The 48,882-nt window shown below is 70.8% G+C and carries 37 protein-coding genes and 2 pseudogenes; 26 read left to right on the top strand and 13 right to left on the bottom strand.

What is annotated here, in order from left to right:
- Window positions 1-132 precede the first annotated feature (132 nt).
- From ACIOKD_RS38540 to ACIOKD_RS38530, 3 genes and pseudogenes are all read left to right on the top strand, one after another.
- A complete protein-coding gene (locus tag ACIOKD_RS38540; RefSeq protein ID WP_402092900.1) occupies window positions 133-2,193 on the top strand; it encodes a beta-galactosidase in 2,061 nt (686 codons plus the stop codon).
- Window positions 2,194-2,277: 84 nt separating this feature from the next.
- Window positions 2,278-4,332 (top strand): RICIN domain-containing protein, encoded by a 2,055-nt coding sequence (locus tag ACIOKD_RS38535; RefSeq protein ID WP_402092899.1) that lies wholly within the window; start codon window positions 2,278-2,280, stop codon window positions 4,330-4,332.
- 98 nt (window positions 4,333-4,430) lie between these two features.
- Window positions 4,431-6,097 (top strand): annotated as a pseudogene (locus ACIOKD_RS38530) (dolichyl-phosphate-mannose--protein mannosyltransferase).
- Between the two features lie 99 nt (window positions 6,098-6,196).
- On the opposite strand, the gene ACIOKD_RS38525 reads toward ACIOKD_RS38530, so the two are convergent.
- Entirely contained in the window at window positions 6,197-6,373 is a 177-nt protein-coding gene (locus tag ACIOKD_RS38525; RefSeq protein WP_189767463.1) for a hypothetical protein, read from the bottom strand.
- Between the two features lie 287 nt (window positions 6,374-6,660).
- Between ACIOKD_RS38525 and ACIOKD_RS38520 the strand changes: the two genes are divergently transcribed.
- On the top strand, window positions 6,661-7,095 hold the full coding sequence (locus tag ACIOKD_RS38520) for an ATP-binding protein (RefSeq protein ID WP_402092897.1): 435 nt from the start codon (window positions 6,661-6,663) through the stop codon (window positions 7,093-7,095).
- Between the two features lie 83 nt (window positions 7,096-7,178).
- Here ACIOKD_RS38520 and ACIOKD_RS38515 read toward each other — a convergent pair whose 3' ends face one another.
- Together ACIOKD_RS38515 and ACIOKD_RS38510 are read right to left on the bottom strand one after the other, a co-directional pair.
- Window positions 7,179-7,619: an ATP-binding protein gene (locus tag ACIOKD_RS38515; protein ID WP_402092896.1), complete on the bottom strand. Its 441-nt coding sequence runs from the start codon at window positions 7,617-7,619 to the stop codon at window positions 7,179-7,181.
- A gap of 233 nt (window positions 7,620-7,852) precedes the next feature.
- On the bottom strand, window positions 7,853-8,224 hold the full coding sequence (locus ACIOKD_RS38510) for a PRC-barrel domain containing protein (protein ID WP_402092895.1): 372 nt from the start codon (window positions 8,222-8,224) through the stop codon (window positions 7,853-7,855).
- A gap of 274 nt (window positions 8,225-8,498) precedes the next feature.
- Here ACIOKD_RS38510 and ACIOKD_RS38505 point away from each other — a divergent pair, with 274 nt between their 5' ends.
- Both ACIOKD_RS38505 and ACIOKD_RS38500 read left to right on the top strand, forming a co-directional pair.
- The gene (locus ACIOKD_RS38505; RefSeq protein ID WP_107017343.1) at window positions 8,499-8,669 is read left to right on the top strand and encodes a hydrophobic protein; all 171 of its coding nucleotides are present in this window, start codon (window positions 8,499-8,501) and stop codon (window positions 8,667-8,669) included.
- Between the two features lie 75 nt (window positions 8,670-8,744).
- Window positions 8,745-9,317 carry a Dps family protein gene (locus ACIOKD_RS38500; protein ID WP_402092893.1) on the top strand — a complete coding sequence of 191 codons (573 nt, stop codon included), beginning with the start codon at window positions 8,745-8,747 and terminating at the stop codon, window positions 9,315-9,317.
- Window positions 9,318-9,395: 78 nt separating this feature from the next.
- Here ACIOKD_RS38500 and ACIOKD_RS38495 read toward each other — a convergent pair whose 3' ends face one another.
- The 3 genes from ACIOKD_RS38495 to ACIOKD_RS38485 all read right to left on the bottom strand — a co-directional run bounded on the left by ACIOKD_RS38495 (window position 9,396) and on the right by ACIOKD_RS38485 (window position 11,842).
- Window positions 9,396-10,340 carry an anti-sigma factor RsbA family regulatory protein gene (locus tag ACIOKD_RS38495; protein ID WP_402092892.1) on the bottom strand — a complete coding sequence of 315 codons (945 nt, stop codon included), beginning with the start codon at window positions 10,338-10,340 and terminating at the stop codon, window positions 9,396-9,398.
- Between the two features lie 292 nt (window positions 10,341-10,632).
- Window positions 10,633-10,911 carry a DUF5133 domain-containing protein gene (locus ACIOKD_RS38490; RefSeq protein ID WP_402092891.1) on the bottom strand — a complete coding sequence of 93 codons (279 nt, stop codon included), beginning with the start codon at window positions 10,909-10,911 and terminating at the stop codon, window positions 10,633-10,635.
- Between the two features lie 67 nt (window positions 10,912-10,978).
- A complete protein-coding gene (locus ACIOKD_RS38485) occupies window positions 10,979-11,842 on the bottom strand; it encodes a SigB/SigF/SigG family RNA polymerase sigma factor (protein WP_402092960.1) in 864 nt (287 codons plus the stop codon).
- Window positions 11,843-12,331: 489 nt separating this feature from the next.
- Between ACIOKD_RS38485 and ACIOKD_RS38480 the strand changes: the two genes are divergently transcribed.
- The 5 genes from ACIOKD_RS38480 to ACIOKD_RS38460 all read left to right on the top strand — a co-directional run bounded on the left by ACIOKD_RS38480 (window position 12,332) and on the right by ACIOKD_RS38460 (window position 23,072).
- The gene (locus tag ACIOKD_RS38480; RefSeq protein ID WP_402092889.1) at window positions 12,332-13,210 is read left to right on the top strand and encodes an RNA polymerase sigma factor SigF; all 879 of its coding nucleotides are present in this window, start codon (window positions 12,332-12,334) and stop codon (window positions 13,208-13,210) included.
- A gap of 450 nt (window positions 13,211-13,660) precedes the next feature.
- Window positions 13,661-17,938, top strand: coding sequence for a HAMP domain-containing protein (locus tag ACIOKD_RS38475; protein ID WP_402092886.1), 4,278 nt, complete (start codon window positions 13,661-13,663; stop codon window positions 17,936-17,938).
- Between the two features lie 145 nt (window positions 17,939-18,083).
- Window positions 18,084-20,471 (top strand): SpoIIE family protein phosphatase, encoded by a 2,388-nt coding sequence (locus ACIOKD_RS38470; protein WP_402092958.1) that lies wholly within the window; start codon window positions 18,084-18,086, stop codon window positions 20,469-20,471.
- A 268-nt stretch (window positions 20,472-20,739) separates the two neighbouring features.
- Window positions 20,740-21,123: an STAS domain-containing protein gene (locus ACIOKD_RS38465; protein WP_402092885.1), complete on the top strand. Its 384-nt coding sequence runs from the start codon at window positions 20,740-20,742 to the stop codon at window positions 21,121-21,123.
- 191 nt (window positions 21,124-21,314) lie between these two features.
- Window positions 21,315-23,072, top strand: a complete 1,758-nt coding sequence (locus ACIOKD_RS38460) for a PP2C family protein-serine/threonine phosphatase (RefSeq protein ID WP_402092883.1) — start codon at window positions 21,315-21,317, stop codon at window positions 23,070-23,072.
- Between the two features lie 25 nt (window positions 23,073-23,097).
- Here ACIOKD_RS38460 and ACIOKD_RS38455 read toward each other — a convergent pair whose 3' ends face one another.
- Window positions 23,098-23,589, bottom strand: coding sequence for a MarR family winged helix-turn-helix transcriptional regulator (locus tag ACIOKD_RS38455; protein WP_402092882.1), 492 nt, complete (start codon window positions 23,587-23,589; stop codon window positions 23,098-23,100).
- A 213-nt stretch (window positions 23,590-23,802) separates the two neighbouring features.
- On the bottom strand, window positions 23,803-24,771 hold the full coding sequence (locus tag ACIOKD_RS38450; protein WP_402092880.1) for an alpha/beta hydrolase: 969 nt from the start codon (window positions 24,769-24,771) through the stop codon (window positions 23,803-23,805).
- A 246-nt stretch (window positions 24,772-25,017) separates the two neighbouring features.
- On the opposite strand from ACIOKD_RS38450, the gene ACIOKD_RS38445 reads away from it, so the two are divergent.
- From ACIOKD_RS38445 to ACIOKD_RS38415, 7 genes are all read left to right on the top strand, one after another.
- On the top strand, window positions 25,018-25,458 hold the full coding sequence (locus ACIOKD_RS38445; protein WP_402092879.1) for a MarR family winged helix-turn-helix transcriptional regulator: 441 nt from the start codon (window positions 25,018-25,020) through the stop codon (window positions 25,456-25,458).
- A 151-nt stretch (window positions 25,459-25,609) separates the two neighbouring features.
- Window positions 25,610-28,414, top strand: coding sequence for a beta-L-arabinofuranosidase domain-containing protein (locus ACIOKD_RS38440; protein ID WP_402092878.1), 2,805 nt, complete (start codon window positions 25,610-25,612; stop codon window positions 28,412-28,414).
- A gap of 34 nt (window positions 28,415-28,448) precedes the next feature.
- Window positions 28,449-29,045 (top strand): class I SAM-dependent methyltransferase, encoded by a 597-nt coding sequence (locus ACIOKD_RS38435; RefSeq protein WP_402092877.1) that lies wholly within the window; start codon window positions 28,449-28,451, stop codon window positions 29,043-29,045.
- Window positions 29,046-29,086: 41 nt separating this feature from the next.
- Window positions 29,087-29,638 (top strand): GNAT family N-acetyltransferase, encoded by a 552-nt coding sequence (locus tag ACIOKD_RS38430; protein WP_402092876.1) that lies wholly within the window; start codon window positions 29,087-29,089, stop codon window positions 29,636-29,638.
- Window positions 29,639-29,684: 46 nt separating this feature from the next.
- Window positions 29,685-29,927, top strand: a complete 243-nt coding sequence (locus ACIOKD_RS38425) for a hypothetical protein (protein WP_402092875.1) — start codon at window positions 29,685-29,687, stop codon at window positions 29,925-29,927.
- Between the two features lie 136 nt (window positions 29,928-30,063).
- Window positions 30,064-31,014 carry a TauD/TfdA dioxygenase family protein gene (locus tag ACIOKD_RS38420; RefSeq protein WP_402092874.1) on the top strand — a complete coding sequence of 317 codons (951 nt, stop codon included), beginning with the start codon at window positions 30,064-30,066 and terminating at the stop codon, window positions 31,012-31,014.
- A gap of 82 nt (window positions 31,015-31,096) precedes the next feature.
- Complete coding sequence (locus tag ACIOKD_RS38415) at window positions 31,097-31,315, top strand: hypothetical protein (RefSeq protein WP_402092873.1); 219 nt, start codon at window positions 31,097-31,099, stop codon at window positions 31,313-31,315.
- Window positions 31,316-31,694: 379 nt separating this feature from the next.
- On the opposite strand, the gene ACIOKD_RS38410 is transcribed toward ACIOKD_RS38415, so the two are convergent.
- Window positions 31,695-32,339 (bottom strand): DUF6629 family protein, encoded by a 645-nt coding sequence (locus ACIOKD_RS38410; RefSeq protein WP_402092872.1) that lies wholly within the window; start codon window positions 32,337-32,339, stop codon window positions 31,695-31,697.
- Between the two features lie 176 nt (window positions 32,340-32,515).
- Here ACIOKD_RS38410 and ACIOKD_RS38405 point away from each other — a divergent pair, with 176 nt between their 5' ends.
- Window positions 32,516-34,264, top strand: a complete 1,749-nt coding sequence (locus ACIOKD_RS38405; RefSeq protein ID WP_402092870.1) for a DapH/DapD/GlmU-related protein — start codon at window positions 32,516-32,518, stop codon at window positions 34,262-34,264.
- Here the strand turns inward: ACIOKD_RS38405 and ACIOKD_RS38400 are convergent.
- The gene (locus ACIOKD_RS38400) at window positions 34,234-35,148 is read right to left on the bottom strand and encodes an endonuclease/exonuclease/phosphatase family protein (protein ID WP_402092869.1); all 915 of its coding nucleotides are present in this window, start codon (window positions 35,146-35,148) and stop codon (window positions 34,234-34,236) included. The genes ACIOKD_RS38405 and ACIOKD_RS38400 overlap by 31 nt on opposite strands.
- A 125-nt stretch (window positions 35,149-35,273) precedes the next feature.
- Window positions 35,274-37,064, bottom strand: a complete 1,791-nt coding sequence (locus tag ACIOKD_RS38395) for a glycosyltransferase family 39 protein (RefSeq protein WP_402092868.1) — start codon at window positions 37,062-37,064, stop codon at window positions 35,274-35,276.
- 172 nt (window positions 37,065-37,236) lie between these two features.
- Between ACIOKD_RS38395 and ACIOKD_RS38390 the strand changes: the two genes are divergently transcribed.
- Window positions 37,237-38,046 (top strand): NPP1 family protein, encoded by an 810-nt coding sequence (locus tag ACIOKD_RS38390; protein WP_402092867.1) that lies wholly within the window; start codon window positions 37,237-37,239, stop codon window positions 38,044-38,046.
- Between the two features lie 18 nt (window positions 38,047-38,064).
- Here the strand turns inward: ACIOKD_RS38390 and ACIOKD_RS38385 are convergent, their stop codons facing one another.
- A complete protein-coding gene (locus ACIOKD_RS38385) occupies window positions 38,065-38,907 on the bottom strand; it encodes an alpha/beta fold hydrolase (RefSeq protein ID WP_402092866.1) in 843 nt (280 codons plus the stop codon).
- Window positions 38,908-39,138: 231 nt separating this feature from the next.
- On the opposite strand from ACIOKD_RS38385, the pseudogene ACIOKD_RS38380 reads away from it, so the two are divergent.
- From ACIOKD_RS38380 to ACIOKD_RS38365, 4 genes and pseudogenes are all read left to right on the top strand, one after another.
- Window positions 39,139-39,569, top strand: a pseudogene (locus ACIOKD_RS38380) (ThuA domain-containing protein); the annotation flags it as partial.
- 129 nt (window positions 39,570-39,698) lie between these two features.
- Window positions 39,699-41,612 carry an AMP-dependent synthetase/ligase gene (locus ACIOKD_RS38375; RefSeq protein ID WP_402092864.1) on the top strand — a complete coding sequence of 638 codons (1,914 nt, stop codon included), beginning with the start codon at window positions 39,699-39,701 and terminating at the stop codon, window positions 41,610-41,612.
- Between the two features lie 129 nt (window positions 41,613-41,741).
- Window positions 41,742-42,335 carry a hypothetical protein gene (locus ACIOKD_RS38370; RefSeq protein WP_402092862.1) on the top strand — a complete coding sequence of 198 codons (594 nt, stop codon included), beginning with the start codon at window positions 41,742-41,744 and terminating at the stop codon, window positions 42,333-42,335.
- A gap of 338 nt (window positions 42,336-42,673) precedes the next feature.
- Window positions 42,674-45,685 carry a glycosyl hydrolase gene (locus ACIOKD_RS38365; RefSeq protein ID WP_402092861.1) on the top strand — a complete coding sequence of 1,004 codons (3,012 nt, stop codon included), beginning with the start codon at window positions 42,674-42,676 and terminating at the stop codon, window positions 45,683-45,685.
- 115 nt (window positions 45,686-45,800) lie between these two features.
- Here ACIOKD_RS38365 and ACIOKD_RS38360 read toward each other — a convergent pair whose 3' ends face one another.
- Window positions 45,801-46,313, bottom strand: coding sequence for a pep a2 (locus ACIOKD_RS38360; protein ID WP_402092859.1), 513 nt, complete (start codon window positions 46,311-46,313; stop codon window positions 45,801-45,803).
- A gap of 309 nt (window positions 46,314-46,622) precedes the next feature.
- Here ACIOKD_RS38360 and ACIOKD_RS38355 point away from each other — a divergent pair, with 309 nt between their 5' ends.
- A complete protein-coding gene (locus ACIOKD_RS38355; protein WP_402092956.1) occupies window positions 46,623-46,913 on the top strand; it encodes a DUF5133 domain-containing protein in 291 nt (96 codons plus the stop codon).
- Between the two features lie 67 nt (window positions 46,914-46,980).
- Window positions 46,981-48,882: alpha-1,4-glucan--maltose-1-phosphate maltosyltransferase (locus ACIOKD_RS38350; RefSeq protein ID WP_402092857.1), on the top strand; the 1,902-nt coding region annotated here is incomplete at its 3' end.

Raw genomic sequence — 48,882 nt, 5'->3', positions numbered from 1 at the left:
CGCCCGCCCCCCCCCACACCCCCGCCACACCCCCCGCCCAAACCCCCCCCCCCCCCCCCCCGCCCCGCCACACCCACCCCCCCCCCCCCAACACGCCACGGCAGGACCCCGTGAAACCCCGGAAGGACCACGATGATCTCCACCCTCCTGTCCCAGCTGGACGGGCCGGACGGTGACCGCACCCCGCGTCTCGCGTACGGCGCCGACTACAACCCCGAGCAGTGGCCTCGCGAGGTGTGGGAGGAGGACGTCCGGCTGATGCGTGAGGCCGGCGTCAACCTGGTCTCCGTGGGGATCTTCTCCTGGGCCCGTATCCAGCCGGACCTGGACCAGTGGGACTTCGCCTGGCTCGACGAGGTCATGGACCTGCTGCACGCGAACGGCATCGGCGTCGACCTGGCCACCGCCACCGCGTCCCCGCCGCCCTGGCTCACCACGGCACACCCGGAGATCCTGCCGGTGACCGCCTCCGGTGAGACGGTGTGGCCGGGGGCGCGCCAGCACTGGCGGCCCACCTCGCCCGTCTTCCGCGACCACGCGCTGCGCCTGGTACGCAGGATGGCCGAGCGGTACGCGAACCACCCGGCGCTGGTGGCCTGGCATGTCTCGAACGAGCTGGGCTGCCACAACGTCTACGACTACTCGGACGACGCGGCCCACGCCTTCCGTAGCTGGCTGCGCGCCCGCTACACCACCCTCGACGCCCTCAACCACGCCTGGGGAACGGCCTTCTGGTCGCAGCGCTACAGCGACTGGGGCCAGATCCTGCCGCCCCGGCTGGCCGGGTCCCACCCCAATCCCACCCAGCAGCTCGACTTCAAGCGCTTCTCCTCCGACGCGCTGAAGGAGTACCTGGTCGCGGAGCGGGACGTGCTGCGGGAGATCACGCCGGGTGTGCCGGTCACCACCAACTTCATGGTGATGGGCAACACCAAGGGCATGAACTACCCCGACTGGGCGGGCGAGATCGACTTCGTCTCCAACGACCACTACGTCCACCCGGGCCCGCAGGACCGCGACGAGCTGTCCTTCTCCGCCAACCTCACCAGCGGGATAGCGGGCGGGCAGCCCTGGTTCCTGATGGAGCACTCCACCAGCGCGGTCAACTGGCAGCCCGTCAACGTGGCCAAGCGGCCGGGTGACCTCGCCCGCGACTCGCTGCTGCATGTCGCGCACGGCGCCGACGCCGTGTGCTTCTTCCAGTGGCGCCAGTCGGCCGCCGGCGCCGAGAAGTACCACTCCGCGATGGTGCCGCACGCCGGTGCCGACAGCGAGGTCTTCCGCGCGGTCGTCGAACTGGGACAGACACTCAAGGCGCTGGCACCGGTGGCGGGCTCCGAGCGCGAGCCCGCCCGCGTCGGCATCGTCTACGACTGGGAGTCCTGGTGGGCGAGCGAGCAGGACTCGCACCCCTCCGCCCTCCTCGACTACCGCCAGGAGGCCCTGGACTGGTACGCGGCGCTGCACAGGCTCGGCATCCGCGCCGACGTCGTGACCACCACGACCGACCTCGACCGGTACGACGTCCTGATCACCCCGGTGCTGCACGTGGTCCCGGCGCCGCTCGCCAAGGAGCTCACGCGGTACGCGGAGGCCGGCGGCCACCTCGTCACCACGTACTTCTCGGGCGTCGTCGACGAGAACGACCACATCTGGCTCGGCGGTCATCCGGGCGCCCTGCGTGAACTGCTCGGTATCCGCGTCGAGGAGTTCGGGCCGCTGCTCGACGGTGACTCCGTCGAGCTGGACGGCGGCGCCACGGGCACCCTGTGGACCGACCGGATCGACGTCACCGACCCCGCGGTGGACGTGCTGGCCCACTACCACAGCGGCGCGTACGCCGGGCGGCCCGCCGTCACCCGCCGTGCCGTGGGCCAGGGCTCGGCCGCGTACGTCTCCACCCGGCTCGGCGCCGAAGGGCTCGCCGGGCTGCTGCCCGCGCTGCTCGGCCCGGCGGGCGTCGAGAGCGAACTGCCCGCCGACGCACGGGGATCGGTCGAGCAGACCGTGCGCCGCGGACCCGACGGCCGCTTCCTGTTCCTCGTCAACCGGACCGACGAGGAAGTGACCCTGACCGGTCTCGCCGGAGAGGTCCTCGTCGGCGGCACAGAAGCCGGCACCGGCACCGACTCCGAGGGCGGTCTCGTCCTCGGTCCCCGGGGCGTCGCCGTACTGCACCAGCGCACCGCCTGACCGCACACGCTCCGCCCTCCCCGCACCTCCCCCGCACCTTCGAGATCCACCGCGCAGCGACCACACCTCAGTTGGGAGCACACGATGGCACGCCGTACCCGCAGCAGACGTCTCCTCGGAGCCGCCGGACTCACCGCACTGGCCACCGGGGCCGCCCTGACCATGGCGCCCCCGTCCACCGCGCAGGCCCCGGCGGCGGACACCCCGTCGGTCACCGTCCGGCCCGACCCCTCGTACGAACAGCAGAAGTTCGAGGGCTGGGGCACCAGCCTGGTCTGGTTCGCCAACGTGACCGGCGGCTATCCGAAGGAGATACGCGAGAAGCTCGCGAAGCTCCTCTTCGGGGACGACGGGCTCGCGCTGAACATCGCCCGGTACAACATCGGCGGTGGCAACGCCCCGGACGTCAAGGACTATCTGCGGGCCGGTGGTGCGGTGGAGGGCTGGTGGAAGGCGCCGGCCGGTACCACCCGCGAGGACACCGACTGGTGGAGCGCCGACGACCCGGCCGACTGGAACGAGGACGCCGACGCCACCCAGCGCTGGTGGGTCGACCGGATCAAGGACGACATCGACCACTGGGAGACCTTCAGCAACTCCCCGCCGTGGTTCATGACGAAGAGCGGCTACGTGTCGGGCGGGTTCAACGCCACCGAGGACCAGCTCAAAACCGAGTCCGTGGACGACTTCGCCGCCTATCTGGCGGGCGCGACCAAGCGCCTTGAGGAGGCCGAGGGCATCGAGGTCGACACCGTCGACCCGTTCAACGAGCCCAACACCAACTACTGGAGCACCCGCCTGGGCGCCGACGGCGAGCCCGTCGGCGGCCGTCAGGAAGGGGCGCACATCGGCCCCGAGCTCCAGCAGAAGGTGATCGCCGCCCTGGCCCCGGCGCTGAAGAAGGCGAAGGCCGAGGCGGAGATCTCGGCGATGGACGAGACCAACCCGTCCATCTTCGCGCAGAACTGGAACACCTACCCGCAGGAAGTGCGGGACCTGGTCGGCCGGCTGAACGTCCACACCTACGGCACCGGCCAGCGCACCACCGTACGGGATCTGGCCAAGGCGGCCGACAAGCCGCTGTGGCAGAGCGAGGTCGAGGGCGACTGGGGCGACGGGCAGAGCTTCACGGACATGCGGCCGGGACTCGGCCTCGCCCAGCGCATCGTCGACGACCTGCGTGAACTGGAGCCCAAGGCCTGGGTGTTCTGGCAGCCCGTCGAGGACTACGACAACATGAAGCCGGGCGGCGAGTCCGCCAAGGGCGGCAACTGGGGCAGCATCCAGCTCTCGTTCAGCTGCACCTCGAAGGACACCCTCACGTCGTGCCCGATCCACACGAACACGAAGTTCGACACGGCCCGCAACTTCACGCACTACATCAAGCCCGGTGACCGGCTGATAAAGACGGACGACACGTCCAGCGCCGCCGCCGTCTCCAAGAAGGGCGACCGGGCGACGGTCGTCCACGTCAACAGCACCACCGAGGCCCGTACGGTCACGGTCGACCTGTCCAAGTTCGGCAAGGTCGGCCGCAATGCCACCGTCACCCCCGTCGTGACCAGCGCCGACGGCAAGCTGGAACGCCGCGACGCCGTCAAGGTCGACGACCGAGGGGCCACCTTCACCGTGCCCGCCCAGTCCGTGACCTCCTTCCTCGTCAAGGGCGTCTCGGGCGTCGCGAAGGACGCCGCCGAACTGCGCAAGGGCCACTCCTACGAGCTGACGGGTGTCCAGAGCGGCAAGGCCCTCACTGTCGCCGACAACGGCACGGGCCTCGTCATCAGGAGCGCGACGGCCGACGCCGCGGGACAGCAGTGGAAGCTGCGCCAGATCTCCGGCGACACCGGCAACCGGCAGCGGTACGTGTTCAGCAACCCCGTGGAGGGCAAGCGGCTGGCCGTCCGGGACGGCGCCCCGGTCCTTGAGGCCGACACCGGCCCGCGCGACAGGGCCACCCAGTGGATCATGTCGTCGACCGGTGACGGCACCTGGACCCTCGTCAACGCGGCGACCGGACGGCTCCTCGAAGTCGGCGGCCAGGCCACGAACGAGGGCGCGCCCGTGACGCTGTGGACCCCCAACTCCGGTGCCAACCAGCGCTGGAAGGTCACGGAGGTGGGCAACCCGGCGGCCTAGCGCGTGATCCCGTTCCTTACGATGATCGGGTGACCAGTGACACCGCGTCGGAGCCGGGCGTCGCAGCCGGCTCCGACGCCGACGCGCGGACAGAGACCGTGAAGACGGAGTCCGGTGCCTGGGCGGAGCGGTTGCGCCGCTTCGGGTTCGTGGCGCTCCCGCGCACCGACACCCGGGATCTGCTGGTTCCGCCGTTCCCGGAACCCGCTTCGGGGAAGCGCTCGGTCTCGGCCCGGTGGCGGCACACCGGCTCGCCAGGGCGACGGGCTGGCTCGGCCCGCTCCTGGTGGCCGCCCTGGCGGGGGCGATCCGCTTCTGGCATCTGGGCCGGCCCAGGGGCCTCGTCTTCGACGAGACGTACTACGCCAAGGACGCGTGGTCGCTGCTCCGGCTCGGCCATGAGGGGACCTGGCCGGACCGCAAGGTCGCCGACCCGCAGGTCCTCGCGGACCCGCAGGTGATCCCGCTCTCGGACGCCGGGGCCTTCGTCGCGCATCCGCCGCTGGGCAAGTGGGTGATCGCCGTCGGCGAGTGGATGTTCGGCCTCGACCCGTTCGGCTGGCGGTTCATGGTGGCGTTGCTCGGCACCCTGTCGGTGCTGATGCTGTGCCGCATCGGCCGCAGGCTGTTCCGTTCGACGACGCTGGGCTGCCTGGCCGGACTGCTGATGGCCCTGGACGGCCTGCACTTCGTGATGAGCCGCATGGCGCTGCTCGACCTCGTCGTCATGTTCTTCGTGCTGGCGGCGTTCGGGGCCCTGCTCATCGACCGGGACCGGGCGCGGGCCCGTCTCGCGGCAGGTCTGCCCGTGGACGAGGACGGCTTCGCGGGCCCCGACGCGCACACGGGCGAGCGGGTCGGCATGGGCGTACGGCCGTGGCGTGTCGCGGCCGGTCTCTTCCTCGGCCTGGCGGCCGCCTGCAAGTGGAACGGCCTTTTCTTTCTGGCGTTCTTCATGGTCATGACCCTGCTGTGGGATGTCGGCTCACGACGCGTCGCCGGGGCCCATCGGCCCTACCTCGCCGTTCTGCGCAAGGACGGCGGCTGGTCGGTGCTCTCCGTGGTACCGGTGGCCGTGGCCGGCTATCTCGCCACCTGGACCGGCTGGTTCCTGTCCGACGGAGGCTACGGCCGGCACTGGGCCGAGGACCGCGGGGGCCCGTGGTCGTGGATCCCGGCCGCCCTGCGCGGCCTGTGGCACTACGAGAGCCGGGTCTACGACTTCAACGTGGGTCTGAGCTCCCCGCACCCGTACGAGTCGAATCCCTGGAGCTGGTTGGTACAGGGACGTCCGGTGGTGTACTCCTACGAGACGGACTTCGTCCAGGACGGCTGCCGCACGGCCTCGGGCTGTTCCGAGGCCGTCCTCGCGCTGGGCACACCGCTGCTGTGGTGGTCCGCGTGTCCGGCGCTGCTGTATCTGCTCTTCAGATGGGCCATGCGCCGCGACTGGCGGGCGGGGGCCGTGCTGTGCGCGGTGGCCGCGGGTTATCTGCCGTGGTTCCAGTACCAGGACCGTACGGTCTTCGCCTTCTACGCGGTCGTCTTCGTGCCGTATCTGTGCCTGGCGGTCGCGATGGCGGCGGGCGCGCTGGTGGGGCCACCGGGGGTGGGCGGCAGACGCCGGACGGTGGGGACGGTCGCCGTGGGCGCCGTGGTGCTGCTGATCGTCTGGAACTTCGTCTACTTCTTCCCGATCTACTCGGGCGCGACGATCCCGTACTCCGACTGGCATTCCAGGATGTGGTTCGACACCTGGGTATGACCGTTCAGGCCGGCCACGACGCGCGGACCGCACGGCGACAGGAAGTCACCATGCGGTCCGTTCTCGTGCTGTGTGCGAGCCGTGGCGGTGTCTCGCACCTCACCGCCTGCGGCTCCTGCTTCCCCACCCGGTGCCCACACCGGCGACGTGCAGCGCCAGCACCGTCAGACCGATGAGCATCACGTTCGTCGATGTGAAAGTGTCGTTGGTCGAGATGTCCGCGGCGTTGATCAGAAACGCGATGAAGAACAGGACTGCAGCTGCTATGCCGAGCACGGATTCGCCTCTTTCCGGTTGTGGGACGGGAGCGGCTCCCGTCCCAGACCTCCGTATGCCCCGGCCCGGCCGAAACAGACGTGGGAACCAGCCGCGGACAAGCACCCATGAGTCGGTCCGATCGTGGTACTCGCCGATCACACGGGAATCACCAGAGACCACTGCGTTCCGGTTCACCTACCATCCCCACCGGACCCGGGCGAGTAAGGCCCTCGCCGTCGGGAAGCAGCAGCGGTGGAAGCAAAGGATCAGCACAGCCCTGTGGGGAGTGGGCTGGGGAAGGCGCAATGGCGACCGAGCCGCGTTGGGACGACAAACTGCCTTCTGAGGAGATGTACACCCGGACGACCACCTTCCCCGGCGAGCTGCCCAATGTGACGGGTGCACGACTCGCCGCCGAGGAGTTCCTCCTTGCCCTGACGCGCACTTCGCCACCGGCCGCACCCGAGCACTGGGACGACATCCTGCTGGTCGTCACGGAGCTGGCGGCCAATGTGGTGCAGTACGCGCCGGGTCCGTTCGAGCTGCGTCTGCGGCGTACGTTCGACGGCGTGCACGTGACCATGCACGACACCAGCACCACACCGCCCGCGCCGCGCCCGTTCCATCCCGGCCGGGGTGACGGGGGTGTCGGGTGGCATCTGATCCACACCCTGTGCGACCAGGTGAGCGTGGTGGTGACCGACAAGGGCAAGGACATCCATGTGTTCCTGCCCTGGTGAGGACCACCGCCCGGCAGGAGCCACCGCTCCGGGACGGCCTCGGACGGAATCGTCCGAGGCCGTCGGCGTGCCGGCGCGGTCCGTCAGAGGAGCGGCACCAGCACGCTGACGGTCTTGCCGCCTCCCGGCCGCGGGTCCACGGCGATGTCACGCGCCAGCCGGATGATGACCGGCCAGCCGTAGCCGTTGCCGTGGTGCTTGGACGGCAGGCTTCCCGGGCCGAAGGCGGCGGCGGGGACGACGTCACTGTTGTCGTGCACGGCCAGCCGCACTCCCTGAGGCGTGGGCGTCACCTCGAATCCGGCCAGTCCTCCCCCGTGCCGGACGGCGTTCGCGGCCAGCTCCGAGACGACCAGCGAGAGATCGATGAGGGCCGCCTCCGTCGCTGTGCGGTCGGCGTCGTTCCACTGTTCGAGCACCACACGCCGTGCGTACGCGCGGGCCATCGCCGCGGTCGTGACGGGGGCCGGCGCCGCCGCCGCGGTCGTGACGGACGCGATGGCGGTCGTATCGGTTCGGTCCATATGCGTCGTGTCCCTGCACTCCGGTTCTTCGATGCCCGGCGCCGGCCCGGAGCCGTCGAGCGGCTTCACGGACCGGTCACCGTCCCCGGCATCGCCATCACCTGCGCCTCGTCGCGGGGACGAGTGGCTGCGCGGTCGTGATCGGCATCATCGCTGTCTCCTCGCTCCGCGCCCCATGAGGATCCGCCTTCCCACTGAATCCCCATCCATTGCGGCGGACGCGTCGCGCCGGCTCAGGTCGTGGCCGTCCGCCGTGGGGGCAGGCTCCGGTAGTAGTGGCCGACTCCGGCGAGATAGTCGGGGTCCAGCGTCTCGCGGTCGGTCCTGAAGCGCGGCGCGGCCTTGATCTCGTCCTCGGTGCACGCCACCTTGATCTCCCGGGCTTCCGGGTCGATGGAGGTGACCACGCCCACGGGTATGAGAACGCTCCTGCCGAACACCCAGCCACCGGTGTCGACGATCAGATGCCGCATCCCGGATTCGTCCACCTGCCGGTCCACATGCCCGATGGTCCCGTCGGCCGCGGCGACCGTGAACCCCGTGAGCAGCAGTCCCTCCGCGTATCCGCTGGCCGGTGCGTACGACCAGATTCTGTCGGTGGTCACGTCGCTGCTTCCTTCCCGTGGTCGAGTGGTGAACGGAGCACCGCGGCCGGTGTGCACCGCCCGCCGTCCTCCTCGGGCAGCCAATACCCTGCCGCCCGGACCGCACTCCCAACGGTTTCCCCGCAGCGGCGTCATCGAGCCCGCGCGGGCCGTCCACCACAGGGGTCCGCAAAGGTCCACGCGGAGGCCCGCACAGGAAAAGCGTGCCGCCTCCGAAAAAAGCAGGCGTACCGCCAGGGAAGCAGGGAATCAGAAGTGCTGGAGGTTGATTTCAATGGTTCCCATCATTCTTGTTCTTCTGCTCGCCCTTCTTCTTTTCGGTGCGGGTTTCGCACTCAAGGCACTGTGGTGGATCGCAGTCATCGTGCTGGTCGTCTGGCTCCTCGGCTTCGTCGTGCGTCCGACTGCATCCGGTGGCCGCCGTGGCCGCTGGTACCGCTGGTAGGAGGGCCATGAGCCGTCGGGCACCGGCCATCGCGCCCGCCACCTCGCACAACGGATTCACAGGGAGGAACGAGGAATGACGCCGTCTCGAACCGAGCCCAAGTACACCGTTCCCGGACTCAGCGTCCAGGACGGCGGGAAGGTTATCGAACTGCTCCGCCTGCGGCTGCACGCACTCAATGACCTCTCGCTCACACTGAAACACATTCACTGGAATGTGGTCGGCCCGCATTTCATCGCCATTCACGAAATGCTCGACCCGCAGGTCGACCGGGTCCGGGCCATGGCCGACGACACCGCCGAGCGCGTCTCGGCGCTGGGCGGGGTGCCCATGGGAACACCCGGTGCCCTGGTCGCCGAGCGGACCTGGGACGACTACGACGTCGGGCGCGCGGACGCGATCGCCCATCTCGGCGCCCTCGACCTGGTCTACACGGGCATCGTCGAGAGCCATCGGGCGGCGCTGGCGGAGGTCGGCAAGTTCGACCCGGTGACGGAGGACCTCCTCATCGGGCAGCTGCGCTCCCTCGAACAGTTCCAGTGGTTCGTGCGCGCGCACCTCGAAAGCTCCGGTGGTGACCTCGCCACGGCGGGCGCCCACACCGAGAAGCAGGCCGCGCGCTCGGCCCACGAGGACGGGGCCCGATAGCGGGGCCGGTGACGCGAAGGGGCCCGGATCCGTTTCGGATCCGGGCCCCTTCGCGCGCTGTCGATGCTTTCGCGTGCTTCAGACGCGTGCGACGTAACTGCGGATCGTCGTGCCGGCGTCGTCGGTGTGCAGGCGCACCAGATCCGAGAGGTAGTGCACGAGCAGGAGGCCACGACCGCCGATCTGGCCGGGATGCGCGGGGCGACGGCCCGCGAGGGGGTCGGCCAGTCGGCCGAAGTCCTGTACCTGGCAGACGATCTGCTCGTTCTCCGCCCACAGGCACAGCGTCCCGGTGCCACCCGCGTGCACCACGCTGTTCGTGGTCAACTCGGCGACGACCAGGGCGAGATCCTGCAGACGGACCGCGCTCATCCCCCGCTCCCCCGCCTGAGCGAGTGCGAAGTCACGGGCGGCGGGCAGCGCTTTCGCGTCGTAGCGGAATGTCGCCGCGCCGGGCAGAGGGGACAGCGGTTCGTTGCAGCGCGCGAGCACCTCTTCGGGGTCGTACGTCTCGCTGGCCCACTCGCGTCCCCCGGTGATGAGGACCGGGTGGGTGGCGTGGGCGTCGGCGAGCACGTCCTCCGGCAGGGACCGGGCGTCGTACGGGCACAGGATGGTCACTTCCCGGCCGCAGAACGCCTCGTTGATGAGGGCCTCGTGCTGGACGCAGGCGGGGTACTCCACGGCGGTGCGGCCGGGCCAGATCGGCTCTCCGATGATGCGGACGCGGACGCCCGCCCTGGCGTCCGCGAAAGCTCGCAGGACCGAGGGGATGATGCGGCCGGGGTTGCGGCCGGCCAGGGTCATGTCGACGAGGTGCACGGCTTCCGCCGCCGGGCCCAGTGCCGCCGTGATCAGTTCGAGCCGGGCGGCGGGAGCGGCCACCGCCACGGGCTCCGAGACCGCCAGACCTTCCCGTATGAAGGGAACGGTGCCCGCCAGGTAATCCTGGTCGTCACGGTAGAAGAGCGCGGGGTGCACGAAGGGGGCGCCGGTTGTCGGCTCGGTGGCCGTCGTCGTCACGTCGGCGCTCCTGTCGGGGGCAGTACGGCCCGGCCCTTCCGGCGCTCCCGCCGCGAGGTCCGGACGGGGTGGGCGGCGTGCGCCGGGCGTGCTGCCCGCCGGACGGCCCGCGTCGGTTCGCCGTCGTCCGACGGCGGCATCGCCGACGAGCTGTCCGTGCTGTCCCTCAGGTCCATCGGTCTCACCCCGGGGCCCACCCTACGTCGTCGCACGGGCGTGCCCTCATCACTCCGGTGTTCCCCGTGCGCGCGGCGGGCCGGCCGTACCGGCGTGCGGCCGGCCCGGAAACGCGCTATGCGACGGCCTCGCCCGCGTCGAGGGCCTCGGCGGCCGTGGGGCCGGTGGGTCGCAGGGGCGTCGGCGTCACGGGCTCCTGAGCGGCGGCGATGTGGCCGCGCGCCTTCTTCAGCGCCAGGTTCACGTCACGGGTGCCCGTCGACACGCAGAGGGTGTAGGCGAGGTCCTGCGCCCGCTGGTTCGCCTTCACCGTGCCGCTCCCGGTCCGGTGCGCGACGAGTGCCTCGTACTCCCCCACGAGCTTGCGCAGGGTCGCGGGATGGGGCATCAGCATCCGGTTCACTCCTTGATCACTTGATCGTGGGTCCGCCGCGGGTTCGGGAGTGCCGGGTGGGGCGGCGTCACGCGGCCCCCGTCCTGCCGTCGGCCTCCCCGCGACCGGCGCGGGCCTGCGCGCCCAGCGCCTCGTCCCTGACCCGTGCGCAGCTGCGGCTGATGAGCCGTGAGACGTGCATCTGGGAGATGCCGAGCTGGTCGGCTATGCGGTTCTGCGTCATGTCCTCGAAGAAGCGCATGTACAGGATGTTCCGCTCGCGTTCCGGCAGCCGGCGGAGTCCTTCCTTCGCCGCCTCGCGGTCGACGACCATGTCGTAGGAGGAGTCGAGGTCGCCCAGGGTGTCCGCGAGGCTGTAGTTGTCGTCGGCGGACGACAGTTCGGCGTCCAGGGACAGGGTGCTGAAGCTCTCCATCGCCTCCATCCCGGCGCTGACCTCGTCCTCCGTCAGCCCGGCGTGCGCCGCGATCTCGGCTGCCGTCGGCTCGGGGGCACCGGGGTTCATCGCGAGGTCGCGCCGGGCGACGCGCACCTTGTTGCGCAGCTCCTGAACCCGGCGGGGCACCCTCAATGCCCACATGCGGTCCCGGAAGTGCCGCTTCACCTCGCCGGTGATGGTGGGCACCGCGTAGCTCTCGAAGGCCCCGCGGGAGGGGTCGAACCGGTCGATCGCCTTCACCAGGCCGACGGCCGCGACCTGGCGCAGGTCCTCGATGTTCTCGCCCCGGTCGCGGAACCGGCCGGCGATGCGGTGGGCCATGGGAAGCCACGCCTTCACCAACTCGTCACGGACCGCGTCCCGCTCGGGCCCCTCCTCCAGGGCGGCCAACCGGGCGAAGTCGGTCGCCGAGTCAGGAGCGTCGTCGTGCGGGTGCCTCGCTGTGGCGGTCCGGGGCGAGGAACCCGACGCGGCTGTCGTCACGGGGGACATGGACCGGGCCTCGGCAGGTACGGACTCCTCCGGGCTGTTTATCGACAAGTCGATGCTCATGCGGATTCGCTCCTGAACAAGTGGCGTGCGAGGGGATGCCGCAGGGACGATGACTTCCGGGGACGCCGGAGGGTCACCGCAGCCGGCTGAACCGTTCCTGCGGGCGTGCCTCCGGTCCGAAGCACGAAATTCCGCTTGCCCTTGCTTCCGGAGAGAAAACACCGCGTCTCGAAATCGACGGCCAGTGACGATGCCGCCCCGGTGCCGCCCCGGGCCGCCCCGCGCGGGAAACGGCGCACGGCCCGCCCGTGCGCACCGTGGGCGTAGGCTCGTGCGAGCGTTCTCCATGAGGGTCGGCCACGTCGGAGCGTCGACTTCCGGCCAGATCCTCAGTGGTCCTGATCTCTTTCACGAAGAGGTGGCATGACCCGCGTGAAGCAGGGCAGACGGCGTGTGTCATCAACAGCGACGGTGAGTGGGGTGGACGGCATGGCAGCCGTGACGGCGGGCGGGGCAACGGCCACGGCGCAGGGGATTCGGACGACGGACGAGACGGAACTCCCTCTCATCGAGGACCCGTCGCGCGTCAGGCCCAAGGACGCCCGGGAGCTGTCGCGGCAGTTCTTCGACCGTCTGGCCGTGCTGGAGGAAGGCACCCACGAATACCAGTACGCCCGCAACACCCTGATCGAGATGAACCTCTCCCTCGTCCGGTACGCGGCCTCCCGGTTCCGCGGCCGGGGCGACTCGATGGAGGACATCGTCCAGGTCGGCACCATCGGGCTGATCAAGGCCATCGACCGGTTCGAGCTGTCGCGCGAGGTGGAGTTCACCTCCTTCGCCGTTCCCTACATCGTCGGCGAGATCAAGCGCTTCTTCCGTGACACGAGCTGGGCCGTCCATGTGCCGCGGCGTCTGCAGGAGGCCCGGGTCGAGCTGGCGAAGGCCACGGAGGAACTGCGGACCCGGCTGGGACGTGCCCCTACGACCGCCGAGCTGTCCCACCTCATGTCGCTGCCCGAGGCCGAGGTCATCGAGGCCCGCAAGGCGGCGAACTGCTACAACTCCTCCTCGCTCGACGCGGCCCTGACCTCCGACAACGGCTCGAACGGCGAGTCCGTCCTGGCCGACTTCATCGGCGAGGACGACCGGTCGCTCGAACTCGTGGAGGACCTGCACTCGCTGGCGCCCCTGGTCGCCGAGCTCGACGAGCGTGAGCGCCGCATCATCCACCTGCGGTTCGTCGAGGAGCGCACCCAGGCCGAGATCGGCGAACTGCTCGGTATCTCCCAGATGCATGTGTCGCGCCTGATCAGCCGCATCATCAAGCGGCTCCGCGCCGGCCTGCTCGACCCCTCGGTGGCCTGACGCCCCCAAGCCCCCCCCTGACCGGCATCCCCCCGCCGGTGACCGAGCCCGCCGTCGCGGTCCCCACGAGCCCCCGCTCGCCGGACCGTGACGGCGGGCTCGGTCATGGGGTCCGCCGGTCGCGGGCCGGCCGGTGGTGGGGGGCCGCCGGTCCGCCCGCCGATGCGTCGGATCAGGGCGCCGCGTCACCCTCATGACAGTGCGTCCCACGCCTCCCGGACACCCCTCCGGCCCCGGCTCGTCCCCCGCTCGGCCTCGCCTTGTCCTCGGCTTGGCGGTTTTGACACCACACTTTGTTCACAACCTCACTTACGGGTTAGCCTGCGGCGTATTTCCTCCTCGGGCGGCCCCGTGCAACAGGATGTCCGACGAGGATGTGGTCCGGCAGTGGGCCTGTAGTTCCGAGTCCCTCTTGCACAGGGACCTAAGAGGCATGGAACGAGGGTGCGCATGACCAGCCAGACGACCGACACAGTCGACCGCACGCCGGGCGACCAGGAGCTTCGACAGCTGCTGGCCGGCCTCACGGCCGTACGGGACGGCGACTTCGGCACCCGTCTGCCGGACGACGGGGACGGCCTCCTGGGCGACATCGCCACCGTCTTCAACGGCATGGTCGACCAGTTGTCCGTGTTCACGTCCGAAGTCACCCGCGTCGCGCGTGAGGTAGGCACCGAAGGCACCCTCGGCGGCCAGGCCGAGGTACCGGGCGTCTCCGGGACCTGGGCCGATCTCACCGACTCGGTCAACGCCATGTCGGGCAACCTCACCACCCAGGTGCGTGACATCGCGCAGGTGGCGACCGCGGTGGCCAAGGGCGATCTGTCACAGAAGATCGACGTGCCTGCACGGGGCGAGATCCTCCAGCTCAAGGAGACCGTCAACACGATGGTCGACCAGCTGTCCGCCTTCGCCGACGAGGTCACCCGCGTCGCCCGTGAGGTCGGCAGCGAGGGACGGCTCGGCGGTCAGGCCCAGGTGCCCGGCGTCGGCGGTGTCTGGCGCGACCTCACCGACTCGGTCAACCTGATGGCGGGCAACCTCACCGCGCAGGTCCGCAACGTCGCCCAGGTGACGACCGCGGTGGCCAGGGGCGACCTGTCGCAGAAGATCACCGTGGACGCCCGCGGCGAGATCCTCGAACTCAAGAACACCATCAACATCATGGTCGACCAGCTCTCCGCCTTCGCCGACGAGGTCACCCGCGTCGCGCGCGAGGTCGGTACCGAGGGCCGCCTCGGCGGCCAGGCGGACGTCAAGGGCGTCAAGGGCACCTGGCGCGACCTCACCGACTCGGTGAACTTCATGGCGGGCAACCTCACCGCGCAGGTCCGCAACGTCGCCCAGGTGGCGACCGCGGTGGCGAGGGGCGACCTGTCGCAGAAGATCACCGTGGACGCCCGCGGCGAGATCCTCGCCCTGAAGGAGACCCTCAACACGATGGTGGACCAGTTGTCCGCCTTCGCCGACGAGGTGACCCGGGTGGCCCGCGAGGTGGGCACCGCGGGCAACCTGGGCGGGCAGGCCACCGTCCGCGGGGTGTCGGGAACCTGGAAGGACCTCACCGACAACGTCAACGTGATGGCGTCGAACCTGACGGGCCAGGTCCGCTCCATCGCCCAGGTCGCCACGGCCGTGGCCCGCGGCGACCTCAGCCAGAAGATCACCGTCGAGGCCAAGGGCGAGGTCGCCGCCCTGGCGGACGTCATCAACACGATGGTCGACACGCTGTCCGCCTTCGCCGACGAGGTCACCCGCGTGGCCCGCGAGGTCGGCACCGAGGGACGCCTCGGCGGCCAGGCCCAGGTGCCGAACGTGGCGGGCACCTGGAAGGATCTCACCGACAACGTCAACTCGATGGCCAACAACCTCACCGGCCAGGTGCGCAACATCGCCCTGGTGACGACGGCGGTGGCCAAGGGCGACCTGTCCAAGAAGATCGACGTCGACGCCCGCGGCGAGATCCTCGAACTCAAGACCACCATCAACACGATGGTCGACCAGCTGTCCGCCTTCGCCGCGGAGGTCACCCGCGTGGCCCGCGAGGTCGGCAGCGAGGGACGGCTCGGCGGCCAGGCCGAGGTGGAGGGTGTCTCCGGCACCTGGAAGCGTCTGACGGAGAACGTCAACGAACTCGCGGGCAACCTGACACGGCAGGTGCGGGCGATCGCCGAGGTCACCAGCGCCGTCGCCGAGGGCGACCTGACCCGCTCGATCACCGTCGAGGCCTCGGGCGAGGTCGCCGAGCTCAAGGACAACATCAACTCCATGGTGGAGTCCCTGCGCGAGACCACGCGGGCCAACCAGGAGCAGGACTGGCTCAAGACCAACCTCGCACGGGCCTCCGGCCTCATGCAGGGCCACCGGGACCTGTCTGTGGTGGCCGAGCTCATCATGGACGAACTCGCGCCCCTCGCCTCCGCCCAGTACGGGGCCTTCTACCTCGCGGAGGAGACCGGCAGCGGCAGTGAACTGCGGCTCGTCGGCTCGTACGGATATCCCGACGAGGACGATCGGCCCGACCGCATCCCCTTCGGCCGCTCCCTGGTCGGCCAGGCCGCGCGCAGCCGGCGCGCCATCACCGTCGACGAGCTGCCGCCGAACTACGTGTCCATCTCCTCGGGACTCGGCCGGACGGTGCCGACCGCCCTGGTGGTGCTGCCCATCATGGTCGAGGACCAGGTACTCGGAGTCATCGAGCTGGCCTCGGTCACCCGCTTCACCCAGATCCACCTGGACTTCCTGGGACAGCTGATGGAGACCATCGGCGTCAACGTCAACACCATCGTGGCCAACGCCCGTACCGATGAGCTGCTCGACGAGTCCCAGCGGCTGACCGCCGAACTGCAGGCCCGCTCCGAGGAGTTGCAGGTCCAGCAGGACGAGCTGCAGCGCTCCAACGAGGAGCTGGAGGACAAGGCCTCCCTGCTGGCCGCGCAGAACAGCGACATCGAGGCGAAGAACCTGCAGATCGAGCAGGCGCGCCAGGAGTTGGAGACCCGGGCGCAGCAGCTGTCGCTGGCCTCCAAGTACAAGTCGGAGTTCCTGGCGAACATGAGCCACGAACTGCGGACGCCCCTGAACAGCCTGCTGATCCTGGCCCAGCTGCTGGCACAGAACCCGTCCCGCAACCTCACGCCGAAGCAGGTCGAGTACGCGGGCATCATCCACTCGGCGGGCTCCGACCTGCTGCAGCTGATCAACGACATCCTCGACCTGTCGAAGGTCGAGGCCGGGAAGATGGACGTCAGCCCCGAGGTCGTGCCGCTGCGCCAGCTCCTGGAGTACGTCGAGGCGACCTTCCGGCCGATGACGACCCAGAAGAGCCTCGACTTCACCGTACGCACCGCGCCCGGCGCGCCCGCCGACCTGCTCACCGACGACTCCCGGCTGCGCCAGGTCCTGCGCAACCTGCTGTCCAACGCGGTGAAGTTCACCGAACAGGGCGGCGTGGAGCTGCGGATCGAACCGGCGGCCGACCACGAGGTGCCCAGCGGGGTGTTCCGCGGCGGCACCATCGTCGCCTTCCGTGTGCAGGACACCGGGATCGGAATCCCCGAGCAGCACCTGGAGACGATCTTCGGCGCGTTCCAGCAGGCGGACGGCACCACGAGCCGCAAATACGGTGGCACCGGCCTCGGCCTGTCCATCACGCGCGAGATCGCCCATCTGCTCGGCGGTGCCGTCACCGTGGACAGCACGCCGGGCCAGGGCAGCACGTTCACACTGTTCCTGCCCGTGGCGCGCCCCGACTTCGAGAACCTGGTGATCGGCGACCGCGCGCTGGAACCCGCGCCGGACGCGTCCGCCTCGCGGGAACCGGCGGCGAACGCTCCGGTCCCGGGTCAGGTCGGCCCCGCCAAACGCCGGCGGCGCAGGCTGCTCGTCGTCGAGGAGCGGCAGCGCGGACTGCTGACCCTGGTCGCGGAGAGCGCGGTGTCGGACGTCACCCGGGGCCAGGACGCCGGTGACCCGCGCGGCACGGTCGACGTCATCACCGCTTCCGGAGCGCACGAGGCGGCGAGCGCACTGGCCGCGGGCCCCTGCCACTGCGTCGTTCTCGAACTCGGCATGCCCGGCGGCGAGGCGCCCCGCTTCCTGGACGCGATGCAGGGCGACTCCGCGCTCGCGAACGTTCCGGTGCTCGTCCACAGCGGCCACCGCGCGGACCTGGCGCAGGAGCAGGAACTCCAGGCCCGCTCCGGCACCCGTGCCCTGGAGTTCCTGTCCAGTCTCGACGAACTGCGTGAGCGCATCGCCCTGCACCTGTCGGCCGAGGAACTGGGGGACGTGCCGTCCCTGGCCCGCGTGGAGGAGCCGCAGTCCAGTTCGCCCCGGGCCGTCGAGGACGCCTTCGTCGGCCGTACGGTCCTGGTGGTCGACGACGACGCGCGCAACCTCTTCGCGCTGAGCGGGATCCTGGAACTGCAGGGGTTCCACGTCCTGCACGCGGACAACGGCCGCAAGGGCATCGAGACGCTGGTCAACCACCCCGACATCGCCCTCGTCCTGATGGACGTGATGATGCCGGAGATGGACGGGTACGCCGCCACGGCCGAGATCCGCAAGATGACCCGGTACGCGGGGCTTCCCATCATCGCCGTCACGGCGAAGGCGATGCCCGGCGACCGGGAGAAGTCGCTCGCTTCCGGGGCCAGTGACTACGTCACCAAGCCGGTCGACACCGAGGACCTCATCGCCTGCGTCCGCCGCTGGCTGCCCGCGTGAGCGACCGCGCCCGGCCGTGTGCGAGCACCGGCCGGGCGCAGGTCCCCGCGACCCGCCCCCATGGGCATCCCCGCCGAGGAGCAAAGGCATCGTGAGCCTCCCAGAAGAACACCCTGATCCGGCCGACGAGACCGGCAACGACGCCCTGGACGTACCGGTCGACGAGCAGACCGCCCTCACCACCGACTACCCCGTGGGCAAGCTGGCCGCGACGGTGGAGCGGTTGCGCCGTGAGGTGCGGGCCGCCCAGGCCGAGGCCGACGGGCGCGCCCTGATCGAACTCGCCAAGGGCATCCTGGTCGAGCGGCTGGGATGCGGTCCGGCCCAGGCCGCCCGCCAGCTCGCCGAGCTGGCCGAGCAGGCGAAGGTGACACCGCTCGAACTCGCCGTCGACGTCATCAACCAGTCCGCCCGCGACCGCCTGTCGGACGTCGCCGGCGCCTTCCTGGCCGGCGCGAAGGGCGACGAGGGCACAGCCGCGGATCGCCGGGAGAGGGAGCGCTCCGCCGCGGTACGGCTGCGGGAGGCCGAGAGCGGTGCGCTGGCGGCCCCCGACACACAGGCCGTCGCCGACTCCCTCTTCCATCACGCGCTGACCCCGCTCGGCGCGGTCGCCGTGGCCATCTGGACCGCGGGGACCGACGGTTCGCTGACGCTCGCGGGCAGCGCCGGGTTCTCCCCCGCGGAGGCCGGGCGCTGGCGCTATGTGCCCCCCGGGGTGGTGACGGTGGCCCGTACGAGTCTCTCCGAGCGCACGGGGCAGTGGATCGGCTCCCTGGCGGAGACCGGTCTCCCCTCCATCGGCCAGCACCACTTCCCCGACGGGGGAAGAGCCGCTCTGCCCGCCGGCACCGGCGGGCGGGTCCACGGAGTCCTCGAAGTCGTCTGGCCCACTCCCCTGGAACCGCAGTCGCCCCAGGTGATCCGCCAGGTCGAGGCGCTGGCGGAACTGTGCGCCCACACGCTGGAGACCTACGCGTTCGTGCACGGCGGCGACACCGTCAGTGGACCCCGTGTCCTGCCGGACGCCGCCGAGCTGGTGGATCTGGCCGACGGGCTGCACGATCCCGCGCTGGTCCTCGTCCCGTACCTCGACGACGGGCATCTCGTCGACTTCCACATCCATCACGTCAACAGCCGTTTCCTGGATCCGGCCGGGCGGCCGCGCGGCCTCGTCAACGGCGCCCTGCTGCTTGAGGCCTACCCGATGGCCGCCGGGGAGAGCGAACTCTTCCAGCGGGTGGAGCGCGTCTACGCCACCGGGGAGCCGTTCCGCGCCCAGCGCATGAACCTCACGGCTCTCGTCGACCAGGTGGCGCTGGCGTCCGTGGCCGACATCAGCATCAGCCGCCACGGCAACAGCATCCTCCTCATCTGGCGTGTCGAGGACGAGACGGCACGGCTGGCGAGCCTGCTCCAGCACGCCCAGCGCCTGGGGCGCATCGGCGGCTTCGAGGAGAACCTGCTGACGGGCGAGATCACCTGGAACGGCCAGCTCTTCAGCCTGTACGGCAGATCACCGTCCAGCGGTCCCGTGCCGCTGGAGGAGCTGGCCCTGCACGCCCACCCGGACGACGGCGTCGCCATCGGCCGTTTCCTGCGCACCCTGCTCCACCACCGGCGTCCGGCGGCCGCGGCCTTCCGGCTCCAGCGCCCCGACGAGGTGACCCGCCACATCCGCGTGGTGGCGGAACCGGTGCTCGACGCCGACGGCCGGCCGTTCGTCCTGCGGGGGGCCTATCAGGACATCTCGGCCCAGCACTGGACGGAGGTCGCGCTGGCCGCCACGCGTGACCAGCTCGCGCACTCCGAGCAGCAGGCGGCCGAACGCAACCGGCTGACACTGCAGTTGCAGCACGCCATCATGCCCCCGACCCAGGCACCGCTGCGGGCTCCCCGGCTCGACGTGGCCGTCCGCTACCGGCCCGCCGAGACCGAACAGCTCGTGGGCGGCGACTGGTACGACGCGGTCGTGCTGCCGTCCGGTCTGGTGCTCCTGTGCGTGGGTGACGTGGCCGGGCACGGCATAGAGGCCGCGACGAGCATGGTCGTGCTGCGCAACGCCCTGCGCGGGCTCGCGGTGACGGGGGCCGGCCCCGGCCAGCTGCTGACCTGGCTCAACAGCGTGGCGCACCATCTGACGGGCTCCATCACCGCCACTGCGGTCTGCGGCATCTACGACCCGGCCGGCCGTACGTTGCGCTGGGCCAGGGCGGGTCATCTGCCTCCCGTACTGGTGCGGGACGCGGAGGCGGTGTCCCTGCCCCTCCTCAAGGGCCTGCTGCTGGGCGCCGTGCCCGATGTGACGTACGCCGAGGACGAGGTGCAGTTGGCGGCCGGCGACACGCTGCTGATGTACACGGACGGCCTGATCGAGCGGCGGGACCGCACGATGGAGGAGTCCATGACCCAACTGCTCACCACGGTCCGAACGGCGCCGTGCACGCTCGACCAGCAGTTGGACCGGCTCCTCACGTACAGCAGGTCGGACACCGACGACGACACCTGCATCGTGGGCATCCGCGTGTCGTAGCGCTTCGCCGGCCGGTCGCCCTTCACCGACCATGAACAAAAAGGTCCGCATGCGGGGGCGAAGCGGGGGTAGACGCGCGGGCATGTGCGACGAGAGACCAGGCATGTGCGACGAGAGACACAGACCCGCTGATGAGGCCACTGCCCGCGCGTACCGCGGAAGAACGCCGACGAGAGCTTGATCACGTCGCGCGTGCCGTCGGCGACGGCATCGAATGCGCGTACGGGGGTAGCAGCCCCAGACTGTTATGACTTTGTGGGAGGTACTTGTGTCCATAGCCCAGAACCCGCTGTCCGTGGAGGTTTCCCTGCCTCGCGAGGACGTCGTGCTGCTCACGGTCGAGGGACATCTGGACATCGACACCGCGACGGGACTCCAGCACCATCTGGCGAACCAGTTCCAGCACGGTCGTCGTCACTTCCTGCTGGACCTCTCGGCCGTTCCCTTCATGGACTCGTCCGGGATGAACATCATCATCAGGGCGTACCAGCAGACGCGGGAGCTCGACGGGAGCGTGCACATCATCTCGCCGACGCCGCCGGTGCGACGGATCCTCGACCTCACCGGTGTGAGCATCACCGTGCCCGTGTCCGACAGCGTCGAGGACTCGCTCGCGCTCGTGGACAAGCGGCAGCGCAGCGACTCCGCCTGAGCCTGACGCACACTCCGCCATCGGGGGACGGCGGAGCACAGTCGCGTACAACAGTTGTTGTTTGACAACATTCGACCAAGGCAAGGCGTGATCGCCGCCATGACGGCGTGCGACGCGAGCAGCTCCGCCCGGCCCGTAGGGGACGCCATCACCGTCGCCGCACCGGCCCCCACCCCGTCGGACCGCACACCATGATTCGTACCTGGCACATCTCCACCGTCCCCGACGCCGCACGGGCCCGTGTCGACACGGCACGCCTGGCCGCCGCGCACGGGGTGCCCGACATGGAGCGGACCCGTCTGACGGTCTCACTCGGCGCACAGCTGCGGCAGTGCCTCGCGCAGGGCGGCACCTGGCGACTCGATCTGGAAGCGGCCACGGAACCGCCCGAGGACGGTCTGCTGCGGGCCGTCGTGACCTCGTGCGACGGCGCGGACGCCGAGGGACGGCCGCCGTGGCACATGACGGTCCCCTGCGCCGTGGGCGCGGCCGCGGCGGATTCCGGGCCCGTGGCGGACGAGCACGGAACGCTGGCCGAGGCACTGCTGGACGCCGACGAGGACACGGCCCTGGTGCTGGAGAGACTCGGCGAGCAGGAGGACCTGGTCACCTTCCATCGGGAGGAACTGGATCAGACCAATCACGGCGTACTGGCCCTGCACGCCGAGCTGGACGCGGCCGGCCGGGCCCAGCGCGACCTCCTGGCCGCCGAACGGAAGGCGCGCAGCGAAGCGGAGACGGCCCGCCGCAGACTGACGTTCCTGGCCGACGCCAGCGCGGTACTGACGGCGTCGCTCAACCACGACGAGGTCGTCCGCCGACTGCAGAGCCTGTTGGTTCCGGAGTACGCCGGCAGTGTCGACGTATGGCTCTTCGACGGGGACGACGAAGACCGTGTGAACGCGCCGCGTCCGGCCGCCGCCGTGGTCGCGGCCCGCACCGGGCGCCCGCAGTACGCGGCCGACCGTCCCGGCGGCCTCCCCGGTGTCGACGACCATCCCTCCTCGGCGCCGCGCCCCTCGGCGCCCCTGCTGTGCATTCCGCTGGGGACCCGGCGGTCCCCGCAGGGGGTCCTGATCCTCTCGCCGCCGGGCGCCCGGTGGGACGCCGACGACGTCGTCATGCTGATCGAACTCACCCGCCGGGCCGGTGTGGCGATCGACAACGCCCGGCGCTTCGAGCACAACCGGGACATCGCCGAGACCCTGCAGCGGGCCCTGCTGACGGACCTGCCCGCCTCCCCGGGCCTGCGTCTGGCCGCGCGCTATCTGCCGGCCACCCACGGTCTGAACATCGGCGGCGACTGGTACGACGCCTTCCGTCAGCCCGACGGCAGCCTCATCACCGTCATCGGCGACGTGACCGGGCACGGCCTGCACGCCGCCGTCATGATGAGCCAACTGCGCACCGCGCTGCGCGCGTACGCCGTCGACGGCGGCACCCCGGGCCAGCTCCTCACCCGGCTGCACATCTTCCTGCACCACCTGCAGCCCGATCTGTACGCCACCGCCGTCATCGCCCGCTTCCACCCCGACGACCCGACGCTCACCTGGGCCGCGGCGGGCCATCCACCGCCCGTGCTGCGCACCCCCGACGGGCAGGTGCACACGCTCGACGCCAAGCCCGGTGCGATGCTCGGCATCCCGCTGCAGCAGGTGATCCAGGACCACACCGTGACCCTCACGCCCGGTTCGACCCTGGCGCTCTACACGGACGGCCTGGTCGAACGCCGCGCTCAGGGCATAGACCCGGGCATCGAGCGGCTCGCCGCGGCGCTCGGTACCTTCCGTTCCGCGGACCTCGACGCCGACCTGGACGCCTCGGCCGACAGTCTGCTGCATCCGCTGCTGAGCGATTCCGAGCGGGACGACGACGTGTGTCTTCTGCTGTGCCATCTCCACAGCCGGGCGGTGGAGCCTGCGAGGACCCCCACCAAGCTGTCTTTCTGAGCTGTCTCAACCGAGCTGAGCTGTCTCAACCGAGCTGTGGCGGCTGCGGGCGTACGAGGGCGTGGGCCCGGTGGAAGGCGTGCAGGCCCTGTTGCAGGGAGGCCCGCTCCCCCGGTGTCATCACCGCGAACACGCCGGTGAGGCCCAGGGAGCGGTGCTCGGTGACATCGGCCAGGAGCCGCCGCCCCTGGGGAGTGACCACGAGCTGCACCTCACGGCGGTTGTGCGGCTGGACGGTCCGCTGGAGCAGTCCGGCTGCTTCGAGGCGGCCGCACAGCCGGCTCGCGGTGGGCAGCGCTATACCCAGGTGCTCGGCCAGGGCGGTGAGATTGAGTTCCGGCAGTCTTCGGACCGTCTGCAGCGCGAGCAGTTGGCGGGTGGGCAGACGGGGCGGGGCGTCCGCGGTCGCCGCGAACCACAGCGTCACCAGACTCTCCACCGCGTCGAGGACCTGATCGGCGAGCGTGTCCGGCGGGTGGCCGGCGCGCTGCGGGCGATCCGGCACGGGAGTGGTCACACGCACTTCTCCTTCGGTTCTCCCGGTCGACTCCGGCCAGGACAGTGGTCGTGCACGTCGGCCCTACCCGAACAAACGGACCGTACACAGCCCGCGCTCCCCCGATGCCCGTCCGGCCGGGCTGCCCCGTAACCACGACCGGCCCGGCCCTCCCCCTCCCGCGTGCGTGGTACGGGAGGAGGAGGGCCGGGCCGTGTCCGGTGGCCGGGACGGTCAGCCGGTGGCCAGGGCACCCTTGAGCACGGTGATCGCCTGGCTGATGGCGGCCTCGGCGGCGTGGGTCTCGCGCAGGGCGTTCAGCATCACGAAGTCGTGGATGATGCCCTGGTAGCGGACCGCGGTGACCGGCACGCCGGCCTCGCGCAGCTTGTTGGCGTAGGCCTCGCCCTCGTCGCGCAGGACGTCGGCCTCGCCGGTGACGACCAGGGCCGGCGGCAGTCCGGTGAGCTGCTCGGTGGTGGCGCGCAGCGGGGAGGCCGTGATCTCGGCGCGCTGCTTCTCGTCGGTCGTGTACTGGTCCCAGAACCACTGCATGCCGTCACGTCGCAGGAAGTAGCCCTCGGCGAACTGGTGGTAGGAGCCCGTGTCGAAGGAGGCGTCGGTGACCGGGTAGAACAGCACCTGCTGGACGAGCGTGACGTCGCCGCGCTCCTTGGCCATGAGGGTCAGGGCAGCGGCCATGTTGCCGCCGACGGAGTCGCCCACCACCGCGGTGCGGGAGGCGTCGAGCCCGTGGTCGGCGCCGGTGGTGGCGACCCACTGGGCGACGGTGTAGTTCTGCTCGATGGCGACGGGGTAGCGGGCCTCGGGCGAGAGGTCGTACTCGGGGAAGACGACCGCGGCCCCGGCACCGACGGCGAGTTCGCGCACCAGGCGGTCGTGGGTGTGGGCGTTGCCGAAGACCCAGCCGGCGCCGTGGATGTAGATGATCACCGGCAGGGTGCCGGTCGCTCCGGCGGGGCGGACGATCCGGGTGCGGACCTCTCCGGTGGGGCCGCCGGGGACGGTGATCCACTCCTCGTCGACGGCCGGCTTGGCGATCTCGCCCGACTGGACCTCGTCGACGGCCTTGCGGCCTTCGACCGGGCCGAGGTCGAACAGGTAGGGCGGGTTGGCGGTCGCCTCGGCGAAGGCCGCGGCGGCGGGCTCCAGGACGGGGCGGACACCGGTCGTTTCGGTCATGACGATCTCCTCGGATCTGGTGGCGTGGGCACGCTTCTCGTGGGCTTCGCCGGGGACGGGAACTCTCCAAAAACAGTAGCTCACGACTTAGTCGTGCACAACTTATAAGGGGGCGATATGATCGGGGAGACTCGACGCCGGGGTCGGCGATAGGGTGTAGATCACAGGTGGATCGAAGTAGATCACCGAGTACGGAGGTACGCCGTGAGCACCGCCGGAGCCGAATCGACGCAGAAGGATGCACCCGTGTCGCCACGGGAGGGCTCTCTCCTGCTGGAGGACCAGCTCTGCTTCGCCCTCTACGCGGCCTCCCGGGCGGTCACCGCCCGCTATCGCCCCCTGCTGGACGAGCTGGGACTGACCTATCCGCAGTACCTGGTGATGCTCGCGCTGTGGGAGCAGGACTCGATATCCGTACGCGACCTGGGTACCGCTCTCCAGCTTGAGTCCAGCACCCTGTCACCGCTCCTCAAGCGCCTGGAGGCGAACGGGCTGCTGCGGCGCGAACGCAGGGCGGAGGACGAGCGTTCCGTCGCCCTGCACCTCACCGAGGCCGGGACGCGGCTCCAGGACCGGGCGAACGCGGTCCCCCTCGCCATGGGCGACGCGATGGCCCTGACCCCCGAACAGGACGCCACGGCCAAGCACTTGCTCCGCCTGCTCACCACGAACGTCAGCGCCCCGTAGGGGCAATCACGCCACAGGCATTGACGCGTCACCCTCGCGTACCTATGTTCTGGTCGACTTCCCGGACGTCGTACGGTATTTCGAACACTGCGAACTGCGAACTTCGTCGGACACCCCGCCGAAGCCGACCCCGCGCAGAGACGAGGAACGCATGGCACCCGCCCTCCCCAGACGCACCCTCCTCCAGGCCGCCCTGCTCGCGACCGCCACCCCGGCGATGTCCCACGCCGTCGGCGACAGCCGGGCCGTGGCCGCCGCACTGCCCGCGCCCGCCGCCTGGACACTCCGGCCGTTCGACCTCAAGGACGTGCAGGTGGGCCAGGGCCTCTTCACCGCGAAACGCCAACTCATGCTCGACCACGGCCGCGGCTACGACGTGAACCGGCTGCTCCAGGTCTTCCGCGCCAACGCAGGCCTCTCCACGGGCGGCGCGGTCGCCCCCGGCGGCTGGGAGGGGCTGGACGGCGAAGCCAACGGCAACCTCCGCGGCCACTACACCGGCCACTTCCTGAGCATGCTGTCGCAGGCGTACGCGAGCACCGGCGACCAGGCGTACGCCGACAGGATACGGACCATGCTCGGAGCGCTCACGGACGTCCGCGCCGCCCTGCGCAAGGACCCTGCCGTGCTCTCCGCCACCGGGAGGTTCGGCACCGCGGCGGCGAACGTGCGCGGCTCCTACCAGTACGTCGGCCTGCCGGCCACCGTGCTGAACGGCTCCGCCGCGATCACCCTGTCCGCCTGGGTCAGACCCACCCACCACGCCGACTGGGCCCGAATCTTCGACTTCGGCGACGACAACACCCGGTACATGTACCTGGCCGCCCGCAACGCCGGCGGCGTACCGCGCTTCGCCATCACGACCGCCGGTCCCGGCGCGGAACAGGGCCTCGACGGCACCGCCGCTCTCCCCCTCGACCAGTGGAGCCACCTCGCGGTCACCATCTCGGGCAGCACGGGCAGCCTCTACGTCAACGGCACCCGGGTCGCCCAGAACGCCTCCATGACTCTGAACCCGTCGTCGCTCGGCACCCCGACGAACAACTGGCTCGGCCGCTCGAACTTCGACGACCCGGTGTTCGCGGGCGTCTTCGACGAGTTCAACGTGTGGTCGCGGGCGCTGACCGCCGCCGAGATCGCCTCCCTGCAGAGCAGCCGCGCCGCCGCCTCCACCGCTGGCCGCGGCACCCTGGCCTCGTACGCCTTCGACGAGACCACCGGAGGGGTCTTCGCCGACGCCTCCGGCCGCGGGCTGACCGCCACCCTGCGCAGGACCTGGGGCGGGCCGAGCCACCCCGGGTTCCTGGCCGCGTACCCGGAGACGCAGTTCATCGATCTGGAGACGAGGACCACCTCCGACTACACCAAGGTGTGGGCGCCCTACTACACCGCGCACAAGATCCTCAGGGGCCTGCTGGACGCCTACCTCGCCACGGACGACGCCCGGGCGCTGGACCTGGCGTCGGGCATGTGCGACTGGATGTACTCCCGGCTGTCCAAGCTGCCCGACGCCACCCTTCAGCGGATGTGGGGCATCTTCTCCAGTGGCGAGTTCGGGGGCATCGTCGAGGCGATCGTCGACCTGTACGCGTTCACGGGCAGGGCCGACCACCTCGCGCTGGCCAAGCTGTTCGACCTCGACAGGCTCATCGACGCCTGCGCCTCGAACACCGACACACTCGACGGACTGCACGCCAACCAGCACATCCCGATCTTCACCGGCCTGGTCCGGCTGTACGACGCGACGGGTGAGACGCGCTACCTCACCGCGGCGAAGAACTTCTGGGGCATGGTCGTCCCCCACCGGATGTTCGGCATCGGCGGCACGAGTTCGGCCGAGTTCTGGAAGGCCCGCGGGATCGTCGCGGGGACGATCAGCGACACCAGCGCCGAGACGTGCTGCGCGTACAACCTGCTCAAGCTCAGCCGGATGCTGTTCCTCCACGAGCAGGACCCGAAGTACATGGACTACTACGAGCGCGCCCTCTACAACCAGGTCCTCGGCTCGAAGCAGGACAAGGCCGACGCCGAGAAGCCCCTGGTCACCTACTTCATCGGCCTCACGCCCGGCCATGTCCGGGACTACACCCCCAAGCAGGGCACCACCTGCTGCGAGGGCACGGGCATGGAAAGCGCCACCAAGTACCAGGACTCGGTGTACTTCAAGAAGGCCGACGGGAGCGCGCTGTACGTCAACCTGTACAGCCCGACCACCCTGACATGGGCCGAGAAGGGTGTCACCGTCACCCAGACCACGGACTATCCGAGGGAACAGGGTTCCACCCTCACCGTCGGCGGCGGGAGCGCGGCGTTCGAACTGCGGCTGCGGGTGCCGTCCTGGGCGACCAGCGGCTTCAAGGTGACCGTCAACGGCGCCGCCGTGAGCGGGACTCCGGCCGCCGGAACCTACTTCGCCGTCTCACGCACCTGGCAGAGCGGTGACACCGTACGCGTCACCATCCCCTTCCGCGCCCGCGTCGAGAAGACCCCCGACGACCCCGGCCTCCAGACCCTGTTCTACGGTCCGGTCGACCTCGTCGCCCGCAACAGCTCCACGAGCCGACTCCAGTTCGGGCTCTACCGCAACGCGGCCCTCTCCGGGGACCTGCTGCCGAGCCTCACCCCCGTGTCCGGCAAACCGCTCCACTACACCTTGAACGGCACGGAGTTCGCCCCGTTCTTCGAGGGCACGGAGGACCCCACGCACGCCTATTTCCGGCGCACCGAGCCCAAGGTCGTCCTCGGTGCCACCGACTCGGGCGTCACCAATGCGGCCCGGAGCGACGGCACGACCCTCCTCGACGAGATCTGGGCCGGCGCCCCCTTCGCCACCAAGGCCGCACTGGTCACACGGGTGCGGAGCACCGTGAACTCCTGGGTCGCGGCGGGCCTCCTGAGCCAGACCGACGGCCAGCAGGTGGTGACCACGGCACAGAACGCCTCGTACGTGTCCTGACACGCCCCGTCCGCCGTGTGCGAGGGTCGCGATCATGCCCTTCGATCACAACGACCACTACCACCGTCTGCTGCTGCGCCGGTTACCGCGGCACGGGCTCACCGCCCTCGACGTGGGCTGCGGCACGGGCCGCTTCGCCCGGCGGGTCGCCGCGCTCGGCTACCAGGTGGACGCCGTCGACCCGGACGCCGGGGTGATCGCGGTCGCCGAGGGCATCGGCCAGGGCCCACGCTACCGGCGGCTGGACATCTCCGAGGCCCGGCTGCCCAGGGGGCACTACGACGCCATCACCTGCCTGGCGAGCCTGCACCACATGCCGTTCACCACGCTCACCCGGTTGCGGGAGGCGCTCGCGCCCGGCGGGGTCCTGCTGGTCCTCGGCTGCTACGCGGGCCACAGCTGGTGGGACCTCGCGGCCGTGCCCGCCAACACCGTGGCGCGGGCCGGGGTCTGGTCGGCCAAGCGGCTGAGCCGGGCCGAACCCCCGCCGCTCCAGGCTCCCGTACGGGCTCCGCGGATGTCGCTCGACGACGTCCGGCGCGAGTCGGCCCGACTGCTGCCCGGCGCCCGCATACGGCAACTCCTGTACTGGCGCTACCTGTTGACGTACCGGGCCGCCGGCGGCTCCTGAGGGCCCGTGGCGATCGTGTCGGACGTGGGACGATCAGGTCCATGCTGCTGGAGACCCCCAGGCTCGTCCTGCGCCGCTTCCGTGCTGAGGACGCGGCGCCACTGGCCGCGTACCGCTCCGATCCCGCGGTGGCCCGCTATCAGAGCTGGGACGCGCCCGTGCCCCACGACACGGCCGCCCGGATCGTTCGGTCGTTCGCCGAGGGGTCTTCGCAGAGTCCGGGATGGTTCCAGTACGCGATCGAGCTCAAGGCCGACCGGTGTCTGGTGGGAGACGTGGGGGTCTGTCTGCACGAGAACCTGATGCAGGCCGAGCTCGGGTTCACGCTGGCCGGCGAGCGACAGGGGCACGGCTATGCCGCGGAGGCCGTGGCGGCGGTGCTCGACGACCTGTTCGGGCGCCGGGGGCTGCACCGGGTGTCCGCCGAGTGCGACGCCCGCAACACCCGTTCGGCCCGGCTGCTGCGGCGGCTCGGATTCGTACAGGAAGGCCTTCTCCGTCAGGGCAGTCGGCTCAAGGGCGAGTGGACGGACGACCTGCTGTTCGGCCTGCTCTCCTCGGACCGCCGGTACTCCGCCCACACCCCCGAGTAGGACGCGACACGGGCACACCACACCCTCCCGGGTCACACTGCGCGAGATGGCGATGCGGGCGCGTGACGGGTACCTCGCCCATCCGCGGGCCGCCGCCATGGTCTTCCTCGGCCACGCGGCCCCGGACGCCGCGTGGCAGGCGCTCACCCGGGAGCGGCGCGAAGCCGACGAGCAGGCGTGGACGGCGGGCTACCGGTGGGTCGCGCCTGAGGCCTGTCCGGCCCCGAGCGAGTGCGGGACGAGCCGCACGCCATGGCCGGTAGCTCTCTCGAACCGGCGGTGGGCCTGATGCCGACACACTGGCGGCGCGGACCGCGGCCCCTCGCGAGCGCGCGTGATCCTGTTCCCGAGGCGCACTGTCGCCCTACGGAGGAAGGGGTCATGCTGGCCCCGACCAGTCGCCGCGCACGATCGACGGAGCACGTATGACGACGGACAGGGGTACGCGGATCGAGGTCGAACCGGTCGCGGGCCACATCGGCGCCGAGATAGCGGGGGTCGACCTGGCAGGGGATCTGGACGACACGGTGGTCGCGCAGATCCGGGCGGCGGTGCTGCGCTGGAAAGTGGTGTTCTTCCGCGGGCAGCGCCTGGACCACGCCTCGCACGTCGCGTTCGCCCGCCGGTTCGGCGAGCCGGTCCGGCTGCGCAGACGCGGCGGCGCGTCGCCCGCCGACGTCCCGGAGATCGAGACGACGGCCGACCGGCTGGAACTCGGCGGGCGGTACGGCATGGAGCACGACGAGTGGCTGCGCAGGCGCCGCCACTCGCTGCTGCGCGGCTGGCACTGCGACCACGGCGCCCGTGTCGATCCGCCGGCGGCGACGATCCTGCGCGCCGAGACCGTGCCCCCGTACGGCGGTGACACCACCTGGTCGAATCTGGCGACCGCCTACGCCGGACTGTCGGCCCCGCTGCGGGACTTCGTCGACGGGCTGCGCGCCGAGCACCGCCTCGGAGTCGGCTACCAGACGCGGCCCGGCGAGGACGCGTACGCACGCCATCTGCTGGACCGGCAGATCGCCACCGAGCATCCGCTGGTACGGGTGCACCCCGAGACGGGCGAGCGCGTGCTGTTCGTCAACGGCTACTACGTCGAGCAGATCCTCGGCCTCTCCCGTACGGAGAGCGCGCCCCTGCTGGAGATGCTGCTGGGCCAGGCGACGCGGCCCGAGTACACCGTGCGGTTCCGCTGGGAGCCGGGCAGCGTGGCCTTCTGGGACAACCGGGCCACCATCCATCTGGCTCCGAGCGACACCACGCAGGTCGACCATCCGCGGGTCATGCACCGGGTGATGCTCGCGGGCGACGTCCCGGCGGGCGTGGACGGCAGGCCCTCGGCCCCCGTGGTGGGGAGTGAGCCAGGGGTCTGGTGAGGGCCTTCGGGGCGGTCGCCCGGATGTCGTGGGTTGCGACATGTCCCACCTGTGCCACCGAAATCGAGTGACATGACATTCCGTGCCACCGCAACGTCTCGCCGCTCTCGTCACCCTGTTCGAGCGCTACTGGGACGACACCGTCCCGCTGGACGTCGACGACTCGGGCCCTGCTGGTGGCGGGGTCACCGGCAAGGCTGTGGCCACGCGATGGGGCCTGAGCCGCCGCACGGCGCAGTGTCACATCCAGCGGATGACGCACCTGGCCTGGCGGGGCGCGCGCGCCGGGGCCCGGCTGTGACGGACGTCCGCCCCATCGACGTGCTGAGCCAGGACCACGTCGGGTTTCGGCGCCTTCGTGGTGTAGGGCGAGAAGCGGCCGAAGTCGCCCCCTGGTCCCGCACCATCCCGCTGTCGCACCCTCCCGCGCTCGCGCACGACGGCGATCGCGGTCACCACGCCGGTCGCGCCTCTCGGTTCGGCGCTCCCGCGTGGAGCGCCGAACACCGGGCCGCCCGCGCGGACAAGGCGCCTCGGCAGATCGGGGCGGAGCCCGGACCCGGCGCCGGAACGCTCGGGCTCTCCCCCGCCCAGCGAGCGGAGCTGCTCGCGGCGGCCGACTCAGGTCGCCGTCGCCGTCGCCGTTGCCGTCACCGTGACCGACGCCGTCACCGTCACCGTCACCGTCCGGCGGACACCCTGCCCACGCCCGGCGATACGGACCGCCCACGAACCCAGCCGTACATCACCAGTGAGCACACCGCCGCGAACGCGCACCACGTCGAGACGAACTCCGCCTCCCACAGCGCCCAGCAGGTCGCCGCCCCCACGGTCACCAGGACGCCCAGGACGCGCAGGTGCCGGTCGCCGGAGAGCAGCAGTGAGCCGATCGTGGCGAGCAGGTAGCCCGCCACGATCAGCGCGGAGGCGGGCAGGGAGATGGCGTAGCCGACGGTGTGGCCGCGGATCTCCGCCGTCACACCGTGCGTGGCGAGACGGTACGAGAGAACGGCCGCGGTGACGAGTCCCGCGACGAGCGGGATCATCAGCCGTCGCCGCGCGCTCGGCGGCGCCACCCACAGCACGCCCACCGGCACCCACACCGCGAGCAGCGGCAGAGCGATCGCCGCCCAGGCGACGGTGGCGGGGCCCGTACCGCCGCCGGAGCGCCAGACCAGTGACTCGACGATCTGATGCCCGCCCAGGATCAGGGGCAGCGCGGCCATCGGCAGATCGGCCACCCTGCGGGTCCGCGCCACACAGGCCACCCCTACGGCGGTGATGCCGCAGCCCGCCACGAGATCGGCCGTCGCACTGAAGCACATCGCGCCACCAGGGGTTCGAGTCGGTTCGTGTCGGGCTCAGGTCACAGCATCCTGGCTTGCCGTGGTCACGCTACGGTCCGGGCCGCCGGGCGCCGTGCCGGATACACCCGTTCGGACCCCTGCTCGGTACAGGGAGACATTGCCGCGACGGTAAGCGCTCTCTATGCTCGGGGGTGATGGATTCGGAAAGCGCCCTCGGCGACTCCTACTTCGACCACTGCCCCTGGGACTTCGGCGGTCGCGCCTCCGCCGCGCAACGGGACGCCCAGGCCGACCACCAGAAGCGGCTGACAGCCGGTGGCGCGAGCATCGGCCCGCACTGTTTCGTCTCGCCCGCCGCCGGTGTCTTCGCCGACGTACTGCGGCTCGGCGGGAACTCGTACATCGCCGGGCACGCCTACGTCACCGGCGAGGTCACCACCGGCTCCGACTGCACCGTCAATCCGTACGCCACCGTGCGGGGCCGGATCGCGCTGGGGGACGGAGTGCGGATCGGCGCCCACAGTTCGCTCCTCGGCTTCAACCACGGGTTCGGGCCCGACCGACCCGTGCACCGGCAGCCCCTCACCAGCAAGGGCATCACCGTCGGCGACGACGTGTGGATCGGCTCGAACGTCGTCGTCCTGGACGGCGTGACCATCGGCGACCACTGCGTGGTGGGCGCGGGAGCGGTGGTGACCAAGGATCTGCCGCCCTGGTCCGTCGCCGCCGGCAATCCGGCCCGTCGGCTGCGCGACCGGCGCGAGTCCGGCCCCGCCCGGCGCGGGACGGCGGAGGGCGGTGGCGGACTCGGGGACGCGGTCGCCCGGTTCGCCGACCGGGCCCGGGCGCAGGCCGTGGACCTCCTCGCGCGCGCCTGGGACGCCGACGCGGGCCGTTACCGCGACCGGCCCGGCGCACCGCTGACCGTCCGGGCCCACTGCGACGCCGTGGAGATCGCCGATCTGCTCCTGGGCTCGTCTCCACCGCAGCTGTCCGCCGCCGAGCACGCCGAGCGGCTGCGCGCGCTGCAGGACCCGGCCGAGGGAATGGTGCCCGAACTCGCCGACGACGGCGGCCCCGGCGTGCTGCCCGCCCGCGCGGCGGACGGCTGGATCGACGACGGCGCCGCCGAGTACCACGTACTGTCCGTGGGGTACGCGCTGGATCTGCTGGGCTCCCGCTTCGCCCACCCGGTCCGCCCCGTGGCGGGCATGACGGCGGGCCGACTGGTCGCACGTCTGGAGTCGCTGCCCTGGCGGACCCGGGCCTGGTCGGCCGGTGCCTGGGTCGACTGCTGGGCGACCGGCGCGCACCACAACCTCGGACTCGGCGCCGGGGCGGGTGAACCGGGCGCCCTGGAGGCGCTGTTCGGCTGGCTGAGCACCCGGGTGGACCCATGGACCGGGATGTGGGGCCTGACCTCCTCGCCGGCCGGGGGACGACTGCAGCTCGTGAACGGCTGCTACCGGCTCACGCGCGGCTCGTTCGCCCAGTTCGGACTGCAACTGCCGTACGCGGAGCGGGTGGTGGACACCGTGCTCGACCACGGCGGCGATCAGCGCTGGTTCGCCGCGGGCCGCCAGAACGCGTGCAACGTGCTGGACGTGGCCCATCCGCTGTGGCTCGCCGGCCGGCAGAGCGGCCACCGGGCCGCCGAGGGGCGGGCCTGGGCCAGGGAACAACTGGCGCACGCGCTGGGAGAGTGGCGGGACAAAACCGGCTTCGGCTTCGGCCCGCCGGGCGAGGGCGGTACGGGGCCCGGCCGGGAACCCGGTCTCCAGGGCACCGAGATGTGGCTGGCCATCGTCTGGCTGCTGGCCGATCTGGTGGGAGTGGCGGACCGGCTGGGGTACCGGCCCCGTGGCGTCCACCGTCCCGAGGCGGCCCGCTCACTCGCGCCGGGGCCGCCCGCTCATCCGGCGCCCGTGGACAACACGCCGTAGTAGAAGCTGTGGTCCGAGTTCACCGTCCGGCGCGCGCCGGTGCAGTGCCAGCGCCCTGTCGCCCCCTCGCCCCAGGTGAACAGGTAGTCGATCTTGCGGCCGTCGTCGTAGGTCGGCCGGGTGTACGCCGGTCCGGTCTCACGGAGGCCACTCGCCTCGCTGCCGTTGCCGCCGTACAGGACGTCGAGTTCCGGCGCGTCGGGCGGTGCGTTCAGGTCGCCCGCCAGCACGACCGGGCCCGTGGCGCCGAGCCGGTGGATGCCGTCCGGCTTCCACTCGTCGTGGATGAACCCGGTCTGCGCCTGCCGTTCCGCGTCCTTCGCGCCGCCGACGGACAGGTGCGTGCTGCACGCCGTGACCGGTGCCCCCGCCGGGTCCGGCCCGTCCGCGGCGCGGACGACGGCACAGATGACGCCCCGCTCGCCGCCTCTGCCGTCCGGGTTGGGCAGCAGTGCCGGTGGCAGGATCCTGGCTGCCGAGTGGAAGAGGAGGGTGTTCCCGTACGGCTGGCCGTCGGCGCAGTTCGTACCGGTGTCGACGAACGCGCTACGCAGACCCAACTCCCGCGCGAACCGCTCCCCTTGGGTCTTGCAGACTTCCTGGAGGCCGATGAACAACCACCGGCCGATGTCACCGAGGGTGAGGTCCCGGATGGCGTCCGCCTCGTCCCTGATCCAGTCGCCGGCGTCGCCCCGGTGGCCGATGTTCCCGTAGATGTTGAACGTGCCGACGTAGTGGTCCCGGGCGGTGTCCGGTGCGGAGGCGGCCGCCTCCGGCGCGGCCCCGCTTCTCGCGGGGAGTGCCACCAGTACGCACATGAGGGCCGTCACGATCGCCCTGGCCGCGCCGCGTCTCCGCACAGGACTCCTGCGACGCGTCTTCATGACGGGACGGTACCCTCACCGCGGCCGAACCAGTGGGGCGCGAGCGGCAATTGTGACTGAACAATCCTGCCGAGGCTGTCCGCCGCGTGACAGCCCGTGACGGGCAAGACCCCTGACGGTCGGTGTCAGCGACGCCGGAACACCGTGATCGAGTGGCCGACGTCGCCGATCGGCGTGCTGGTGTCGAGCAGTGCGGCCAGCCGCCCGTCCGCCTTCGCCACCGCGGAGTCGGACACCACCAGCAGTCCGTGCACCTCGCCGAGGGGGGCCCTGAGCGGGTCGGACGCGTCGATGCCGTAGTACGAGGGCACACCGGCGCCCTTGTGGACCAGCCAGACACGCTCACCGAAGTGGCGCCGGTCGAGGTGGTCCGCGAGGCGGCCCAGATCCTGGCCCCAGTCGACGTTCGAATCGTGCAGCCGCAGATGCGTCTTCGACGGTCCGCCGAACGCCTCGTTGGAGTAGGGCAGGTAGTACGGGTAGGTGCGCAGCGAGCTGACCGCCACGAAGCAGACCAGTACCGCCGTCGCCCAGTGGGCCGGGCGGCGGCCCAGGAACGTGACTCCCGCTGCGGCGACCGCCAGGAACATCGGCATGAAGACGGCGTAGCGCACGCCGAGATCCCGGGCGCCGTGCATGGAGATGGCGAGCAGTACGGCGGCGGGGACGAGCACATACGGAGCGGCCGGGCGCAGTCCGCGTACGGCGAGGATCGCGACGGAGCCCGCGGTCCACAGTGCGAGCATGCCGAGCGGGGTCTTCACCAGGAGCGCGGCCGGCAGGTAGTACCAGAGCGAGCCCTCGTAGAGCCGCCCGAACAGGAATCCCTGCCAGATGTCGTACTCGAAGCCGAACTGGATGCGCATGCCGTCGCGGTAGGCCTCGGGGAACGGCAGCCAGGCCGCGATCCGGCCGCGCGTCCCGCGGATGTCCGGCACGTTCTCGGGGGCCGCCCAGCGCATCCGCGGGTCCACGACGAGATAGGTGGCCCACACGACGGCGACCGCGACCAGTGCCATCCCGACCGCGGCCGCCGCCCCGTACGCGAGGACCCTGATCCGGGCGCGGGCGTCGGGTCGCGGGCGCTGGGTCCGGGTGTCGGGTTCGGTGGTCCGAGCGTCAGGACCCGGTGTCCGGCGGGCGTGCCGGAACGACAGGACACCCAGCAGCATCAGCACCGGGATCACCGGCAGGACGCTCATCTTGGTGGCCGCCGCCGCGCCCAGGGCCAGACCGGCGAGCGGGAGGCAGAGGTGCGGTCGCCGCCGGGCGCGCCACAGCAGCCACAGGGCCGTGAGCAGGAACCCGGTCGCGGGCACGTCGAGCGTGGCCAGCGAACCGTTGGCGATGACGTCAGGCGAGAACGCGTAGAGGGCAAGTGCCACGAGGCCGCCGGGCGGGCCGGTGAGGTCGCGGGCGAAGGCGAGGACGACCAACCCGAACAGCAGCGTCAGGACGATGACCGGCAGGCGTGCGTACAGCATCAGCCGGCCGGGGTCGTTGCCCGACTCGTACAGGACGTGCCGTCCGAGTGCCGTCTGGCTTCCGACGAAGCCGGGGTCGAGGCGCGCGTCGGTGAACACCAGGCCGGACGCGATGATCAGCTTGCCCAGGGGCGGGTGTTCGGGGTTGTAACGGAAGCTGCGTTCCTTCAGATACACCTCGGCCGAGGCCACGTACACGGGTTCGTCGATGGTGGGGGTCTGCGCGACGGCGGTGGTGACCATCGCGAACGCCATCTCGGCGAGGAGTGCGACGACGGCCAGCGCGTACAGCCACCGCCGACGCCGCGCCGGCCGGACATACCGCAGTAATCCGTCGAAGCGGGCCGGTCGTTCACCTGCGGTCGCCGGTCCGGGCGGGTGGGGGGCGGTGTGCCCGTCACCCCTCGGCCGGGTGACCTGCGGCGCGCTCATGCGGCACAGCTTTCCACCAACCCTCCTCGTGTGTGACGTTCTTGGGCCGGTTGAGCGACAAGTGTTGGGCGCTCCGTAACCGTTGTGACCACTGGGGCCTCTTGGCACGCGAGTGAAAATCCGCGACTCTGAGCTGCACATGTCACAAAGGGCGTTGGCCTGTACGGGGCCTATGAGGAGGACACCTGTGAACGGCAGACCGGCATCGAAGTTCCTCGGATCCCGGCGGTTGGGCCGGAAGTCACTCGGCGTACTGGCGGGCGCCGCGGCTCTGGTCCTGGTATTCCCGGCCACCGCCCTGGCGGCGCCGCCCGCCGCGCTGCCCGCCAACGCGGAGGCGCTGGACTCGACGTTCCAGCCCACGTACGACTACGACACGGACGGCTGCTACGCCACATCGGCCATCGGCCCCGACGGAACGGTCAACGGCGGGCTCAACCCGAGCGGCGCCGTGAACGGCCAGTGCCGCGACGCCTCCGACCTGGACAGCGTCAACACCTACTCGCGCTCCAAGTGCAACAACGGCTGGTGCGCGATCGTCTACGGCTCCTACTTCGAGAAGGACCAGGCCGTGGCCGGCAGCGGGCTCGGCGGGCACCGGCACGACTGGGAGCACGTCGTGGTCTGGGTGCAGAACAACGAGGCCCAGTACGTCTCGACGTCCAACCACGGCTCGTTCACGGTCCACAACCGTTCGGCGATCCGCTGGGACGGCACACATGCCAAGGTCGTCTATCACAAGGACGGGATCAGCACGCACTGCTTCCGTGCCGCGACCGCCGGCGACGAGCCGCCGGAGAACCACAAGGGGACCTGGCAGCGCCCCCCGCTGGTCGGCTGGAACGGCTACCCGGGCAGTCTGCGTTCCACGCTGACCTCGTACAACTTCGGGAGTGCGACGCTCGGCATCAAGGACAGCACGTTCAACTCGCACCTCTCGTCGGCGAAGCCGTCGGGGATCGCGTTCGACCCCAACGCCTGAGCGGCGTCCGAAGGCGCGTCAGAGCCGAGGTGCTGCCCGGCCGTTCGGACGGCCGGGCAGCACCTCGGCGGCGAAGGCGGCGACGTCCTGGACGAGCCGTTCGGGCTCCTCCCAGTACAGGGCGTGACCGGCACCCTCGTACACGACGAGCCTCGCGTCGTAGAGCGTGTCGAGCATGTGCTGCTGGTCGGAGCGCGGCAGGATGCCGTCGGCGTCGCCCCACAGCACGAGCGTGGGGACGAGGATCCCCTTCATCGTGGCCGCCAGGTCCGTCTCCAGCAGGCCGCGCAGGGTCTCCCGCCATACCCGGGCAGGCACCTTCAGGTTCTCCCCGGCGATCGTCGCGAGGAGTCCGCGTCCCGGCGGGCGGGCGGTGAGGCCGGCGAGCAGTTCCTCGACGAAGGCGCGCGGCACGGGGTCGGCCAGGTCCTTGGCTTTCTTGCCCAGGGCTACGGCGGCCGGCTTGTCGGCGAGGGTGGCCGGGACGCCCGCCAGGACCAGACCCGCCACCCGGTCGGGATGGCTGCCCGCGACCAGCCGCGCGGCCACACCGCCGCTCGACGCGCCGACCAGGACGGCACGGCGGATGCCCACGGCGTCGAGGAATTCCACCAGGTCACCCGCGAAGTCCTCCGGGCCGTAGCCGTCCGGCGGCCGTTCGGCGTCGCCGTGGCCGCGCTGGGTGGGCGCGTACCCGTGCAAGGCGGCGGGGAGCTGTCTGAGCAGCGGCTCGAACGTCCACCAGGAGTCCGCGAGGCCGTGCACGAAGACGACGGGGACGCCCTCCGGGTACCCCGCCTCCGCGTACGGAAGGACGAGCCCGCTCCTCAGCCGGGCGGCCTTCACCGCGATCGTGCTCACGGCGGCCCTCCTGACGTCGGTCGGCCCCCTCGCACACCGGCCGCTGGACGGCGCGACGATCTCCTTCATCGTAGTGACGGGTACCGCGGACCGCCCCTCCAGAGACCGTGTCGCCCTTACTTCCTCGCGGACGCCGTTTTCTCGCCCCACCACCACGCCCAGGACACTGCTCCCCGTCCTCGCCCTGCCGGCGTCGGCGGCGAGCGCCGTGGCGGCGGCCCCGCCCACGCCGCGGGCCGATGGCCCCGGTACCACCAGCGGTTCCTCGGCAGCGGCACTTTCAGGTCGAACACCTGGGGTCCGACGTCGGCCACTTCGCGGGTGGAGGACCGCACACACGCCTCGACCGAAAACTGCCCGCCCCCTTCGCGTCGTCGGTCGACGAGCGGTACAGCTGGTCGAACGACCTACGGCGCAATCCGGACATCCAGCTCCTGGCCTCCATCGACCCGAGCAGCTGCCCGGTGGGCACTGATCCGAACCGGACCTGGTACAGCGGCTACGACCCGGTTCCGTGGACCAACACGAAGTACCGGACGCCCCACGCGAACGTCGGTCACGACGCGATGGAATACGCGTCGAACACCCCGCTGTCGTCCACCTTCGCCAGTGCCTCCCAGGACCGTTTTCCGCTCGACGGACCGAAGTGGCCCGGTGGCGCAGCGCAACGAGATCAGGACAGGTCGATCGTCCGTTCGTGACCCAACTCCCGCCGTCGTGGGCTAGATTTCGAACGCCCTCGGTTCCGGACTCCATCGGAGGGGCGCTCTGAGGAGATTCTGGAGCGGCACATGCACCCCTTGGAAGTATTTAGACAGGCCTCGCCCCTGATGCAGGGCGGGCTCGCGGACAGTCTCTTCGAGACAGCTGCACGCGATCCCCACCTGCCGCAACTGGCACGCCGCTCCGACACCTCTCCCGCAGCCTGGTCGCAGGTCACCGCGGTCGAACTGCGGGACCAGGTGGTGGACGTGGCACGGGGCTTCATCGCGGCCGGGATCTTCCCGGGCCACCGCGTGGCCGTCATGGCACGCACCCGCTACGAATGGACCGTGCTCAGCTACGCCCTGTGGACGGTGGGCGCCGAGATCGTCCCGATCCATCCGACCTCCTCGCACGAACAGGTCGCGTGGATCCTCCAGGACGCGGGCTGCGTCGCCGTGGTGGTGGAGGACGAGCAGGGCATCATGACGGTCGGCTCGGTGTGCGCCACGCTGCCCGCCCTGCGGCACGTCTGGCAGCTCGACGCCGGGGCGCTCGCCGACCTGGCGGAGTCGGGCCTTTCGGTACCGGTCACCACCGTCGAGTCGATGCGCCGGATCGTGCTGCCGGACTCGACGGCCGTCATCGCCTACACCTCGGGCACGACGGGACACCCCAAGGGCTGCGCGCTGAGCCACAGCAGTCTGGCGAGCCCCTGCGACACCCTGCTGGCCGGGTGGGGTCACACCGCCGCGCGACCAGGGCAGCAGCCTGCCGTCCTGGCCTTTCTGCCCTTCTCCCACGTCTACGGCCTCATGATCCAGGGGCTGTGCATGCGCGGCGGCATGCTCATGGGCCACGAACCCGACCTGCGCGCGGAGACACTGGCCGACGCCCTGCTGTCGTTCAGGCCCACCTACCTCTACGCCGTCCCGTTCGTCTTCGAGAAGCTGTACAAGAACTTCCTCCGCAAGGCCGAGGAGGCGGGCAAGGGCGCCCTGTTCGAGCGTGCCGTGCGGACCGCGCGGGACTTCGCCGCGGCGGCCGAGCGGCAGCGGCTGGGCACGGGTGCGGGCCCCGGCCTCGATCTGCGGCTGCAGCACGCCGTCTACGACAAGACCGTGTACCGCAAGCTCCGCGCGGCACTGGGCGGAAGGGTGTGCGGCGCCGTGTCGGGCGGCTCCCCGCTGAACCGTGAACTGGCCCTGTTCTACGCGGGGATCGGGATCCTCGTCCACGACGGGTACGGACTCACGGAGACGAGCGGCGGCATCACGGCCCAGCCCGTCGGCCGGGAGAAGTTCGGCACCGTGGGACAGCCGCTGCCCGACACGGAGATCCATGTGGCCGACGACGGGGAGATCCTCGTCCGGGGGCCCTCGGTGTTCCAGGGCTATGTCAACGACGAGGAGGGCAACCGGGCCGCGCTCCACAACGGCTGGCTGGCCACCGGCGACATCGGCAGGCTCGACAACGAGGGCTATCTGAGCATCACCGGCCGCAAGAAGGACATCGTCATCACGAGCGGCGGCAAGAGTGTCGCTCCCGCGGCCCTCGAAGAGCGCCTGCGGGTCCATCCGCTGGTCCACCAGGCGGTCGTCGTGGGTGACAACCGGCCCTGTGTGGGTGCCCTGATCACCCTCGACCCCGAGTACCTCGCCCACTGGCGCTCGGTGCACGCCGTGCCGGGCGACGCCCACGACCGCGAACTGCGCGAGGAGCACGCTCTGCGGGAGGAGATCAACCGCGCGGTCGGCGCGGCCAACTCCACCGTGTCGCGCTCGGAGTCCATCCGGGTGTACCGGGTGCTGCCGGAGGCGTTCGATCTGGCCAACGGACTGCTCACCCCGTCGCTGAAGCTGCGCAGGGACGCCATCGCGGACCGGTACGCGGCCGAGATCGAGGCGATGTACCAGTCCTCCTCGCGCACTCCCCGGGCCCTGCCGCCCGCACCCGTCGGCGATCCCTTCGGCTGGGACGAGACGGACAACGTCTTCGGGTGAGCCGGCGCCCACGAGCCGCGATCCCACGAGCCGTGATCCCATGGACCGTGCCCGCACAGCTCTGTGCGGGTCCACCGTCGTGACGGCGCCGAGGGCCACGCGACGGGAGCCGGGAGTCGGGGGAGACACATGCGACGAGTACAGGGCGCCCGCTGGTCGGCCCGTGCGGCGACGGCGGCAGCGGCGGCGGCACTGCTGACGTCCACCGCTGCCTGCGGGGGCCCGGAGGCCAAAGGCGCGGGCGCCGGGGACTCCGGCGGCGGCTCCCCCACCCCGTCGCACGCCCGCTTCGTCGAGGACGTCCCCTGGTCCGACGGCGGCCGCGTGGGCATGTACTACGCCGCCGGGCGCGGCCTCATGGAGCAGCACCAGGACACCGCCGGCGGACCGTGGAGCAGGCCGCGCCTGGTGTACGCGACCGAGGGCGACGCGTGCCAGAGCATCACGCTCAAGGCCTTCCGCGACACGGTCACGGCGATCGCGAACTGGGGTGTGTACTGCGCGGACGGCGAACCGCCGACGGAGTCGGTCGCGGCGGTCGGCACGCGGAACCTGGCGACCTGGGACACCAGGGCGACCGAGGACTTCGACGGCTGGGAGAAGGCCGCGACCGTGGCCGGCACCGATGATCTGCTGTTCACGAGATCGTCCACCGAGTGGCTCACACGGCTGCGCTGGAGCCCGACGGGCGGCTTCGGCGAGGTCGAGGACATCCGCCGTTAAGGGCTGTCCCGTAATCCCCGGCGGGCGCACGACGACAGCTACGGCACCTCGCTGCGTTGTCGGATCGCCCGAACACGCCCAGTATGAGGACGACCCTCCGCCTTGCGATGCACCGCGTCTGACGCCGCGCGCTGATCCACCGGGGATTACGGGACAGCCCTCAGCCGACTCCGACGACGCCTCGCGAGCGGGCACCAAAAAATTTGTGTCGTGCACGCTTCTTGACGGCTCTCGATCGAGCGACTTACTTTCGCAGCGATTAAAACGATTCAATTCCCCGGACCCTTCAGGGGGTCCTCTTTGTGCTGCCCTCCAAGTTCCAAGAGTGGACAAGAACCATGAACGACCACACCGCAGTGCCCCGGGCGGGTCTCCCGCGCCGTACCGTCCTCGCCGCGGCGGCGGCCACGGCGGCCGCCGCCGGCGTCATCGACTGGGCGGCGTCCGGCAGCGCCTCCGCCGCCACCGCGGGAGCCACCGGCTCCTCCTCCCTGCGTTTCGCCGAGCCGGGCCGCGCGGTGCGCCCGAAGTTCCGCTGGTGGTGGCCCGACGGCCTGGTGCAGCCGGACGAGATCAGGCGGGAGATCGACCAGATCGCCGACGCGGGCTTCGGCGGCGCCGAGATAGCCGCCGTCCACCACAGCGTCACCGACACCTCCTCCCTGGACACGGCCCGCCACGGCTGGGGAACCGCCGCCTGGGTCGCGGGAGTGGAGGCCGCGCTGAGCCAGGCCGCCCGGCGCGGTCTCACCGTCGACCTCACCGTCGGACCCAGCTGGCCCGCCGCCGTACCCGGCATCACCCCCGACAGCGACGCGGCCGTCAAGGAACTGGCCCACGGTGCGGCCACCCTGGCCCCGGGCGCCACGTTCTCCGGGCCCGTCCCGAAGCCCGTCCACGAGGCCGCGTCCGGTGTGACCGCGCAGCGGCTGCTCCTGGTGCAGGCCGCCCGGGTGAACACCGCGAACTCCACCCGCAAGGAGACCGGCCTCGACCTGGACTCGGTCCGCGATCTCACCTCCACGGTCACCGACGGCGCCCTCGACTGGACCGCGCCCGACGACGGCACCTGGGTCGTGATCACGTACTGGGTACGCGGCTCCGGCCAGACCCCGGAGGCCGGACCGCACACCGACCCGCCCGCCTACGTCGTCGACCACTTCAGCGCGGCCGGCACGCGCGCGGTGACCGACTTCTGGGAGAAGCACATCCTCACGAAGTCCGTGCGCCGACTGCTGAAGGTGTCCGGCGGCGCGCTCTTCGAGGACTCCATCGAGCTGGAGACCGACGGACTCCAGTGGACGCCGGGCCTGCCCGACGCGTTCCGCGAGCACACCGGCCGTTCCCTGCTGCCGCTGCTGCCCGCCCTGGTCCTGGACAACAGCAACCAGGTGTACGCCTTCGAGGCCGCCGTCACCCGCCAGATCCGGCACGACTTCTGGGAGACGGTCTCCACCCTCGTCAACAAGCACCACTTCACGGCGCTGCGCACCTGGGCCCACTCGCTGGGCCTTGAACTGCGCTCGCAGCCCTACGGGTTGCAGACCGACGCCATCGCCACGGCCGCGATCCTCGACATCGCCGAGGGCGAGTCGCTCGGCTTCAAGAACCTCGACGACTACCGGTGCCTGGCCGGTGGCCGTGACATGGCCGGGAACACGGTGCTCTCGTGCGAGGCCGGCGCGTACACGGGCAGCGCGTACAGCACCACGTGGCAGCGGTTCCTGCGCACCATGGGCGGCGCCTATGCCGCCGGGGTCAACCAGACGGTCGTCCACGGCTTCTCCTACGCCGAGTTCCCGGGCGTCAGCTGGCCGGGATACGCGGCCTTCACCCCGTACAAGGGGGTGGCCGGTTACAGCGAGTCCTGGGGTCCCAGGCATCCCACCTGGAAGCACGTCTCCGACGTCTCCGGCTACCTGGGCCGTGTCCACCAGGTGCTGCAGACCGGTCGGGCCAAGGCGGACGTGGCGGTGTTCCGGCAGACCGGTTACACGGCCACCGGGATCGGCGCGTCCTGGTTCACCGCCACGGGCATCACGCTCGGCTGGAGCCACCAGTTCCTCAGCGGCCCGCTCCTCGACCTGCCGTCCGCCGTCGTGCGCAAGGGACGGCTCGCACCGGACGGCCCCGCGTACAAGGCCCTGTTCGTGGAGGGCGACTTCTTCTACGGGTCCACGGTGACGCTCGCCCTGCGGGACGCGCGCGCCCTGCTGCGGTTCGCCCGTGCCGGACTGCCGATCGTGCTGCTCGGTGCCTGGGACACGGTGGTGCCGCCCGGCGTCCCGGACAGCGGCGAGAGCGACGAACTGCTGTCCGTGGTGAAGGAGTTGCTGGCCCAGCCGCTGGTCCGCAAGGTCACCGACAAGACCTTGGTCGGTGACGCGCTCACCGCGCTCGGAGTACGGCCCGACGTCACGTACGCGAGTGCCTCGACCCTTCTCAACGCGCACCGGGTGGCCGACGGTGTCGACTACTACTACCTGTGCAACGGCAAGCACGCCGAGACGGTCAAGCCGGCGGTCGCCGCGATCGACCACGAGGTCACTCTGCACCGCACCACGGCCAAGGGTGTGCCGTACCTGCTGGATCCGTGGACCGGGAAGGCGGAGCGCGTCGCCCGCTACACGCAGGACGGCGACTCGGTCACCGTGCGGGTGACCCTGCAGCCCGCGGAGACCCTCATCGTGGCGATCGGCGGGCCGGGGCTCTTCGGTGACCGCAACGGCTCCCGCCCGTACGCCGTGGACAGCGAGGCCGAGGAGGTGCGCTTCACCGACGCCGGTCTCACCGTCCGTGCCACGGCCGCGGGTACGTACCGGACCACGCTCTCCAAGGGACGCGCCGTCAGCGCCACGCTGAAGGACATCCCGGAGCCGATGGAACTGACGTCGTGGAACCTGCGTGTCCAGGACTGGCGGCCGGGCGCCTCGGCGACAAAAACGACTGTCGTCGAGCACGAGTTGACGCTGGACGCGCTGGTGCCCTGGTCGCAGATCCCCGAGCTGGCGGATGTCTCGGGCATCGGCCGCTACCGCACCACCGTCACCCTCGGCAGCGGCTGGACCGGCGGACACGGCGCACGTCTGGAGCTGGGCTCGGTCACGGACACCTGCCGGGTCACGGTCAACGGCCACCGGCTCGACCCGGTCGACCAGATCCGCCCCGTGGTGGACCTGGTCGACCTGCTCGAACGCGGCACGAACATCATCGAGGTCGAGGTGGCCACCCCGCTCGCCAACCGCCTGCGCGTCAGCGACCCCGCCGTGTACGGCGGTCTGACCCGGGCGGCGTACGGGCTGCTGGGGCCGGTCCGGCTGGTCCCCTACGGGGAGGTCCGGATCGGCTGACCCGCCCCGCGGCCGACCGGACACCGTGCCTACGGCGTCCGGTCGGCCTGGCTCCGCGTACGGCAAGCCGTTCGGCCCGCGACCGCCTCGGCGGTCGCGGGCCGAACGGTCGCCGTCACTCGGCCGCCGCACCCACGAGCGGCTCCTCGGGCACCGGCGCCGCCAGGGCCGGTACCGGCAACTCGCGGGGCGTACGCCGGGCTTCGCGCAGGCTGGGCGCGGGTGCGGTCGGGACCAGCGGGGCGCGTTCCATGGCACGGGCCCGGCGGGAGAACCAGACGATCCGTCCGCCACTGCCCGTGGCACAGCACCCCCAGCCGTCGCTCAGCGCGGCGACGTGCGCCAGCCAGCCCCGTGTCGCGGACTCCGGGTGGGACTTCCCGTCGATGTCCGCGATCGCGGTGATGAGGTGCTGGCCGTTCCACCACATCTCAAGCGTGGTGTTCTTGTCCGTCGCGTGCGCGTCGATCGTCCGCAGCAGCAGCTCCGCGCAGTGGCAGACGGGCTCGACGAGGTTCTCCAGGTTCCAGTACCGGAGGTGGGCGGCCAGAATGCGCCTGACCTGATCGACCCGCTCCGGACTGACCTCGATGTCGAGGTGGTAGTAGCAGGGGACTGCGGTCTTCATCGTCGTTGGCTCCTCACCGGCAACCGGCGAAGCTCTCGCTCCTCCTCGCCCCGGTGGGCCGAGCTCTGAATACAGAGCGTGAGCAGTGATCGCTTCTGAGTCATTCCCAGGGTGCGAGCGGTACTCCATTCGTGCAACCCGAGCGCCGGACCAATGTCGTTGAATCGACAACAGGACGTTGAGTGGCCGCACGTGCACCATGAGTGAAGGTGTCGGCCGTCGTAGTCGGTCGATACCTCCGCGTGCACGGTCATCACGCACATCCGGGCGAACCGTGCGCATCCGAGGGAATGGAAGGTGACCAGTGAGATGCTGCTGCCTGCCAAAGACGAGGTCGCCAGGCTGCTGGAGCTGTACCGGGCCTGGGAACGCATGATGCTCGCGGCTCCCGCCGACCACGGCGCGCGAGGCAATTTCGAGGACACGGGCTACACGCTCTGCGTCCTCATGGGCAAACGCTGCGCACGTGAGGCCGTACACGCCGCCGAGCGCTATCTGTCGGCCAATTCGGCCAGGCGCCGCGAACGGGCCGACCACGGCCCGCCCATCGGCGCGCTTCCGGGGCATTCCGACCAACTCGCGGTGAGCCCCGCGACCTAGGAAGAGCCCTCCGACCCGTGGACGACCACGGACCTGCACAAGGACATCGACGACGGAGATGAATCACATGACCGAGAACCCGGCCGGCGGCCACGTCCCCCCTGTTGGCCGCACGACCGTCGTTCCGATCGGCCGAGTCCCCGTCGTCGACGTCCGGCCGGCCGTCGACCGCGGCAACCGCCCCGCGAAGGCGGTGGTGGGCGAGACCTTCCAGGTCACCGCCACGCTGTTCGGCGAGGGCCACGACGTGGTCGCCGCGAACGTCGTGCTGCGCGGCCCCGACGGGCGCACCGGCCCGTGGACCCCCCTGCGGGAACTGGCCCCCGGTACGGACCGCTGGGGCGCCGACGTCACGCCCACGGCCATGGGCGAGTGGACCTACTGGGTGGAGGCGTGGTCGGACCCGGTGTCCGCCTGGCGCCGGTCGGCCCGCATAAAGATCCCGGCCGGGATCGACGTGGGGCTGGTCCTGGAGGAGGGCGCCGAGTTGTACGAGCGGGCCGCCTCCACAGTGCCGGGCGACGCCGGCCGAGCGGCGGTCCTGACCGCCGCGGACGCCCTTCGCGACGATGCCCGGCCACCGTCCGCCCGTCTCGCCGCCGCCCTGACTCCGGACGTGGACACGGCACTCGCCGCGCACCCCCTGCGGGAGCGGATCACCCGTTCGGCCCCGCTCCCCCTGCTGGTGGAACGGGAGCGGGCGCTGTTCGGCTCCTGGTACGAGTTCTTCCCGCGCTCGGAGGGCGCGGTGGTCGAGCCCGGCAAGCCACCGGTCAGCGGTACGTTCGGGACCGCGGCCCGGCGGCTGTCCGCGATCGCCGACATGGGTTTCGACGTCGTGTATCTGCCGCCGATCCACCCCATCGGTACGACCTTCCGCAAGGGCCCCGACAACAACCTCTCGGCGAATCGTGAGGATGTCGGGGTGCCGTGGGCGATCGGCTCGCCGGAGGGCGGGCACGACGCCGTCCACCCCGATCTCGGCACGATCGACGACTTCGACGCGTTCGTGCGCACCGCGACCGCGCTGCACCTCGAAGTCGCCCTGGACTTCGCGCTCCAGTGCTCCCCGGACCACCCATGGGTGGAGAAGCACCCGGAATGGTTCCAGCACCGCTCCGACGGCTCGATCGCGTACGCGGAGAACCCGCCGAAGAAGTACCAGGACATCTATCCGATCGCCTTCGACAAGGACATGCCGGGCCTGGTCGAGGAGACACTCGGCATTCTGCGGTTCTGGATGGGTCATGGCGTACGGATCTTCCGCGTGGACAATCCGCACACCAAGCCGGTCATGTTCTGGGAAGAAGTGATCGGGGAGATCAATCGCACCGATCCTGATGTGATCTTCCTGGCCGAGGCGTTCACCCGCCCGGCGATGATGCACACGCTCGGCACGATCGGTTTCCAGCAGTCCTACACGTATTTCACCTGGCGCAACACCAAAGAGGAACTGACCGAATACCTCACCGAACTCTCCGGTGACACGGCCGCCTACATGCGGCCCAACTTCTTCGTCAACACCCCCGACATCCTCCCGGAGTTCCTTCAGTACGGCGGCCGGCCCGCTTTCGAGATCCGGGCCGTCCTGGCGGCGACACTCTCGCCCACCTGGGGGATGTACGCGGGATACGAGCTGTGCGAGAACACCGCGGCAAGAGCCGGTACCGAGGACTATCTCAACTCGGAGAAATACCAGCTGCGACCGCGGGACTGGGAATCCGCCGAGCGGACGGGCACGTCCATCGCACCGCTCATCGGTTCGCTGAACAGGATCCGGCGGGAGCACCCCGCGCTGCGCCGGCTCCGGAACGTCCACTTCCACCAGGCCGACAACGACGCCGTGATCGCGTACAGCAAGCGCGACGGCACGGACACGGTTCTGGTGGTCGTGAACCTCGACCCCCACCACACCCAGGAAGCCACGGTCTCGTTGGACATGCCACGACTCGGGCTCGACCGGCACGCG

It is taken from the genome of Streptomyces sp. NPDC087844 (assembly GCF_044742785.1).
Lineage (GTDB): Bacteria > Actinomycetota > Actinomycetes > Streptomycetales > Streptomycetaceae > Streptomyces.
The sequence above is the reverse complement of the archived record's forward strand: the minus strand, read 5'-3'. Positions and strand labels throughout refer to the sequence as shown.

Excerpts from the sequence above, each read along its gene's own strand:
- ACIOKD_RS38540 (WP_402092900.1), top strand. The coding sequence starts at position 133 with ATGATCTCCACCCTCCTGTCCCAGCTGGACGGGCCGGACGGTGACCGC.
- ACIOKD_RS38535 (WP_402092899.1), top strand. The coding sequence starts at position 2,278 with ATGGCACGCCGTACCCGCAGCAGACGTCTCCTCGGAGCCGCCGGACTC.
- ACIOKD_RS38520 (WP_402092897.1), top strand. The coding sequence starts at position 6,661 with ATGGCGACCGAGCCGCGTTGGGACGACAAACTGCCTTCTGAGGAGATG.
- ACIOKD_RS38515 (WP_402092896.1), bottom strand. The coding sequence starts at position 7,619 with ATGGACCGAACCGATACGACCGCCATCGCGTCCGTCACGACCGCGGCG.
- ACIOKD_RS38505 (WP_107017343.1), top strand. The coding sequence starts at position 8,499 with ATGGTTCCCATCATTCTTGTTCTTCTGCTCGCCCTTCTTCTTTTCGGT.
- ACIOKD_RS38500 (WP_402092893.1), top strand. The coding sequence starts at position 8,745 with ATGACGCCGTCTCGAACCGAGCCCAAGTACACCGTTCCCGGACTCAGC.
- ACIOKD_RS38490 (WP_402092891.1), bottom strand. The coding sequence starts at position 10,911 with ATGCTGATGCCCCATCCCGCGACCCTGCGCAAGCTCGTGGGGGAGTAC.
- ACIOKD_RS38485 (WP_402092960.1), bottom strand. The coding sequence starts at position 11,842 with ATGTCCCCCGTGACGACAGCCGCGTCGGGTTCCTCGCCCCGGACCGCC.
- ACIOKD_RS38480 (WP_402092889.1), top strand. The coding sequence starts at position 12,332 with ATGGCAGCCGTGACGGCGGGCGGGGCAACGGCCACGGCGCAGGGGATT.
- ACIOKD_RS38475 (WP_402092886.1), top strand. The coding sequence starts at position 13,661 with ATGACCAGCCAGACGACCGACACAGTCGACCGCACGCCGGGCGACCAG.
- ACIOKD_RS38460 (WP_402092883.1), top strand. The coding sequence starts at position 21,315 with ATGATTCGTACCTGGCACATCTCCACCGTCCCCGACGCCGCACGGGCC.
- ACIOKD_RS38450 (WP_402092880.1), bottom strand. The coding sequence starts at position 24,771 with ATGACCGAAACGACCGGTGTCCGCCCCGTCCTGGAGCCCGCCGCCGCG.
- ACIOKD_RS38440 (WP_402092878.1), top strand. The coding sequence starts at position 25,610 with ATGGCACCCGCCCTCCCCAGACGCACCCTCCTCCAGGCCGCCCTGCTC.
- ACIOKD_RS38435 (WP_402092877.1), top strand. The coding sequence starts at position 28,449 with ATGCCCTTCGATCACAACGACCACTACCACCGTCTGCTGCTGCGCCGG.
- ACIOKD_RS38430 (WP_402092876.1), top strand. The coding sequence starts at position 29,087 with ATGCTGCTGGAGACCCCCAGGCTCGTCCTGCGCCGCTTCCGTGCTGAG.
- ACIOKD_RS38425 (WP_402092875.1), top strand. The coding sequence starts at position 29,685 with ATGGCGATGCGGGCGCGTGACGGGTACCTCGCCCATCCGCGGGCCGCC.
- ACIOKD_RS38420 (WP_402092874.1), top strand. The coding sequence starts at position 30,064 with ATGACGACGGACAGGGGTACGCGGATCGAGGTCGAACCGGTCGCGGGC.
- ACIOKD_RS38410 (WP_402092872.1), bottom strand. The coding sequence starts at position 32,339 with ATGTGCTTCAGTGCGACGGCCGATCTCGTGGCGGGCTGCGGCATCACC.
- ACIOKD_RS38405 (WP_402092870.1), top strand. The coding sequence starts at position 32,516 with ATGGATTCGGAAAGCGCCCTCGGCGACTCCTACTTCGACCACTGCCCC.
- ACIOKD_RS38400 (WP_402092869.1), bottom strand. The coding sequence starts at position 35,148 with ATGAAGACGCGTCGCAGGAGTCCTGTGCGGAGACGCGGCGCGGCCAGG.
- ACIOKD_RS38395 (WP_402092868.1), bottom strand. The coding sequence starts at position 37,064 with ATGAGCGCGCCGCAGGTCACCCGGCCGAGGGGTGACGGGCACACCGCC.
- ACIOKD_RS38390 (WP_402092867.1), top strand. The coding sequence starts at position 37,237 with ATGAGGAGGACACCTGTGAACGGCAGACCGGCATCGAAGTTCCTCGGA.
- ACIOKD_RS38375 (WP_402092864.1), top strand. The coding sequence starts at position 39,699 with ATGCACCCCTTGGAAGTATTTAGACAGGCCTCGCCCCTGATGCAGGGC.
- ACIOKD_RS38370 (WP_402092862.1), top strand. The coding sequence starts at position 41,742 with ATGCGACGAGTACAGGGCGCCCGCTGGTCGGCCCGTGCGGCGACGGCG.
- ACIOKD_RS38365 (WP_402092861.1), top strand. The coding sequence starts at position 42,674 with ATGAACGACCACACCGCAGTGCCCCGGGCGGGTCTCCCGCGCCGTACC.
- ACIOKD_RS38360 (WP_402092859.1), bottom strand. The coding sequence starts at position 46,313 with ATGAAGACCGCAGTCCCCTGCTACTACCACCTCGACATCGAGGTCAGT.
- ACIOKD_RS38355 (WP_402092956.1), top strand. The coding sequence starts at position 46,623 with ATGCTGCTGCCTGCCAAAGACGAGGTCGCCAGGCTGCTGGAGCTGTAC.